At 69.8% G+C, this 54,065-nt stretch carries 65 protein-coding genes and 1 pseudogene (2 of these 66 only partly in view); 54 read left to right on the top strand and 12 right to left on the bottom strand.

What is annotated here, in order from left to right:
- Positions 1–784, top strand: the 3' portion of a protein-coding gene (gene gdhA / locus KUM38_RS05965) for an NADP-specific glutamate dehydrogenase (protein ID WP_217128194.1). 575 nt of this gene lie to the left of the window's left edge; the window shows 784 of its 1,359 coding nt (coding positions 576–1,359); its start codon lies beyond the left edge, outside the window; the stop codon is at positions 782–784.
- 16 nt (positions 785–800) lie between these two features.
- On the opposite strand, the gene KUM38_RS05960 is transcribed toward gdhA, so the two are convergent.
- A complete protein-coding gene (locus tag KUM38_RS05960) occupies positions 801–1,559 on the bottom strand; it encodes a YqjF family protein (protein ID WP_217128193.1) in 759 nt (252 codons plus the stop codon).
- A gap of 121 nt (positions 1,560–1,680) precedes the next feature.
- Between KUM38_RS05960 and KUM38_RS05955 the strand changes: the two genes are divergently transcribed.
- The 6 genes from KUM38_RS05955 to KUM38_RS05930 all read left to right on the top strand — a co-directional run bounded on the left by KUM38_RS05955 (position 1,681) and on the right by KUM38_RS05930 (position 7,181).
- Positions 1,681–2,022 (top strand): cupin domain-containing protein, encoded by a 342-nt coding sequence (locus KUM38_RS05955; RefSeq protein ID WP_217128192.1) that lies wholly within the window; start codon positions 1,681–1,683, stop codon positions 2,020–2,022.
- 110 nt (positions 2,023–2,132) lie between these two features.
- Positions 2,133–2,555 (top strand): hypothetical protein, encoded by a 423-nt coding sequence (locus KUM38_RS05950; RefSeq protein ID WP_308408907.1) that lies wholly within the window; start codon positions 2,133–2,135, stop codon positions 2,553–2,555.
- Positions 2,556–2,597: 42 nt separating this feature from the next.
- Positions 2,598–4,664 carry a hypothetical protein gene (locus tag KUM38_RS05945; RefSeq protein ID WP_217128190.1) on the top strand — a complete coding sequence of 689 codons (2,067 nt, stop codon included), beginning with the start codon at positions 2,598–2,600 and terminating at the stop codon, positions 4,662–4,664.
- A 14-nt stretch (positions 4,665–4,678) separates the two neighbouring features.
- On the top strand, positions 4,679–5,200 hold the full coding sequence (locus KUM38_RS05940; protein WP_217128189.1) for a hypothetical protein: 522 nt from the start codon (positions 4,679–4,681) through the stop codon (positions 5,198–5,200).
- 129 nt (positions 5,201–5,329) lie between these two features.
- Complete coding sequence (locus tag KUM38_RS05935) at positions 5,330–6,670, top strand: AAA family ATPase (RefSeq protein WP_217128188.1); 1,341 nt, start codon at positions 5,330–5,332, stop codon at positions 6,668–6,670.
- A 4-nt stretch (positions 6,671–6,674) separates the two neighbouring features.
- Positions 6,675–7,181, top strand: coding sequence for a hypothetical protein (locus KUM38_RS05930; protein ID WP_217128249.1), 507 nt, complete (start codon positions 6,675–6,677; stop codon positions 7,179–7,181).
- 41 nt (positions 7,182–7,222) lie between these two features.
- Here the strand turns inward: KUM38_RS05930 and KUM38_RS05925 are convergent.
- Positions 7,223–7,662 (bottom strand): annotated as a pseudogene (locus KUM38_RS05925) (ATP-binding protein); the annotation flags it as partial.
- A 568-nt stretch (positions 7,663–8,230) separates the two neighbouring features.
- On the opposite strand from KUM38_RS05925, the gene rpsJ reads away from it, so the two are divergent.
- From rpsJ to truA, 31 genes are all read left to right on the top strand, one after another.
- Positions 8,231–8,539: a 30S ribosomal protein S10 gene (gene rpsJ, locus KUM38_RS05920; RefSeq protein ID WP_003948644.1), complete on the top strand. Its 309-nt coding sequence runs from the start codon at positions 8,231–8,233 to the stop codon at positions 8,537–8,539.
- A gap of 17 nt (positions 8,540–8,556) precedes the next feature.
- Positions 8,557–9,201, top strand: coding sequence for a 50S ribosomal protein L3 (gene rplC, locus KUM38_RS05915; RefSeq protein WP_030046373.1), 645 nt, complete (start codon positions 8,557–8,559; stop codon positions 9,199–9,201).
- Between the two features lie 8 nt (positions 9,202–9,209).
- Entirely contained in the window at positions 9,210–9,869 is a 660-nt protein-coding gene (gene rplD / locus KUM38_RS05910) for a 50S ribosomal protein L4 (RefSeq protein WP_217128187.1), read from the top strand.
- A complete protein-coding gene (rplW, locus tag KUM38_RS05905; protein WP_030220990.1) occupies positions 9,869–10,288 on the top strand; it encodes a 50S ribosomal protein L23 in 420 nt (139 codons plus the stop codon). The genes rplD and rplW overlap by 1 nt, the downstream gene beginning before the upstream one ends.
- Positions 10,289–10,326: 38 nt before the next feature.
- Entirely contained in the window at positions 10,327–11,163 is an 837-nt protein-coding gene (gene rplB / locus KUM38_RS05900) for a 50S ribosomal protein L2 (RefSeq protein ID WP_004927281.1), read from the top strand.
- Between the two features lie 12 nt (positions 11,164–11,175).
- A complete protein-coding gene (gene rpsS, locus KUM38_RS05895) occupies positions 11,176–11,457 on the top strand; it encodes a 30S ribosomal protein S19 (RefSeq protein WP_003948639.1) in 282 nt (93 codons plus the stop codon).
- Between the two features lie 42 nt (positions 11,458–11,499).
- Complete coding sequence (rplV, locus tag KUM38_RS05890) at positions 11,500–11,847, top strand: 50S ribosomal protein L22 (RefSeq protein WP_006130776.1); 348 nt, start codon at positions 11,500–11,502, stop codon at positions 11,845–11,847.
- Positions 11,847–12,674: a 30S ribosomal protein S3 gene (gene rpsC / locus KUM38_RS05885; protein WP_004927271.1), complete on the top strand. Its 828-nt coding sequence runs from the start codon at positions 11,847–11,849 to the stop codon at positions 12,672–12,674. Before rplV ends, rpsC begins: the two co-directional genes overlap by 1 nt.
- Positions 12,675–12,679: 5 nt before the next feature.
- The gene (gene rplP, locus KUM38_RS05880; protein WP_004927269.1) at positions 12,680–13,099 is read left to right on the top strand and encodes a 50S ribosomal protein L16; all 420 of its coding nucleotides are present in this window, start codon (positions 12,680–12,682) and stop codon (positions 13,097–13,099) included.
- A complete protein-coding gene (gene rpmC, locus KUM38_RS05875) occupies positions 13,099–13,323 on the top strand; it encodes a 50S ribosomal protein L29 (RefSeq protein WP_007494763.1) in 225 nt (74 codons plus the stop codon). The genes rplP and rpmC overlap by 1 nt, the downstream gene beginning before the upstream one ends.
- Positions 13,320–13,607, top strand: coding sequence for a 30S ribosomal protein S17 (gene rpsQ / locus KUM38_RS05870; RefSeq protein WP_004927263.1), 288 nt, complete (start codon positions 13,320–13,322; stop codon positions 13,605–13,607). Before rpmC ends, rpsQ begins: the two co-directional genes overlap by 4 nt.
- Before the next feature lie 137 nt (positions 13,608–13,744).
- Positions 13,745–14,113: a 50S ribosomal protein L14 gene (gene rplN / locus KUM38_RS05865; protein WP_030831680.1), complete on the top strand. Its 369-nt coding sequence runs from the start codon at positions 13,745–13,747 to the stop codon at positions 14,111–14,113.
- 2 nt (positions 14,114–14,115) lie between these two features.
- Positions 14,116–14,439, top strand: a complete 324-nt coding sequence (gene rplX / locus KUM38_RS05860; protein ID WP_217128186.1) for a 50S ribosomal protein L24 — start codon at positions 14,116–14,118, stop codon at positions 14,437–14,439.
- The gene (gene rplE, locus KUM38_RS05855; protein WP_217128185.1) at positions 14,439–14,996 is read left to right on the top strand and encodes a 50S ribosomal protein L5; all 558 of its coding nucleotides are present in this window, start codon (positions 14,439–14,441) and stop codon (positions 14,994–14,996) included. Before rplX ends, rplE begins: the two co-directional genes overlap by 1 nt.
- Positions 14,997–15,001: 5 nt before the next feature.
- A complete protein-coding gene (locus KUM38_RS05850) occupies positions 15,002–15,187 on the top strand; it encodes a type Z 30S ribosomal protein S14 (RefSeq protein ID WP_003948630.1) in 186 nt (61 codons plus the stop codon).
- Between the two features lie 212 nt (positions 15,188–15,399).
- On the top strand, positions 15,400–15,798 hold the full coding sequence (gene rpsH / locus KUM38_RS05845; protein WP_030831671.1) for a 30S ribosomal protein S8: 399 nt from the start codon (positions 15,400–15,402) through the stop codon (positions 15,796–15,798).
- A 24-nt stretch (positions 15,799–15,822) separates the two neighbouring features.
- Positions 15,823–16,362: a 50S ribosomal protein L6 gene (gene rplF / locus KUM38_RS05840; protein WP_033272455.1), complete on the top strand. Its 540-nt coding sequence runs from the start codon at positions 15,823–15,825 to the stop codon at positions 16,360–16,362.
- Between the two features lie 3 nt (positions 16,363–16,365).
- Positions 16,366–16,749 (top strand): 50S ribosomal protein L18, encoded by a 384-nt coding sequence (rplR, locus tag KUM38_RS05835; RefSeq protein WP_004927235.1) that lies wholly within the window; start codon positions 16,366–16,368, stop codon positions 16,747–16,749.
- A 41-nt stretch (positions 16,750–16,790) separates the two neighbouring features.
- Complete coding sequence (gene rpsE / locus KUM38_RS05830; protein ID WP_030860989.1) at positions 16,791–17,396, top strand: 30S ribosomal protein S5; 606 nt, start codon at positions 16,791–16,793, stop codon at positions 17,394–17,396.
- Positions 17,397–17,398: 2 nt separating this feature from the next.
- Positions 17,399–17,581: a 50S ribosomal protein L30 gene (gene rpmD, locus KUM38_RS05825; protein WP_004984515.1), complete on the top strand. Its 183-nt coding sequence runs from the start codon at positions 17,399–17,401 to the stop codon at positions 17,579–17,581.
- A 2-nt stretch (positions 17,582–17,583) separates the two neighbouring features.
- Entirely contained in the window at positions 17,584–18,039 is a 456-nt protein-coding gene (gene rplO, locus KUM38_RS05820) for a 50S ribosomal protein L15 (protein WP_067018996.1), read from the top strand.
- Positions 18,040–18,283: 244 nt separating this feature from the next.
- Complete coding sequence (gene secY, locus KUM38_RS05815) at positions 18,284–19,597, top strand: preprotein translocase subunit SecY (RefSeq protein WP_217128184.1); 1,314 nt, start codon at positions 18,284–18,286, stop codon at positions 19,595–19,597.
- Positions 19,597–20,250 carry an adenylate kinase gene (locus KUM38_RS05810; protein WP_217128183.1) on the top strand — a complete coding sequence of 218 codons (654 nt, stop codon included), beginning with the start codon at positions 19,597–19,599 and terminating at the stop codon, positions 20,248–20,250. The genes secY and KUM38_RS05810 overlap by 1 nt, the downstream gene beginning before the upstream one ends.
- A gap of 377 nt (positions 20,251–20,627) precedes the next feature.
- A complete protein-coding gene (map, locus tag KUM38_RS05805) occupies positions 20,628–21,464 on the top strand; it encodes a type I methionyl aminopeptidase (RefSeq protein WP_217128182.1) in 837 nt (278 codons plus the stop codon).
- 151 nt (positions 21,465–21,615) lie between these two features.
- Entirely contained in the window at positions 21,616–21,837 is a 222-nt protein-coding gene (gene infA, locus KUM38_RS05800; RefSeq protein ID WP_003948620.1) for a translation initiation factor IF-1, read from the top strand.
- 59 nt (positions 21,838–21,896) lie between these two features.
- Positions 21,897–22,010, top strand: coding sequence for a 50S ribosomal protein L36 (gene rpmJ, locus KUM38_RS05795; RefSeq protein ID WP_003998809.1), 114 nt, complete (start codon positions 21,897–21,899; stop codon positions 22,008–22,010).
- 192 nt (positions 22,011–22,202) lie between these two features.
- The gene (gene rpsM, locus KUM38_RS05790; protein WP_004984507.1) at positions 22,203–22,583 is read left to right on the top strand and encodes a 30S ribosomal protein S13; all 381 of its coding nucleotides are present in this window, start codon (positions 22,203–22,205) and stop codon (positions 22,581–22,583) included.
- 64 nt (positions 22,584–22,647) lie between these two features.
- Positions 22,648–23,052 (top strand): 30S ribosomal protein S11, encoded by a 405-nt coding sequence (rpsK, locus tag KUM38_RS05785; protein WP_003956432.1) that lies wholly within the window; start codon positions 22,648–22,650, stop codon positions 23,050–23,052.
- 154 nt (positions 23,053–23,206) lie between these two features.
- Positions 23,207–24,229, top strand: a complete 1,023-nt coding sequence (locus KUM38_RS05780) for a DNA-directed RNA polymerase subunit alpha (protein ID WP_003966937.1) — start codon at positions 23,207–23,209, stop codon at positions 24,227–24,229.
- A gap of 162 nt (positions 24,230–24,391) precedes the next feature.
- Positions 24,392–24,904, top strand: coding sequence for a 50S ribosomal protein L17 (rplQ, locus tag KUM38_RS05775; protein ID WP_217128181.1), 513 nt, complete (start codon positions 24,392–24,394; stop codon positions 24,902–24,904).
- 140 nt (positions 24,905–25,044) lie between these two features.
- Positions 25,045–25,902 carry a tRNA pseudouridine(38-40) synthase TruA gene (gene truA / locus KUM38_RS05770; RefSeq protein WP_217128180.1) on the top strand — a complete coding sequence of 286 codons (858 nt, stop codon included), beginning with the start codon at positions 25,045–25,047 and terminating at the stop codon, positions 25,900–25,902.
- A 19-nt stretch (positions 25,903–25,921) separates the two neighbouring features.
- Here the strand turns inward: truA and KUM38_RS05765 are convergent, their stop codons facing one another.
- Positions 25,922–26,812 carry a hypothetical protein gene (locus tag KUM38_RS05765; protein ID WP_217128179.1) on the bottom strand — a complete coding sequence of 297 codons (891 nt, stop codon included), beginning with the start codon at positions 26,810–26,812 and terminating at the stop codon, positions 25,922–25,924.
- 74 nt (positions 26,813–26,886) lie between these two features.
- On the opposite strand from KUM38_RS05765, the gene KUM38_RS05760 reads away from it, so the two are divergent.
- The 4 genes from KUM38_RS05760 to glmM all read left to right on the top strand — a co-directional run bounded on the left by KUM38_RS05760 (position 26,887) and on the right by glmM (position 30,975).
- Positions 26,887–28,083, top strand: a complete 1,197-nt coding sequence (locus tag KUM38_RS05760) for a glycosyltransferase family 87 protein (RefSeq protein ID WP_217128178.1) — start codon at positions 26,887–26,889, stop codon at positions 28,081–28,083.
- A 233-nt stretch (positions 28,084–28,316) separates the two neighbouring features.
- Positions 28,317–28,760, top strand: coding sequence for a 50S ribosomal protein L13 (gene rplM, locus KUM38_RS05755; RefSeq protein ID WP_190166836.1), 444 nt, complete (start codon positions 28,317–28,319; stop codon positions 28,758–28,760).
- Positions 28,761–28,802: 42 nt separating this feature from the next.
- On the top strand, positions 28,803–29,315 hold the full coding sequence (gene rpsI / locus KUM38_RS05750) for a 30S ribosomal protein S9 (RefSeq protein ID WP_004927169.1): 513 nt from the start codon (positions 28,803–28,805) through the stop codon (positions 29,313–29,315).
- A 301-nt stretch (positions 29,316–29,616) separates the two neighbouring features.
- The gene (gene glmM, locus KUM38_RS05745; RefSeq protein ID WP_217128177.1) at positions 29,617–30,975 is read left to right on the top strand and encodes a phosphoglucosamine mutase; all 1,359 of its coding nucleotides are present in this window, start codon (positions 29,617–29,619) and stop codon (positions 30,973–30,975) included.
- A 101-nt stretch (positions 30,976–31,076) separates the two neighbouring features.
- Here the strand turns inward: glmM and KUM38_RS05740 are convergent, their stop codons facing one another.
- The 4 genes from KUM38_RS05740 to coaA all read right to left on the bottom strand — a co-directional run bounded on the left by KUM38_RS05740 (position 31,077) and on the right by coaA (position 39,166).
- Positions 31,077–31,802 carry a hypothetical protein gene (locus tag KUM38_RS05740; RefSeq protein ID WP_217128176.1) on the bottom strand — a complete coding sequence of 242 codons (726 nt, stop codon included), beginning with the start codon at positions 31,800–31,802 and terminating at the stop codon, positions 31,077–31,079.
- A 3-nt stretch (positions 31,803–31,805) separates the two neighbouring features.
- A complete protein-coding gene (locus KUM38_RS05735; RefSeq protein WP_217128244.1) occupies positions 31,806–36,536 on the bottom strand; it encodes a ricin-type beta-trefoil lectin domain protein in 4,731 nt (1,576 codons plus the stop codon).
- A 676-nt stretch (positions 36,537–37,212) separates the two neighbouring features.
- Positions 37,213–38,160, bottom strand: a complete 948-nt coding sequence (locus KUM38_RS05730) for a DUF389 domain-containing protein (protein ID WP_217128175.1) — start codon at positions 38,158–38,160, stop codon at positions 37,213–37,215.
- Between the two features lie 16 nt (positions 38,161–38,176).
- The gene (coaA, locus tag KUM38_RS05725) at positions 38,177–39,166 is read right to left on the bottom strand and encodes a type I pantothenate kinase (RefSeq protein ID WP_217128174.1); all 990 of its coding nucleotides are present in this window, start codon (positions 39,164–39,166) and stop codon (positions 38,177–38,179) included.
- A gap of 212 nt (positions 39,167–39,378) precedes the next feature.
- Between coaA and KUM38_RS05720 the strand changes: the two genes are divergently transcribed.
- Positions 39,379–40,161 (top strand): hypothetical protein, encoded by a 783-nt coding sequence (locus tag KUM38_RS05720; protein WP_217128173.1) that lies wholly within the window; start codon positions 39,379–39,381, stop codon positions 40,159–40,161.
- Between the two features lie 117 nt (positions 40,162–40,278).
- On the top strand, positions 40,279–42,126 hold the full coding sequence (gene glmS / locus KUM38_RS05715) for a glutamine--fructose-6-phosphate transaminase (isomerizing) (protein ID WP_217128172.1): 1,848 nt from the start codon (positions 40,279–40,281) through the stop codon (positions 42,124–42,126).
- Here glmS and KUM38_RS05710 read toward each other — a convergent pair.
- Positions 42,087–42,296 (bottom strand): DUF397 domain-containing protein, encoded by a 210-nt coding sequence (locus KUM38_RS05710; protein WP_217128171.1) that lies wholly within the window; start codon positions 42,294–42,296, stop codon positions 42,087–42,089. The genes glmS and KUM38_RS05710 overlap by 40 nt on opposite strands.
- 8 nt (positions 42,297–42,304) lie before the next feature.
- Positions 42,305–43,141: a helix-turn-helix transcriptional regulator gene (locus KUM38_RS05705; protein WP_145867723.1), complete on the bottom strand. Its 837-nt coding sequence runs from the start codon at positions 43,139–43,141 to the stop codon at positions 42,305–42,307.
- 208 nt (positions 43,142–43,349) lie between these two features.
- On the opposite strand from KUM38_RS05705, the gene KUM38_RS05700 reads away from it, so the two are divergent.
- From KUM38_RS05700 to KUM38_RS05685, 4 genes are all read left to right on the top strand, one after another.
- Entirely contained in the window at positions 43,350–43,763 is a 414-nt protein-coding gene (locus tag KUM38_RS05700) for an ATP-binding protein (RefSeq protein ID WP_217128170.1), read from the top strand.
- 1,042 nt (positions 43,764–44,805) lie between these two features.
- On the top strand, positions 44,806–45,177 hold the full coding sequence (locus tag KUM38_RS05695) for a holo-ACP synthase (protein WP_217128169.1): 372 nt from the start codon (positions 44,806–44,808) through the stop codon (positions 45,175–45,177).
- Between the two features lie 5 nt (positions 45,178–45,182).
- Positions 45,183–45,323 (top strand): hypothetical protein, encoded by a 141-nt coding sequence (locus tag KUM38_RS05690; RefSeq protein ID WP_217128168.1) that lies wholly within the window; start codon positions 45,183–45,185, stop codon positions 45,321–45,323.
- Between the two features lie 107 nt (positions 45,324–45,430).
- Positions 45,431–46,267, top strand: a complete 837-nt coding sequence (locus tag KUM38_RS05685; protein WP_217128243.1) for an RNA polymerase sigma factor SigF — start codon at positions 45,431–45,433, stop codon at positions 46,265–46,267.
- A gap of 67 nt (positions 46,268–46,334) precedes the next feature.
- On the opposite strand, the gene KUM38_RS05680 is transcribed toward KUM38_RS05685, so the two are convergent.
- Positions 46,335–47,510, bottom strand: a complete 1,176-nt coding sequence (locus tag KUM38_RS05680) for a hypothetical protein (RefSeq protein WP_217128167.1) — start codon at positions 47,508–47,510, stop codon at positions 46,335–46,337.
- Between the two features lie 148 nt (positions 47,511–47,658).
- Between KUM38_RS05680 and KUM38_RS05675 the strand changes: the two genes are divergently transcribed.
- The 4 genes from KUM38_RS05675 (at position 47,659) to tsaE (ending at position 52,188) form a co-directional block, all read left to right on the top strand.
- On the top strand, positions 47,659–49,092 hold the full coding sequence (locus tag KUM38_RS05675; protein WP_217128166.1) for an NAD(P)H-hydrate dehydratase: 1,434 nt from the start codon (positions 47,659–47,661) through the stop codon (positions 49,090–49,092).
- Between the two features lie 162 nt (positions 49,093–49,254).
- Positions 49,255–50,463 (top strand): alanine racemase, encoded by a 1,209-nt coding sequence (gene alr, locus KUM38_RS05670; RefSeq protein WP_217128165.1) that lies wholly within the window; start codon positions 49,255–49,257, stop codon positions 50,461–50,463.
- Positions 50,460–51,689 (top strand): alpha/beta fold hydrolase, encoded by a 1,230-nt coding sequence (locus KUM38_RS05665; protein WP_217128164.1) that lies wholly within the window; start codon positions 50,460–50,462, stop codon positions 51,687–51,689. Before alr ends, KUM38_RS05665 begins: the two co-directional genes overlap by 4 nt.
- A complete protein-coding gene (gene tsaE, locus KUM38_RS05660) occupies positions 51,658–52,188 on the top strand; it encodes a tRNA (adenosine(37)-N6)-threonylcarbamoyltransferase complex ATPase subunit type 1 TsaE (RefSeq protein WP_217128163.1) in 531 nt (176 codons plus the stop codon). Before KUM38_RS05665 ends, tsaE begins: the two co-directional genes overlap by 32 nt.
- 73 nt (positions 52,189–52,261) lie before the next feature.
- Here tsaE and KUM38_RS05655 read toward each other — a convergent pair whose 3' ends face one another.
- Complete coding sequence (locus tag KUM38_RS05655) at positions 52,262–52,441, bottom strand: hypothetical protein (protein WP_217128162.1); 180 nt, start codon at positions 52,439–52,441, stop codon at positions 52,262–52,264.
- Between the two features lie 164 nt (positions 52,442–52,605).
- The gene (locus tag KUM38_RS05650) at positions 52,606–53,154 is read right to left on the bottom strand and encodes a hypothetical protein (RefSeq protein WP_217128161.1); all 549 of its coding nucleotides are present in this window, start codon (positions 53,152–53,154) and stop codon (positions 52,606–52,608) included.
- A 119-nt stretch (positions 53,155–53,273) separates the two neighbouring features.
- Here KUM38_RS05650 and tsaB point away from each other — a divergent pair, with 119 nt between their 5' ends.
- Both tsaB and rimI read left to right on the top strand, forming a co-directional pair.
- Positions 53,274–53,927 (top strand): tRNA (adenosine(37)-N6)-threonylcarbamoyltransferase complex dimerization subunit type 1 TsaB, encoded by a 654-nt coding sequence (gene tsaB, locus KUM38_RS05645; RefSeq protein ID WP_217128160.1) that lies wholly within the window; start codon positions 53,274–53,276, stop codon positions 53,925–53,927.
- Positions 53,924–54,065 carry the start of a ribosomal protein S18-alanine N-acetyltransferase gene (gene rimI / locus KUM38_RS05640; protein WP_217128159.1) on the top strand. The gene runs 440 nt beyond the window's last position, so 142 of the gene's 582 nt are visible here — the first part of the coding sequence; the start codon lies at positions 53,924–53,926; its stop codon lies beyond the right edge, outside the window. Before tsaB ends, rimI begins: the two co-directional genes overlap by 4 nt.

The raw sequence follows: 54,065 nt of genomic DNA, 5'->3' as shown, positions 1-54,065 counted from the left end.
CCGCTGGGAGGGCGGCGTGCTCACCGGCAAGAGCGCGGGCTGGGGCGGCTCGCTGATCCGTCCGGAGGCGACCGGATACGGCAACGTGCTGTTCGCGGAGGCCATGCTGCGCGCCCGCGGCGAGGACCTGGAGGGGCAGACCGCGGTCGTCTCCGGCTCCGGAAACGTCGCGATCTACACCATCCAGAAGCTGGCCGCCCTCGGCGCCAACCCGGTGACCTGCTCCGACTCCAGCGGCTACGTCGTCGACGAGAAGGGCATCGACCTGGAGCTGCTGCGCCAGATCAAGGAGGTCGAGCGCGGCCGGGTGAGCGACTACGCCGAACGCCGGGGCGCCTCCGCGCGGTTCGTGCCCGGCGGGCGGGTCTGGGAGGTCCCGGCCGACGTCGCCCTGCCGTCGGCGACCCAGAACGAACTGAACGCCGTCGACGCCGACGCCCTCATCCGCAACGGCGTGAAGGCGGTCTCCGAAGGCGCGAACATGCCGACGACGCCGGAGGCCGTACAGCTGTTCCAGCGGGCCGGCGTCGCCTTCGGCCCCGGCAAGGCGGCCAACGCGGGCGGGGTCGCGGTCAGCGCGCTGGAGATGACCCAGAACGCGTCGCGCACGTCGTGGAAGGCCGACCAGGTCGAGGACGAGCTGGCCCGCATCATGACCGACATCCACACCACCTGCGCCGAGACCGCCGAGCGCTACGGCGCCCCCGGCGACTACGTGACCGGCGCGAACATCGCCGGCTTCGAGCGGGTGGCGGACGCGATGCTCGCGCAGGGCGTCATCTGACGCATACGTCGAGGCGTCACGGAGTGGGGATGCCGGCCGGGCGGGCCGGGCGTCCGAAGCGGGCGGGGACGCCCGGTGAGTACAGCACGCTCACCGGCTCCCCGGCCGGCCTCGGCAGCCCGGCCGCGGTGACCAGGTCCTCCTCGCACTCCACCAGCTCGGCCCGGTGCAGGGGCCAGCGCGGATGCGCGTTGGGCAGGTACATCGACCGCCCGAAGAAGGCGCCGTGCATGCCCCAGCGGGCGGTGAGGAAGTGCTCCAGCTCGGTCGGCTCCTCGATCAGCTCACCCCGGCGCACGGTGATACGTCCGCCGGCGCCCCGCGGACCGGGCCAGCGCCGGGAGCTGGTGTACGTCACCGTGCCGCCGTCGAAATGGTCCACGCGCATCCGGGACCAGAGGTACGGCATCCGGAACCCGAGCCGGCCGACCGCCACCGGGATCAGCCGGGAGGCGTCCAGGGAGAGGAAGACGACCCCGCGCCGCCCGTGCGCGTCCACCGAGTACAGACGGACGTTGGTCTCCGGGAAGTTCCCGAGGTAGGGGACACCCGGCAGCCGCAGCCACCCCACCCGGTGCATCCGGAACGCGACGAGACCGACGTACGTGACACCGTCCAGGGTGTCGGGCACGGTGCCCGGCGGCAGCAGAGGGGCCACATCGGCCGGGTCCACCGCCCAGTGCACGAAGGTCAGGTCGAGCCACGACTGGGTGAGCAGCGGACGCGCGATCGCCTCCGGCGGGTCGGGCGTGATGGGCTGAGGGGGCGGCGGCACCGCGTCAGTATCGCGGAGGGCACCGACAGCGGTACGGCACCACGAGCGAACGTGGCGGACACCACGCTGTACCCCACATGGCCCTGGTGACCGGCGAGGCTCCTCGGCAAAGCTCGATGCCATGCAGAAGCTCTCCCTCGACGCCCTCACCCGCGAACACCTGGAACGCGCCGCCGCCGGCTCCAGCGGCCGCAGCGCCACCACCGTCCACGGCGGCCACGAGCACACCCTGCGCCAGACCCTCCTCGCGCTCACCGCCGGCACCGCCCTCGCCGACCACGACAGCCCCGGCGAGGCGACCCTGCTGATCCTGCGCGGCCGCGTCCGCCTCACCAGCGGCGACACCGACTGGGAGGGCCGCACCGGCGACCTCATCGTCATCCCTCCCGCCCGCCACGGCCTGGAGGCCCTGGAGGACGCGGCGGTACTCCTCACGGTCGCCGGACGGGGCCAGGCGCATTGACCGTGGTGTCACGTTCCGCGACGCCGCGATACCGTGTGCGACGGCGATCACGCCTCCGACGTCGGTGTGGTCGCGCGGGAGGGCGACCGGAACGGGGAGGACGGTTCGTGGTGACGGGCACCGCTGGAACGGAGCAGACGGTCGGGACGAGGCTGAACCAGCTCCCGGCGGAGCGGGGCGGGGGAGCGCCGGCGGGTGGCCGGAAGGACCTGGCCTCGTCGCCCGCCCAGAAGAAGGCCGCCGCGAGGGCGATCGAGGAGCACATCGAACCCGGCACGGCGAAAGCCGGACGGTGGGCGGACGAGGACACCGGCAGCGCGGTCAAGGCGTTCCGGGCGAAGGACGGGGACGGCTGGGTCACCTCGGCGGCGCTGAAGAAGGCCCACGAGACCTGGGGCGGGCAGGTGAAGAACCTGATGGACCGGCTCGACGCGGAGAAGGGCGCGCTGCGCAGCGCCAACACCGTGCTGCAGGGCACGGATCTCGCGGTGGGCGCCGAGGCCAGGCGGATCTCCCCGCTCGACCGCTACTGACCGCAGACGACGAGCCCTGTCGAGACACCCCGGGGAACCGAGATGCCGACCTACCACGAGATCATGACCACGGACCTCGGCGCACTCACCACGGCCGCCGAACGATGGGACGGGATGGCGGGTGAGTTCGCCGAGCAGGAGAAGGCCTACCGCCGGGACGTGCACGGCATCTCCATGGGCGCCGGCTGGGTGGGACTGAGCGCCGACGCGGCCAACAGGCGCTTCGACATCACCCTCAAGCAGTTCCAGTACGCGCAGACGGAGGCCAAGGCGGTGGCCGCACTGCTGCGTGACGCGCACGCGCAGTTCGTCGAACTGCGCGGCCGACTGAAGTCGGCCCGGCAGGACGCCGTCGACGCGGGCATGAAAGTCTCCGAGAGCGGACGCGTGAGCTTCGACATCGAGCGTTTGCCGGAGGAATCACGCAGGGCGGTGCGCCAGGATCCGGGATACCTGGAGGCCGTCCGGTCGTGGCAGGACCGCATCGACAAGGCGGTGCGGGACGTCACGGACGCGGACACGGGCGTCCGGATCGCCCTGCAGGCCGTCGTGACCGACTCCAGCGTCATCGCCGGCGGCAAGGGCTTCAACGGTGAGGCGAAGGGCGACATCGAGAAGTACGAGGGCAAGGCGGCCGAGGAGGCGCTGGAGCGGCTCCGCAAGGGCGAGCGCCTGTCCGACAAGGAACTCGCCGAACTCGAGCGGACGTTCCGCGACAACGGCGACGACCCCGCGTTCTCCCGCACGCTCCTGGACGGCCTGGGCGCCGAGGGCACCATCAGGCTGACGAACGAGCTGAACGACCTCATCCACGTGCGGGACGGCGACCGTGTGGGCCACTACGCGAAGATCGAGACCGGCCTGGCCCATGCCCTCGCCTCGGCGACCCGGGACACCGGGTCGTCGTGGTACGAGGGCTGGCGCGAGGACATGCGGGAGGCCGGCGTGGCGCGACACGGCACCGACGCCCAGGGTGCCCGCCTCGACAAGGCGGTCGGCTACCAGTCGCTGGTCACCCTCATGCAGAAGGGCGACGGGTACGCGCCGGACATGCTCGCGGACCTGACCGACGACATGATCGCGGCCGAGAAGAAGGACCCGGACATCTGGCACCTGAAGCACGAGTACAGCGGAGAGCGGGACGGCTGGTTCGCCAACGATCCGGTGGACGGCATGCTCGGCGTCATGAGCCGGAACCCCGCCGCCGCGGCGGACTACCTCAGCTCCGACGAACACATGCGGTACCTCATGAAGGAGCGGGACTGGGAGGTCACCCTGCACGAGCGGGAGGGGCCCAAGGCGAGCACGTACACACTCGGTGTGGACGGTGACAGCCGCGCAGGCTTCGGCGCCGCCCTGCAGGCCGCGGCGACCGGTATCGACCCGTCGGACGAGAACGCCCGCTACGTCGAGCACACCGAGCGGAACGAGAAGGTCTTCAGGTCGGCCCTGACGACTCTGGCCGACCAGGGCGACGACTTCCCGCCGTCCCTGCGGGAGCCCATGGCCAACATTCTCGTCAACCACGGGGACACCGTGCACACGGCGATGAGCGAGGTCGCCGTCGCGAAGTCACCCCTGGACCAGACCGACCTCTTCGAGGTCACCAAACAGATCTCCAAGGACCAGGACGCCTACGGCACGCTGAACGGCGGACTGAACCAGGCGATGGTCACGGACTTTCATGCCGACACCCGGCCCGACGCGACGGAGTCCCTCGTGCGTGCCGGGCGGACAGTGGGTTTCCTGGAGGAGGCACGTACTCAGGCGCAAGGTGATCCCGAGGTTGCGGAATTCGCGGCCAAGCCGCTCATCGACGAAGCGATCAGTTATATCCCTGTGGTCAGTGACAAGGTCCAGCAAGGGTTCGATTACGTCACGAACATGTGGCTGGAGGACGAGCAGAAGAGGCTCGACGATCAGAGGACCGAGAGCAATATCGCGGTTGCTGAATCGAGAAACAGACAGCTCATGGCGCTTGTGGACGAATGGAAGGCTGCGCGAGAAGGCGAATTCGACGACACTTACGATGCGCAGAACACCATCGACATGGCAGCCGGCCGGGGTGAAGTAAAGGGTAGGGATGTGTCCGGGGTGGAGCCGAAGTGAGAGTGAGTAGCCCGATGAGACGGACCGCGGCCCTCGCCCTGATCCTCACTTTCCTCGTAGTGTCCTGTGGGCGGGGCGACAAGCCCCAGCCTCATGAGAAGATCTGTGGTACGCCGGTCGATTGGGAACTCGCCAAACCGCTTGTTGAGTCCGCAGAAGATCTTCATGAATACAGTCGGGTGGACCGTTCCGAAGCGATCTCCGCCCCGTGTACGCTTTTTTCCGGTGATGACCGAGAGATGGAGTTCAACTTCTACTGGACCTCGGACGCGCCCGGGTTGGCTCAACGGTCAGAATTCGATCCAGTGCTCGAAGACGTCTCACAGTTCCGCAAAGCGGACATCGGCGACGAGGCGGTCGTCGGCAGAAATGGCGCCATCGTGAGTACCTCATGCGTCACTGATCGCGGACGATATTTCACGCTCAAGTTGCACTTGCCGCAGGCGAGCATCCTGGACGAAGCCAACCGCGCAAAAGTGGAGAAGTTCATGCGCGCCTACTTCCCCGCCACCGTGAAGACGCTGGGCTGCCGCTGAGCGTCGGCCGGTCGGCGGCGGCGCGGCCTTTCGGCACGCTGGCCGGTCGCTGTTGGACGTGCCGTGTGGGCTGCTGCTTAGCTGAGCGAAGGACTGCGCCAGGTCGACAGTGAGTGAAAGAGGTGCCCGGTGGACACTCCCCGTCTTGAAGAGGTGCGACTGACCTCCTTCAAGAGCTTCACCGAGCAGCGCCTGCCCTTGCAGGATCTCACCGTGCTGATCGGGCGGAACGGCAGTGGGAAGTCCAACGCGCTCGACGGGCTGATGGTGTTGTCCCGGCTGGCGCTGGGCGAACCGGTGCGGGACGCGCTGGACGGGCCCCGCACCGGGGGAGAGGAACCGATCCGCGGCGGCGCCGAGGGGTGTGCGCCGCTCGGGGAGGACCGTTTCGCGCTCGGGTGCCGGGTGCGGTCCGGCGAGGCGGTCTTCGATCTGGACGTGGTGATCGCGGTCTCTCCCGAGGCGCGCATCCTCCGTGAGGAACTGACGGCGGTCGAGGGCGTGCCCTACGCGGGCCGCCGGTTGGCGGCGGGGCGCTCTCTCCTGGCGAGCGACGCACCGGACGCGCGCCGCAGTGACCTCAACGTCCGCTACTTCAACGGGCGGCGCGGTCTCGACCCGGGGGTGCCGTTCGCCGCCGACAGGCTGCTGGCCGGGCAGGTGCCGGTGAGGCTGCCCGCGACCACGGAGGCCACGAAGCTCGTGCACCGAGCGGCGCAGGACGTGCTCGCCGTGCTGCGGGACGTCTTCCTCCTCGACCCGGTACCGCATCTCATGAGGCACTACGTCAACGCGCGTGACGCGGAGCTCAGACGCAGCGCCGACAACCTGAGTGCGGCGGTCGCCGGCCTGGCCAAAACCGACCCCGTCGCCTTCGACAGGCTTACGGAGCTGGTGGCGGGCATGCCCGAGTACCCGGTGCGGGGAATGAGCAGTGTCGGTACCAGGCTGGGCGATGTGCAACTGGTACTGCGCGAGGCGGGATACCACGGAGCGGAGCACGACGTCCCGGCACGGCTCCTGAGCGACGGCATGCTGCGGTTCCTGGCCTTCGGCACCGCCTTGCTGAGCGCGCCCGTCTCCGACGGTGGCGACGAGCCGCTCCCGACGCAGCGGCACCTGGTGATCGAAGAGATCGAGAACGGCCTCTACCCCACCCAGGCCGCACGGGTACTGCGCCTGATGAAGGACGAGTCCCAGCGACGTCGCATCGACGTGCTCTTCACCACCCACAGCCCGGCCCTGCTCAACTCTCTCAACGCGCAGGACCATCCAGGAGTCGTCGTGTGCAGCCGGGACCCGGAGTCGGGGGAAAGCCGGCTGACCCGCCTCACGGAACTGCCCGGCTACGTCGACCTCCTGGCCGCGGGTGACCTCGGCGACGCGGTGACCAAGGGGCGTCTGCCGGATGCCGTGCGTCCCCGGGAAGAGGGCGTGACGAGTGTCGAGGACTTCCTGAGGAGCCTGTGAGCCCGTGAGCAGACAGCATCAGTCCGGGCTGCGGCTCCCCGTCGTCGACTTCCTGGACACCTCCGTCTTCGTCGAGCTCCTCGGCGTACCCCACATGGACGGCCACCGCGACGAAGTCCTGTCGGAGATGGACGCCAGGCTCAAGTCCAAGGTGCGCTTCGTGCTGCCGACCGCGACCGTGATCGAGACCGGCAACCACGTCTTCCAGATCAAGAACGGTGACGCCCGCAGGAAGTGTGCCGCGGACTTCATGAGCATGCTGCGCAAGACCGCGAACGGGGAGGCGCCCTGGGTGCTGCACGAGCGGACCTGGGACGGCGCCTTCCTCACCTCGCTCTGTGACGGCGGCACCACCGGCATGGACCTGACCACGCACGCCGTACGACAGCAGCTGGGCACCGGCGACCTGAGCATCGTCTCCGAGCGGGACCTGTACGCGGACCGGGCGAGGGCCGAGGTCCGCATCTGGACGCTGGAGACCACGATGGGGACCTGGGCCGAGCTGCCCTGAGCCCGGCCCGTACGGCGGTCACCAGGGCGGGACGAGGGGCCGGGGTCCGGTGGGTCCGGTCCCCACCTCGCGGCCCAGACGGTCTTGAGCGGGGGCGGGCCGGGGGCGCTCCCCAACGGTCGGCGAGGGCGTCCACGAGCAGCAGGCCGCGGCCGGACTCGGCGTCGGTGGCGGAGTGCCGCGGGCACGGCAGCCGGTCACCGCGCGTGTCGGTGACCTCGATGCGGAGGGTGTCGCCGACGACGTACAGCAGCAGCCGGAAGTCCCGGCCGGAGACGCGGCCGTGGGTGATGGCGTTGGCCGCCAGTTCCGCGACGATGAGCTCCGCCGGGTGAGGCGGCAGTCCCCACGTGCGCAGTTGTTCGGTGGCGAGCAGCCGGGCGAGACGGGCGCCGCGAGGCGTGGAGGACAGCTGGAGGCTGAAGTTCCGGACGGGGACGGCAGCAAGTCGGGGCGCGGAGTCACTGATTTCCTGGTTCACGTCACTCAGCCCGGAGCGGCTCTTCGGCCGCACCGGCCGGATCCCGCAGGCGTGCCGGCTCGGTGAACTCGGTGAGATCGCCCGGCAGGGAATGATCTCTGGTGCTCAGAAGATCTGTGGGTCGTCCGGCAACGTGTCCCAGCGTGGCGAACCGCGATTCCGGCGCTCTGGCGTTTGATCCCCGTCACCTTCGGGGTAATCTCTTCCGCTCGATTGGCCAGCCCCGGTCCCCGTATGGCAGACTGTCGGAGTTGCTCGGTCGAGTGTTGATGCTGCGCGCCTCCCGCCGGGAGGACCGGAAGCGAGTCCCACGGTACTCGTCGTTCCTGATCAGGGACGGACGTACGGGAATCTTCCGGGAAGCGGAGTGCGGCGCCGGCCAGGCACCCGGTGGGCCTTTCGCCCCCGGTCCGCGGTTCTGGTAGGGCCGTGTCAATCCCGCGGGGATGTTCGAACAAGGGACATTCATGTCAGCGGGAGTGCGACACGCCCGACCGCGTGGGTCGGAGGATGAGACCTGGAGCATCGGGTTCCGGAGCGTAAAGAGAGACAGGACTACGAAGTAGCCATGGCGGGACAGAAGATCCGCATCCGGCTCAAGGCCTACGACCACGAGGTCATCGACTCCTCGGCGAAGAAGATCGTCGAGACGGTGACCCGCACTGGTGCGTCGGTCGCGGGCCCGGTGCCGCTGCCCACTGAGAAGAACGTGTACTGCGTCATCAAGTCGCCGCACAAGTACAAGGACTCGCGCGAGCACTTCGAGATGCGCACGCACAAGCGCCTGATCGACATCCTCGACCCGACCCCCAAGACCGTTGACTCTCTGATGCGACTCGACCTCCCGGCCGGTGTCGACATCGAGATCAAGCTCTGAAGGCCGGTGATCTGAGAATGGCTAAGCAGATCAAGGGCATCCTGGGCGAGAAGCTCGGCATGACGCAGGTGTGGGACGAGAACAACCGTGTTGTTCCGGTCACCGTCGTCAAGGCCGGCCCCAACGTCGTCACCCAGGTCCGCACGAACGACGTCGACGGCTACGAGTCGGTCCAGATCGCCTTCGGCGAGATCGACCCGCGCAAGGTGAACAAGCCCCTCAAGGGCCACTTCGCCAAGGCCGACGTCACCCCCCGTCGTCACCTCGTCGAGATCCGCACCGCGGACGCCTCCGAGTACACGCTGGGCCAGGAAGTCACCGCTGAGGTCTTCGAGTCGGGCGTGAAGGTCGACGTCACCGGCAAGAGCAAGGGCAAGGGCTTCGCCGGTGTCATGAAGCGTCACAACTTCAAGGGCCTCGGCGCCGGACACGGCACCCAGCGCAAGCACCGCTCGCCCGGTTCCATCGGTGGCTGCGCCACCCCGGGTCGCGTGTTCAAGGGCCTGCGCATGGCGGGTCGCATGGGCAACGAGCGGGTCACCACCCAGAACCTGACCGTCCACGCCGTTGACGCGGAGAAGGGTCTGCTGCTCATCAAGGGCGCGGTTCCCGGTCCGAACGGCGGCCTCGTCCTGGTCCGCACCGCGGCCAAGGGGGCCTGAGGTAACCGATGAGCACTGTTGACATCCTTTCGCCGGCGGGCGACAAGGCCGGTACCGTCGAGCTCCCCGCGGAGATCTTCGGCGTTGAGAAGGTCAGCATTCCGCTGATCCACCAGGTCGTCGTCGCGCAGCTGGCCGCTGCCCGCCAGGGCACCCACAAGACCAAGACCCGCGGTGAAGTCCGTGGTGGCGGCAAGAAGCCGTACCGCCAGAAGGGCACCGGTCGCGCCCGTCAGGGTTCGACCCGCGCGCCGCAGTTCGCCGGTGGTGGCGTCGTGCACGGTCCCGTGCCGCGCGACTACTCCCAGCGCACCCCCAAGAAGATGAAGGCTGCCGCCCTGCGTCACGCCCTCACCGACCGGGCGCGCCACAACCGCATTCACGTCGTCTCCGGCGTGATCGAGGGCGAGAACCCCTCCACGAAGGCCGCCAAGACGCTGTTCGGCAAGATCTCGGAGCGCAAGAACCTGCTCCTGGTCGTCGACCGCGCCGACGAGGCCGCGTGGCTCTCCGCCCGCAACCTGCCCCAGGTCCACATCCTGGAGCCGGGCCAGCTGAACACGTACGACGTTCTCGTCTCGGACGACGTGGTCTTCACCAAGGCCGCTTTCGAGTCCTTCGTCGCCGGCCCGAACAAGGCCAACGACAACGAAGGGAGCGAGGTCTGATGGCTGCCCGTCACCCCTCGATCGCCTCGAAGGCCGCCAAGGCGGCCAAGGCCGCTCGCGTCGCCAAGGCGCGCCGCCACGAGGCCGAAGGCAAGAACACCGTCGTCACCCCGGCGAGCAAGGCGTTCACGGACCCCCGTGACGTCCTGCTGAAGCCGGTCGTGTCCGAGAAGAGCTACGCGCTCATCGACGAGAACAAGTACACGTTCATCGTCGCGCCGGGCTCCAACAAGACCCAGATCAAGGAGGCCGTCCAGGCGGTCTTCGAGGTCAAGGTCACCGGGGTCAACACGATCAACCGCGTCGGCAAGCGCAAGCGCACCCGCACCGGCTTCGGCCAGCGCGCGGCGACCAAGCGCGCGATCGTGACCCTCGCTGAGGGCGACCGTATCGACATCTTCGGCGGTCCGACCGCGTAAGCGGTCAGGATCGTTCGATATCGGACGAGGACTGAGAAATGGGTATCCGCAAGTACAAGCCGACGACTCCGGGCCGTCGTGGCTCCAGCGTCGCCGACTTCGTCGAGGTCACGCGGTCCACGCCGGAGAAGTCGCTGGTCCGTCCCCTGCACAGCAAGGGCGGCCGTAACAATTCCGGTCGTGTGACCGTCCGCCACCAGGGCGGTGGCCACAAGCGCGCCTACCGCGTGATCGACTTCCGTCGTCACGACAAGGACGGCGTGCCGGCGAAGGTCGCGCACATCGAGTACGACCCCAACCGCACCGCGCGCATCGCGCTGCTGCACTACGCCGACGGCGAGAAGCGCTACATCCTCGCCCCGCGCAACCTGCAGCAGGGCGACCGCGTCGAGAACGGTCCCGGGGCCGACATCAAGCCGGGCAACAACCTGGCCCTCCGCAACATCCCGGTCGGTACCACGATCCACGCGATCGAGCTCCGTCCCGGTGGCGGCGCCAAGTTCGCCCGCTCCGCCGGTGCCTCCGTGCAGCTGCTCGCGAAGGAGGGCTCGATGGCCCACCTCCGCATGCCGTCCGGAGAGATCCGCCTGGTCGACCAGCGCTGCCGCGCCACGGTCGGCGAGGTCGGCAACGCCGAGCAGTCGAACATCAACTGGGGCAAGGCCGGCCGCAAGCGGTGGCTGGGCGTCCGCCCGACCGTCCGTGGTGTCGTGATGAACCCGGTCGACCACCCGCACGGTGGTGGTGAGGGCCGGACCTCCGGTGGCCGCCACCCCGTGTCCCCGTGGGGCAAGAAGGAAGGCCGTACTCGTTCGCCCAAGAAGGCGTCGAACAAGTACATCGTCCGCCGCCGCAAGACGAACAAGAAGCGCTAAGGACGGGTTGAGATGCCTCGTAGCTTGAAGAAGGGACCCTTCGTCGACGACCACCTGATCAAGAAGGTGGACGTCCAGAACGAAGCCGGTACCAAGAACGTCATCAAGACCTGGTCCCGTCGCTCGATGATCGTCCCGGCGATGCTGGGCCACACGATCGCGGTGCACAACGGCAAGACCCACATCCCGGTGTTTGTCACCGAGTCCATGGTCGGCCACAAGCTCGGCGAGTTCTCGCCGACGCGCACCTTCCGGGGTCACGTCAAGGACGACCGGAAGTCGAAGCGCCGCTAGTCAGCGGGGTGAATGACCATGACAAACACTGAAGGGACAACCATGGAAGCCAGGGCCCAGGCGCGGTACATCCGCGTCACGCCCATGAAGGCCCGCCGCGTGGTGGACCTCATCCGTGGCATGGATGCCACGGAGGCTCAGGCGGTCCTGCGTTTCGCCCCGCAGGCCGCGAGCGTGCCGGTCGGCAAGGTGCTGGACAGCGCCATCGCCAACGCCGCGCACAACTACGACCACACCGATGTCGACAGCCTCTTCATCTCCGAGGCCTACGTCGACGAGGGCCCGACCCTGAAGCGGTTCCGTCCGCGTGCCCAGGGCCGCGCCTACCGGATCCGCAAGCGGACCAGCCACATCACCGTGGTCGTCAGCAGCAAGGAAGGAACCCGGTAATGGGCCAGAAGGTAAACCCGCACGGGTTCCGGCTCGGTGTCACGACCGACTTCAAGTCGCGTTGGTACGCCGACAAGCTGTACAAGGACTACGTCAAGGAAGACGTCGCCATCCGCCGGATGATGACGTCCGGCATGGAGCGCGCCGGCATCTCCAAGGTCGAGATCGAGCGCACCCGTGACCGCGTGCGGGTGGACATCCACACCGCTCGTCCGGGCATCGTCATCGGCCGCCGCGGCGCCGAGGCCGACCGCATCCGCGGTGACCTCGAGAAGCTCACCGGCAAGCAGGTCCAGCTGAACATCCTCGAGGTCAAGAACCCCGAGACGGACGCTCAGCTCGTGGCCCAGGCCGTCGCCGAGCAGCTCTCCTCCCGCGTCTCCTTCCGTCGGGCCATGCGCAAGAGCATGCAGTCCGCCATGAAGGCCGGCGCCAAGGGCATCAAGATCCAGTGCGGTGGCCGCCTCGGTGGCGCCGAGATGTCCCGCTCGGAGTTCTACCGCGAGGGCCGCGTGCCCCTGCACACGCTCCGCGCGAACGTGGACTACGGCTTCTTCGAGGCCAAGACGACCTTCGGCCGCATCGGCGTGAAGGTCTGGATCTACAAGGGCGACGTCAAGAACATCGCCGAGGTCCGCGCCGAGAACGCCGCTGCCCGTGCGGGTAACCGCCCGGCCCGCGGTGGCGCCGACCGCCCGGCCCGTGGTGGCCGCGGTGGCGAGCGTGGCGGTCGCGGCCGCAAGCCGCAGCAGGCTCCCGCTGCCGAGGCCCCCAAGGCCGAGGCTCCGGCTGCCGCTCCGGCTGAGAGCACCGGAACGGAGGCCTGACCGACATGCTGATCCCCCGTAGGGTCAAGCACCGCAAGCAGCACCACCCGAAGCGCCGTGGCCAGGCCAAGGGCGGTACGACGGTCGCGTTCGGCGAGTACGGCATTCAGGCCCTCACGCCGGCGTACGTGACCAACCGCCAGATCGAGGCGGCCCGTATCGCGATGACCCGCCACATCAAGCGTGGCGGCAAGGTCTGGATCAACATCTACCCGGACCGCCCGCTCACGAAGAAGCCGGCCGAGACCCGCATGGGTTCCGGTAAGGGTTCGCCCGAGTGGTGGATCGCGAACGTGCACCCGGGCCGGGTCATGTTCGAGCTGTCCTACCCCAACGAGAAGATCGCCCGTGAGGCGCTGACGCGTGCGGCCCACAAGCTGCCGATGAAGTGCCGGATCGTCAAGCGCGAGGCAGGTGAAGCGTGATGTCGGCCGGTACCAAGGCGTCCGAGCTGCGCGAGCTGGGCAACGAGGAGCTTCTTGCGAAGCTCCGCGAGGCCAAGGAAGAGCTGTTCAACCTCCGCTTCCAGGCGGCGACCGGTCAGCTCGAGAACCACGGTCGGCTGAAGGCCGTCCGTAAGGACATCGCGCGGATCTACACCCTGATGCGCGAGCGCGAGCTGGGCATCGAAACGGTGGAGAACGCATGAGCGAGAACAACGTGACTGAGACGAACACCGAGGCTCGGGGCGACCGCAAGACCCGTGAGGGCATCGTCGTCAGCGACAAGATGGACAAGACCGTCGTCGTCGCCGTCGAGGACCGCAAGAAGCACGCGCTGTACGGCAAGGTCATCCGCAGCACGAGCAAGCTCAAGGCCCACGACGAGCAGAACGCCGCCGGCGTCGGCGACCGCGTCCTCCTGATGGAGACCCGGCCGCTGTCCGCGACGAAGCACTGGCGCATCGTCGAGATCCTCGAGAAGGCCAAGTAGGCAATTCCCGCAAGGGAATTCCCAAAGTACGTTCCTGCGGGGCATTCCTCGCAGGACAGTTCCGCCAGGCTCCGGGGGCCGTTCGCCCAAGTGGATGAGCGGCCCCCGGGGAACCGGCAGACAAACAGGAGATAGACGTGATCCAGCAGGAGTCGCGACTGCGTGTCGCCGACAACACGGGTGCGAAGGAAGTCCTCTGCATCCGTGTGCTCGGTGGCTCCGGTCGCCGCTACGCGGGCATCGGTGACGTCATCGTCGCCACCGTCAAGGACGCGATCCCCGGTGGCAACGTGAAGAAGGGTGACGTCGTCAAGGCGGTCATCGTTCGCACCGTCAAGGAGCGCCGCCGTCCGGACGGCTCGTACATCCGCTTCGACGAGAACGCCGCCGTCATTCTGAAGAACGACGGCGACCCTCGCGGCACCCGTATCTTCGGCCCCGTGGGCCGTGAGCTGCGCGAGAAGAAGTTCATGAAGATCATCTCCCTCGCGCCGGAGGTGCTGTGAGCATGAAGATCAAGAAGGGCGACCTGGTCCAGGTCATCACCGGTAAGGACAAGGGCAAGCAGGGCAAGGTCATCGCGGCCTTCCCCCGTGAGGACCGCGTCCTGGTCGAGGGTGTCAACCGGGTCAAGAAGCACACCAAGGCCGGCCCGACCGCCGGTGGCTCGCAGGCCGGTGGCATCGTGACCACCGAGGCCCCGGTCCACGTCTCCAACGTCCAGCTGGTCGTGGAGAAGGACGGCAAGAAGGTCGTCACGCGCGTCGGTTACCGCTTCGACGACGAAGGCAACAAGATCCGCGTTGCCAAGCGGACGGGTGAGGACATCTGATGACGACCACCACCGCTCCGCGTCTGAAGACGAAGTACCGCGAGGAGATCGCGGGCAAGCTGCGCGAGCAGTTCTCCTACGAGAACGTCATGCAGGTTCCCGGCCTCGTCAAGATCGTGGTCAACATGGGTGTGGGCGACGCCGCCCGCGACTCCAAGCTGATCGAGGGCGCCATCCGCGACCTCACCACGATCACCGGTCAGAAGCCGGCCGTCACCAAGGCCCGCAAGTCCATCGCGCAGTTCAAGCTGCGTGAGGGTCAGCCGATCGGTGCCCACGTCACGCTCCGTGGCGACCGCATGTGGGAGTTCCTGGACCGCACCCTGTCGCTCGCGCTGCCGCGCATCCGCGACTTCCGCGGCCTGTCCCCCAAGCAGTTCGACGGCCGTGGCAACTACACCTTCGGTCTCACGGAGCAGGTCATGTTCCACGAGATCGACCAGGACAAGATCGACCGTGTCCGGGGTATGGACATCACCGTGGTCACCACGGCGACCAACGACGAAGAGGGCCGCGCCCTTCTCCGTCACCTCGGCTTCCCGTTCAAGGAGGCGTGAGCGAGATGGCGAAGAAGGCTCTCATCGCGAAGGCTGCTCGCAAGCCCAAGTTCGGAGTGCGCGGCTACACCCGCTGCCAGCGCTGCGGTCGTCCGCACTCCGTGTACCGCAAGTTCGGCCTGTGCCGCGTGTGCCTTCGTGAGATGGCTCACCGTGGCGAGCTGCCGGGCGTGACCAAGAGCTCCTGGTAATCCGGGTAATTCCGGACTCCCAGGGCTCTCGGTAAGCAATGGGAACGGCGGGAGGCCCACTCCGTATGGCTTAGGCTTGCGGGGTTGGGCACCTGCCGTGCCCGTACGACTTACTACGCCGTAGGTCCACCGCGCCGCACCCGTCCCGTCTCGGATCGGGGAGAGGGATGGCGCACCAGGAAACCCCGGCGAGAGAGGCCGAAGGCCAATTCATGACCATGACTGATCCGATCGCAGACATGCTCACGCGTCTGCGGAACGCGAACTCGGCGTACCACGACTCCGTGGCGATGCCGCACTCGAAGATCAAGTCGCACATCGCGGAGATCCTCCAGCAGGAGGGCTTCATCACGGGCTGGAAGACCGAGGACGCCGAGGTCGGCAAGAACCTCGTCCTCGAGCTGAAGTTCGGCCCGAACCGTGAGCGCTCCATCGCGGGCATCAAGCGGATCTCCAAGCCCGGTCTCCGGGTGTACGCGAAGTCCACCAACCTGCCGAAGGTGCTGGGCGGCCTCGGCGTGGCGATCATCTCCACGTCGCACGGGCTCCTCACCGACAAGCAGGCCGGCAAGAAGGGCGTGGGTGGGGAAGTCCTCGCCTACGTCTGGTAGCGGAAGGGAACGGAGGAAACAGCTATGTCGCGCATCGGCAAGCTCCCCATCGCGGTTCCCGCCGGCGTGGACGTCACCATCGACGGCCGTACGGTCTCGGTCAAGGGCCCCAAGGGCACGCTGACCCACACCGTCGTGGCGCCGATCGAGATCGCCAAGGGTGAGGACGGCGTCCTGAACGTCACCCGCCCCAACGACGAGCGTCAGAACAAGGCCCTGCACGGCCTGTCCCGCACGCTGGTGGCGAACATGATCACCGGCGTGACCCAGGGTTACGTGAAGAAGCTCGAGATCAGCGGTGTCGGTTACCGCGTTGTCGCCAAGGGTTCGAACCTGGAGTTCTCCCTCGGTTACAGCCACCCGATCACGGTCGAGGCGCCCGAGGGCATCACCTTCAAGGTCGAGGCCCCGACCCGTTTCTCGGTCGAGGGCATCGACAAGCAGAAGGTCGGCGAGGTTGCGGCCAACATCCGCAAGCTGCGCAAGCCCGACCCGTACAAGGCCAAGGGCGTCAAGTACGAGGGCGAAGTCATCCGCCGCAAGGTCGGAAAGGCGGGTAAGTAAGCCATGGCATACGGGCAGAAGATCCTCAAGGGCGACGCCTACAAGCGTGCTGCTATCAAGCGTCGTCACATCCGGATCCGCAAGAAGGTCGCCGGTACCGCCGAGCGTCCTCGCCTGGTCGTGACCCGTTCCAACCGCCACATCGTGGCGCAGGTGATCGACGACCTGAAGGGCCACACCCTGGCGTCGGCGTCCACCCTGGACGCGTCGGTCCGGGGCGGCGAGGGCGACAAGTCCGCGCAGGCCAAGCAGGTCGGCGCCCTGGTCGCCGAGCGCGCCAAGGCCGCCGGTGTCGAGGCCGTCGTGTTCGACCGTGGTGGCAACCAGTACGCCGGGCGCATCGCCGCCCTGGCGGACGCCGCCCGCGAAGCCGGACTGAAGTTCTGAGCCGGTTCCGTAGCTAGCGGAAACAGAGAGAGGTAATTCCAATGGCTGGACCCCAGCGCCGCGGTGGCGGTGCCGGTGGCGGCGAGCGGCGGGACCGGAAGGGCCGTGACGGCGGCGCAGCTGCCGCCGAGAAGACCGCGTACGTTGAGCGCGTCGTCGCGATCAACCGCGTCGCCAAGGTTGTGAAGGGTGGTCGTCGCTTCAGCTTCACCGCGCTGGTCGTGGTGGGCGACGGTGACGGCACCGTGGGTGTCGGATACGGCAAGGCCAAGGAGGTGCCGGCCGCCATCGCCAAGGGCGTTGAGGAGGCCAAGAAGCACTTCTTCAAGGTCCCCCGCATCCAGGGCACCATCCCGCACCCCATCCAGGGTGAGAAGGCTGCCGGCGTCGTGCTGCTCAAGCCCGCGTCGCCCGGTACCGGTGTGATCGCCGGTGGTCCGGTGCGCGCCGTGCTCGAGTGCGCCGGTATCCACGACGTGCTGTCGAAGTCGCTCGGCTCCGACAACGCGATCAACATCGTGCACGCGACCGTGGCGGCCCTCAAGGGCCTGCAGCGTCCCGAGGAGATCGCGGCCCGCCGCGGTCTGCCCCTCGAGGACGTCGCCCCCGCGGCTCTTCTCCGTGCGCGTGCCGGGGCGGGTGTGTGATCATGGCGCAGCTCAAGATCACGCAGGTCAAGTCCTACATCGGCAGCAAGCAGAACCACCGTGACACCCTGCGTTCGCTCGGCCTGAAGAAGGTCAACGACGTGGTCGTCAAGGAGGACCGCCCCGAGTTCCGCGGCATGGTGCACACCGTCCGCCACCTCGTGACGGTCGAGGAGGTCGACTGATCATGGCGGAGAACAACCCGCTCAAGATCCACAACCTCCGTCCCGCCCCCGGCGCCAAGACCGCCAAGACCCGTGTCGGTCGTGGTGAGGCGTCGAAGGGTAAGACGGCCGGTCGTGGTACGAAGGGCACCAAGGCCCGTTACCAGGTTCCGGAGCGCTTCGAGGGTGGCCAGATGCCGCTCCACATGCGCCTCCCGAAGCTGAAGGGCTTCAAGAACCCGTTCAAGACCGAGTACCAGGTCGTGAACCTCGACAAGCTGGCCGCGCTCTACCCCGAGGGTGGCGAGGTCACCGTCGAGGGTCTCGTGGCCAAGGGTGCCGTGCGCAAGAACAGCCTCGTCAAGGTCCTCGGCCAGGGCGAGATCTCCGTGGCGCTGCAGGTGACGGTCGACGCCGTCTCCGGCTCCGCCAAGGAGAAGATCACCGCCGCCGGCGGTACCGTCACCGAGCTCGTCTGACCCGTTCAGGTGTCTCGATGACGTAGAGCGATCCCGACCGGGGATACCCCACATTTGGGGTATCCCCGGTTGGTCGTTCCTAGGGCGGCATGGTCGCCGGTAAGGTGGCCTGCGCTGCCCATTGACCCCGGGCGCCCCATGCGGGGCACTCGGGGCGGCAGTTGACCGTTACGTAATCGTCCTTAGTCGGAATCTCAAGACCGTCACCCTTGACGCAGTTGCGCGGGGGGTCGCAGGAGGCACCGTGCTCACCGCGTTCGCCCGGGCGTTCAAGACGCCCGACCTGCGCAAGAAGCTGCTCTTCACGCTCGGCATCATCGTGGTGTACCGCGTCGGTACGCACATTCCCATTCCGGGCGTCGACTACAAGAACGTCCAGACCTGTATCGACGCCGCCGAGGCGAACCAGGGCCTGTTCGGTCTGGTGAACATGTTCAGCGGCGGCGCGCTGCTCCAGATCACGGTCTTCGCGCTGGGCATCATGCCGTACATCACGGCGAGCATCATTCTGCAGCTGCTGACCGTGGTGATCCCGCGTCTGGAAGCCCTCAAGAAGGAGGGCCAGGCCGGTACGGCGAAGATCACGCAGTACACCCGTTACCTGACGGTCGCGCTGGCCATCCTGCAGGGCACCGGCCTGGTGGCCACCGCCCGCAGCGGCGCCCTGTTCCAGGGCTGCCCGGTCGCGAGCGAGATCGTCCCGGACCAGTCGATCTTCGTGACCATCACCATGGTCATCACCATGACCGCCGGTACGGCCGTCGTCATGTGGCTCGGTGAGCTCATCACCGACCGCGGCGTCGGCAACGGCATGTCGATCCTGATGTTCATCTCGATCGCCGCGACCTTCCCCTCCGCCCTGTGGGCCATCAAGGAGCAGGGCACCCTCGCGGACGGCTGGATCGAGTTCGGCACCGTCATGCTCGTCGGGTTCGTCATGGTCGGTCTGGTCGTCTTCGTCGAGCAGGCCCAGCGCAGGATCCCCGTCCAGTACGCGAAGCGCATGATCGGCCGCCGCTCCTACGGCGGCACGTCGACCTACATCCCGTTGAAGGTGAACCAGGCGGGTGTGATCCCGGTCATCTTCGCCTCGTCGCTGCTGTACATCCCGGCCCTGGTCGCGCAGTTCTCCAGCGGCACCTCCGGGTGGAAGACCTGGATCGAGTCGACCCTGGTCCGCGGTGACCACCCGATCTACGTGACCCTGTACTTCTTGCTCATCGTTTTCTTCGCGTTCTTCTACGTGGCGATCTCCTTCAACCCCGAGGAAGTCGCGGACAACATGAAGAAGTATGGTGGCTTCATCCCGGGCATCCGGGCTGGCCGACCGACCGCTGAGTACCTGAGCTACGTACTCAACCGGATCACCTGGCCGGGTTCGCTGTACTTGGGTCTGATCGCTCTCGTACCGACGATGGCGTTGGTTGGTTTCGGGGCAAACCAGAACTTCCCGTTCGGCGGGACCAGCATCCTGATCATCGTGGGTGTGGGTCTCGAGACGGTGAAGCAGATCGAGAGCCAGCTCCAGCAGCGCAATTACGAAGGGTTCCTCCGCTGATGCGAATCGTCCTCGTCGGGCCGCCGGGTGCCGGTAAGGGTACGCAGGCCACCCGCCTTGCCGAGAAGCTGCGCATCCCGCACATCTCCACGGGCGACCTGTTCCGCGCCAACATCAGCCGGCAGACCGAGCTCGGGAAGCTCGCCAAGTCCTACATGGACGCGGGAAACCTCGTTCCCGACGAGGTCACCATCGCCATGGCCAAGGACCGCATGGAGCAGCCCGACGCCGAGGGCGGTTTCCTGCTGGACGGTTTCCCGCGCAACGTGTCGCAGGCCGAGGCGCTGGACGAGCTGCTGCAGACCGAGGGCATCAAGCTGGACGCGGTCCTCGACCTCGAGGCCCCCGAGGACGAGGTCGTCAAGCGGATCGCCGGGCGGCGGATCTGCCGCAAGGAGTCCGCGCACGTGTTCCACGTGACGTACAGCCCGCCGAAGCAGGAGGGCGTGTGTGACGTCTGCGGTGGTGAGCTGTACCAGCGGGACGACGACTCCGAGGAGACCGTGCGGACCCGGCTGGAGGTCTACCACACGCAGACCGAGCCGATCATCGGCTACTACCGGGCGCAGGGGTTGGTCGTCACCATCTCGGCGATGGGGCCCGTCGACGAGGTCACGGGGCGTGCGCTGGAGGCGCTGAAGAGCGGTAAGTAGTTCTTGTTGCCTGGTTGCAGCCGCGGTTCCTTGGTCAAGGGGCCGCGGCTGTGGCTTGGCGGGGGGTGGGTCGCGCAGCCCGGCGTTTGCGGGGTGCCTCCCCCACTCTCGGCTGCTCCCCCACTCTCGGCTTCGCTCGAGCGGGGGGACCCCCATGAGCGGGAGGTACCCCCACCGCCCACCCGTGCCGCCCTGGGGGTACCTCCCAGGCCCTTGAGGCACTGGGGGAGGCACGACTGCCCGCGGCTGCCCGCGGTGGCGGCGGTGGCGCACGACTGCCCGCGGTGGTGCGCGGCTGCCTGCGGTGGTGGGGCTGGGGCCCCGTATCGTTGGAAGCGTTCGTGCTTCCCTACTGGTTCAGAAAGGCCGTCGTCCCCATGGTGCAGATCAAGAGCCCTGAGCAGATCGCCAAGATGCGTGAGGCGGGGCTGGTCGTCGCCGCCATCCACGCGGCCACCCGTGAGGCCGCCGTGCCCGGGGCCACGACGAAGGATCTGGACCAGGTCGCCCGCAAGGTGCTCGCGGAGCACAACGCCAAGCCGAACTTCCTCGGCTACGGCGGCTTCCCCGCGACGATCTGCACCTCGGTGAACGAGGTCGTCGTCCACGGCATCCCCTCCGACGACGTCGTCCTCAAGGACGGCGACGTCATCTCCATCGACTGCGGCGCGATCATCGACGGCTGGCACGGTGACGCCGCCTACACCGCGTTCGTCGGGTCCGGCCACTCCCCGGAACTGGTCGAGCTGTCCCGGGTGACCGAGGAGTCGATGTGGGCCGGCATCGCGGCCATGAAGCAGGGCAACCGGCTCGTCGACATCTCCCGCGCCATCGAGACGTACATCCGGCGCCAGCCCAAGCCGGGCGGCGGCAAGTACGGGATCATCGAGGACTACGGCGGCCACGGCATCGGCACCGAGATGCACATGGACCCGCACCTGCTGAACTACGTCGAGCGCAAGCGGGGCAAGGGCCCCAAGCTGGTCCCGGGCTTCTGCCTCGCCATCGAGCCGATGGTCTCCCTGGGCACCCCGAAGACGAAGGTCCTCTCCGACGACTGGACGGTCATCACCACCGACGGCACCTGGTCCTCCCACTGGGAGCACTCGGTCGCCCTCACCGAGCAGGGGCCGCTGGTCCTGACGGCCCCCGACGGGGGCAGGGCCAAGCTCGCGGAGATGGGCATCACGGCCGCCCCCGACCCGCTCGGTTAAGGATCTCCGGGGTGGGGCAGGATTCCCGATTCGTGTTTCCGGGTGCGCTGACGTAGACTGACTCGTCGGCTCTTGTGCACCCGCATGTCTGCATGTACTACACACGGTGCACGCCAGAGTCGATCAAGGTAGTCGATTCGAAGGGCGAAGCGTGGCCAAGAAGCAAGGTGCCATCGAGATCGAAGGCACTGTCGTCGAGTCTCTTCCGAACGCCATGTTCAAGGTGGAGCTCCAGAACGGCCACCAGGTCCTGGCACACATCAGCGGCAAGATGCGCATGCACTACATCCGCATCCTCCCTGACGACCGGGTCGTGGTGGAGCTGTCTCCGTACGACCTGACGCGTGGCCGGATCGTCTACCGCTACAAGTAGATCTTGCCCGCTCCCCGGCCCGCCGGGGTGATGGCACTGACCCGGAGAACCTCACACCCATGAAGGTCAAGCCGAGCGTCAAGAAGATCTGCGACAAGTGCAGGGTGATCCGCCGTCACGGCCGGGTCATGGTCATCTGCGAGAACCCGCGCCACAAGCAGCGCCAGGGCTGACCGCAGCACGATCGACCCTCTGCGACTTCCGCAGAACTTCGCGCGACGCGAGCAACACATGTTCATACGCAGGTCCCGAGCCGCACGGCTCGACACCCCCGGCTCGGAGGCCGGGGACCCGGTCCGTACCTGGTACGGCGGGCTGGGATCCGGTCCTGTGGAAGACCTCCGACAATCAACTGGAGCCATTGAATGGCACGCGTTTCCGGTGTTGACATCCCGCGCGAAAAGCGCGTGGAGATCGCCCTCACCTACGTGTTCGGCATCGGCCGGACCCTTTCGCAGCAGACGCTGGCCGCCACCGGCGTCGACCCGAACACCCGCGTTCGCGACCTCTCCGAGGAGCAGCTCGTCGCGATCCGCGAGTACGTCGACAACAACATCAAGACCGAGGGTGACCTCCGTCGCGAGATCCAGGCCGACATCCGCCGCAAGGTCGAGATCGGCACCTACCAGGGTCTGCGCCACCGCCGTGGTCTGCCCGTCCGCGGTCAGCGCACCAGCACCAACGCGCGTACCCGCAAGGGCCCGCGTCGCGCCATCGCCGGCAAGAAGAAGCCGGGCAAGAAGTAGTCCGCAGCGGACCTCTGTCCACGGTCTTCGCTGTAGGACCGACCACCTCCCGTAGGAGAACGACATGCCCCCCAAGGGTCGTCAGGGCGCTGCCAAGAAGGTGCGCCGCAAGGAAAAGAAGAACGTCGCTCACGGCCACGCGCACATCAAGAGCACGTTCAACAACACGATCGTGTCGATCACGGACCCGTCCGGCAACGTGATCTCCTGGGCCTCCGCCGGCCACGTCGGCTTCAAGGGCTCCCGGAAGTCCACGCCGTTCGCCGCGCAGATGGCCGCCGAGTCGGCCGCCCGCCGTGCCCAGGAGCACGGCATGCGCAAGGTCGACGTGTTCGTCAAGGGCCCGGGCTCCGGTCGTGAGACCGCGATCCGCTCCCTGCAGGCCACGGGCCTCGAGGTCGGCTCCATCCAGGACGTCACCCCGACCCCGCACAACGGCTGCCGCCCGCCGAAGCGCCGCCGCGTCTGACGCACGGCCGCTTCGTTCGGCTCCGGGTTCCGGGCGGTACGGCTCGCAAGGGCCGTACCGCCCGTACCCTTGCAGTACCCGCACTTTTCACCGGGTGCGGTTTCCGTCGGGCGTCAAATAGCGGGCGTCCACGAAAGAAGGATCTGATCCACACATGCTGATCGCTCAGCGTCCCTCGTTGACCGAAGAGGTCGTCGACGAATTCCGCTCCCGGTTCGTGATCGAGCCGCTGGAGCCGGGCTTCGGCTACACCCTCGGCAACTCCCTCCGCCGCACCCTCCTGTCGTCGATCCCCGGTGCCGCCGTCACCAGCATCCGCATCGACGGCGTCCTGCACGAGTTCACCACCGTGCCGGGCGTCAAGGAGGACGTCACCGACCTGATCCTCAACATCAAGCAGCTGGTCGTCTCCTCGGAGCACGACGAGCCGGTCGTGATGTACCTGCGCAAGCAGGGCCCGGGTCTGGTCACCGCCGCCGACATCGCGCCCCCGGCCGGTGTCGAGGTGCACAACCCCGACCTCGTCCTCGCCACGCTCAACGGCAAGGGCAAGCTGGAGATGGAGCTGACCGTCGAGCGCGGTCGCGGCTACGTCTCCGCCGTGCAGAACAAGCAGGTGGGCCAGGAGATCGGGCGCATCCCGGTCGACTCGATCTACTCGCCGGTTCTCAAGGTCACCTACAAGGTCGAGGCGACCCGTGTCGAGCAGCGCACCGACTTCGACAAGCTGATCGTCGACGTCGAGACCAAGCAGGCGATGCGTCCGCGTGACGCCATGGCCTCCGCCGGCAAGACCCTGGTCGAGCTGTTCGGTCTCGCCCGTGAGCTGAACATCGACGCCGAGGGCATCGACATGGGCCCGTCCCCCACGGACGCCGCCCTCGCCGCCGACCTGGCGCTGCCGATCGAGGAGCTGGAGCTCACCGTTCGGTCGTACAACTGCCTCAAGCGTGAGGGCATCCACTCCGTGGGTGAGCTCGTCGCCCGCTCCGAGGCGGACCTGCTCGACATCCGCAACTTCGGTGCGAAGTCCATCGACGAGGTCAAGGCGAAGCTGGCCGGGATGGGCCTCGCGCTCAAGGACTCGCCTCCCGGTTTCGACCCCACCGCTGCGGCGGACGCGTTCGGCGCGGACGACGACGCGGACGCGGGCTTCGTGGAGACCGAGCAGTACTAAGCGCTCGGGACTTCCGGTCCGTACTTGGCTGCCGGCCGGCTGTGGCTGGTCGCGCAGTTCCCCGCGCCCCTATGGGGCGCGGGGTCTCCGACAGACGACCGTCTGCTCGGATACTGACCCCGGTACCTGATACGGCCGGGGCAGACACCAAGGAGAAACACCATGCCGAGGCCCACCAAGGGTGCCCGTATGGGCGGCAGCGCCGCGCACGAGAAGCTGCTCCTCGCGAACCTCGCGAAGGCGCTGTTCGAGCACGGCCGCATCACCACCACCGAGGCGAAGGCGCGCAAGCTGCGTCCGTACGCCGAGCGTCTGGTCACCAAGGCGAAGAAGGGCGACCTTCACAACCGCCGTCAGGTGCTCCAGGTGATCACGGACAAGAGCATCGTCCACACGCTCTTCACCGAGATCGGCCCGCGGTACGAGAACCGTCCCGGTGGCTACACCCGCATCACCAAGATCGGTAACCGCCGTGGCGACAACGCGCCCATGGCCGTCATCGAGCTGGTCGAGGCGCTGACCGTGGCGCAGGAGGCGACCGGCGAGGCCGAGGCCGCCACCAAGCGTGCGGCCAAGGACGCGGAGGCCGCCGAGACCAAGGTCGACACGACCAAGGCCGAGGAGACCACCGAGGCCAAGGCCGACGAGGCCGCCGAGGAGTCGAAGGACGCGTAAGCGTTCTGCCGGGGGCTGTGCGGGTGCGGCTGCGGCGCCGTCGTGGCTTGTCGCGCAGTTCCCCGCGCCCCTTGAGGCGCTGGCGGGTCCGTTCCTTTCGAGGGGCGGGCCCGCTTTCGTTTTGCTGAGAGGATCTCTGGGTGAGTGACGAAGTGGAGCCCGGGTTCGTGCGGGTGCGGCTGGACCTTTCCTACGACGGGACCGAGTTCTCCGGGTGGGCCAAGCAGGCCGGTGGGCGGCGGACCGTGCAGGGGGAGATCGAGGACGCGCTGCGGACCGTGACGCGGTCCGGGGGGACGACGTACGAGCTGACCGTGGCCGGCCGTACCGACGCCGGTGTGCACGCCCGGGGTCAGGTCGCGCACGTCGATCTGCCACGGGAGGTGTGGGTCGAGCACCACACGAAGCTGCTCAAGCGGCTCGCCGGGCGGCTGCCGAGGGACGTACGGGTGTGGGCGCTCAGGGAGGCGCCCAGCGGCTTCAACGCCCGGTTCTCCGCGATCTGGCGGCGCTACGCCTACCGCGTCACCGACAACCCGGGCGGGGTGGACCCGCTGCTGCGCGGGCACGTGCTGTGGCACGACTGGCCGCTCGACGTCGACGCCATGAACGAGGCGGCCCGCGGGCTGCTGGGGGAGCACGACTTCGCCGCGTACTGCAAGCGGCGCGAGGGCGCGACGACCATCCGTACGCTCCAGGAACTGAGCCTGGTGCGCGGCGAGGACGGGATCATCACCGCCACCGTCCGGGCCGACGCCTTCTGCCACAACATGGTCCGCTCGCTGATCGGCGCGCTGCTGTTCGTCGGTGACGGCCACCGCCCGCCGGACTGGCCGGGCAAGGTGCTGGCGGCGGGCGTACGGGACTCGGCCGTCCACGTCGTACGCCCGCACGGCCTGACCCTGGAGGAGGTCGGCTACCCGGCCGACGAACTCCTCGCGGCCCGCAGCAAGGAGGCCCGCAACAAGCGGACCCTGCCGCCGGCCGGCTGCTGCTGAACCCGCCGGGGCGGCGGCGCTACTCGTTCGCCGCCGCCGACGCCTGGGCCTGGCCCCTGCGGTGGATCTGGCGGACCGTGAACGTCTGCAGGTCGTCGCCGGTGGAGAAGACGGCCTTGTCCTTCGTCGTCACGTCCTTGCCGGCCGTGAAGCCGGCGATGGTGAAGTAGGCGTAGCGGCCGTAGGAGTTGGTGGTGGTGCGGCAGACCGCGCCGGAGCAGAAGTCCTTGACGCCGCCGCCCGAGAGCGACTTGACGATGCTCTTCTTGTCGGCCTGCTGCTTGGCCCTGGTCGCCTGGGCCTCGGTGTCGAAGACGGCCACGCCGACCGTCACCGCCACGTCGTCCTTGGTGTAGGTGACCCGGATCAGGCGGGTGCAGTCGTTGTCGTCCAGGACCTTCGGGAGCGTGGACTTCGCGGCCGAGGCGCAGTTCTCGGTGTCCGCCGTCGGGCCCTTCTTGTACACCGTCTCACCCATGGTCAGCTGGGTGCCGGGGAAGAGGATGTCGGGGCTCAGCGGGGCCTTGTCCTTCTTCGCGCTGGCGATGAAGTCCTTCGGGTCCAGCGGCGGCGGGGCGCTCGTCGGGGCGAACGACGGGACCGTGCCCGTGGGGCTCGGTATGTCGATGTCGGAGCCCCCGGGAACCTGGGAGGAGACGCCGGGGGAGGCCTCGCCGCCGCTTCCGTTCGCCGAGACGACGGCGACCGCCACGGCCGTGCCTATCGCGACGGTCGCGAGCGCCCCGCCGCCTATGAACAGCAGCCGGCGCCGCTTGGCACGGGCCTCGGAGGCGTCGGCGAGCGCGGCCCAGTCGGGTGACTGGCCGGAGCCGCCGCTGTTCCAGGGCTGCTGGGAATTCGGTTTCCAGGGATCCCACTGCTGCTGGGGTCCCCCCTGCCCAAGACTCATGGGGCGCATCTTAGACGGGGCCCGGGGTGTGCTGGTCCGCCTCAACGGGGCCCGCAGGCCCTAGCGTTGCCGCCATGGCGACGGGCAAAAGCGACATCTCCGGATGGTTGGTGCGCCCCGCGGGCGGGCCCCTGTGGGCCGGACTCGCGGCGGTGCTGGGGGCGCTGACGGTGCATACGGTGCTGGTGACCTCGGACGGAGGGATGGACAACGCGATCGTCGTGGACGCCGCGCGGGCCTGGCTGGACGGTGGTTCGCCCTACGACGACCGGCACTTCCTCTATTTTCCGAGCGCGGTCGTGGCCGCCGCCCCGCAGGCGCTGCTGCCGCGGTCCGTGCTCGGCGCGGCCGTGCCGGTGGCGGTGGTCCTGGCCCTCGCGCTCGGCTGGGCCTGCGCCCTGCGGCTGCACCGGGTGCCGCTGCGCAGCAGGCTCGCCGCCCTCGGGCTGCTGGGCCTCGCGGCCGGCTTCGCGCCGTTCGGGCAACTGGTGCTGTTGGGCAACTGGACGGTGACGGCCGTGCCGGCGCTGCCGCTGTGCCTGCTGCTGGCGAGCCGGGGCCGGTGGGTCGCGGCGGGTGCCGTCATCGGGGTGGCGGTGGCGCTGAAGCCGCTGCTCGCGCCGATGGCGCTGCTGTTCCTCTTCGCGCGCCGCTGGGGGGCGCTGGCGGTGCTGGTGCTGATCCCGGCGGTCGCCTCGGTCTCGGCGGCGCTGTTCCTGCCCGATCCCACGGGCTTCCTCACCCGCACCCTGCCGTTCCTGCTGAGCGGCGACGACGCCTTCGTGCGGCTCTACGAGGCCTCGCCGGCGGCGGTGCTGCCCCGGCTCGGCGTGCCCGAGGCCCCGGCCGTGCTGCTCGGCCTGCTCGCGGCCGCCGTGGGCGTGGTGTGCGCGTACCGGCGCTGGCGCGGGCCGGGTCCGGTGGCGCTGCGGCTGGCGGAGACGTCCGCGGGCCTGATGCTCTCGGCGTTCCTGGTCTCGCGGCCCTCCTACAGCCACTACCTCCTGGTCGTCCTGCCGCTGCTGCTCGCCGGTCTGCCGTACACCGGGGCGGTGGCGCGGCGGCCCTGGTTCTGGCTCGCCCTGGTGCCGCAGCTGCCGGGGGTGACCTGGCCGTGGCTGGAGTCGGGGAGGCGCCGGGCCTTCCGGGACGCCTTCACGCTGTGCGTCCTCGCGGTCACGGTCGCGTACCACTGCGTACGGGGGACGCGGGAGGCGGACGACCCGGGCGGTGTGCCGGGGGAGCGGCGTACGGCCGCGGAGCCGGCGTAGCCCACCGGGGACGGGGTCGTTTTGACCCGCCCGGCCAAGGGTGGGTATTCTGCATTTTCGTTGTGTGTAGTGGCTTACTCATTCTCACGTGAGGGGCCCTTACACCGGTCCACCGGGCCGATGACCAGCGACCAGCACGCGGTTTGCGTCACCGCTGTGCGGTCAGGGCTGTCGTGATCGTCTTCGGTGACCTTGTCAGGACTCATTCACTGAAGAAGCGAAGGCTACGAACCGTGCGTACGTACAGCCCCAAGCCCGGCGATGTGACGCGCCAGTGGCACGTCATCGACGCTCAGGACGTCGTCCTGGGTCGTCTGGCCTCCACTGCGGCCTCCATCCTGCGCGGCAAGCACAAGCCGATCTACGCGCCCCACGTCGACACCGGTGACTTCGTCATCATCATCAACGCGGACAAGGTGCACCTCTCCGGCAACAAGCGGACCCAGAAGATGGCGTACCGCCACTCGGGCTACCCGGGTGGTCTGCGCTCCGTCCGCTACGACGAGCTGCTCGAGAAGAACCCCGAGAAGGCCATCGAGAAGGCCGTCAAGGGCATGCTCCCCAAGAACACCCTGGGCCGTCAGATGCTCTCGAAGCTGAAGGTCTACTCGGGCGACCAGCACCCGCACGCTGCCCAGCAGCCGGTGCCGTTCGAGATCACCCAGGTCGCGCAGTAAGTCCGGCCACCCCCTAAGACTGAAGAGAATCTGAGGAGAATCGTGGCCGAGACCACTGCCGAGCAGCCGCTCGAAGAGCTTGACATCGACAGCTACACCACCGAGTCCGAGGTGCCCGTCGAGGGCGAGTACACCTCGGAGTCCATGGCCTCCCGCTTCGGCGAGCCCCAGCCGGCCGCCGGCCTGGGCCGCCGCAAGAACGCCATCGCCCGCGTCCGGATCGTCCCGGGCACCGGCAAGTGGAAGATCAACGGTCGCACCCTCGAGGACTACTTCCCGAACAAGGTGCACCAGCAGGAAGTCAACGAGCCCTTCAAGGTGCTCGAGCTCGAGGGCCGCTACGACGTCATCGCCCGCATCGCGGGTGGCGGTGTCTCCGGTCAGGCCGGTGCGCTCCGTCTGGGTGTCGCCCGTGCGCTGAACGAGGCGGACGTCGACAACAACCGCGGCCCGCTGAAGAAGGCCGGCTTCCTCAAGCGCGACGACCGTGCGGTCGAGCGCAAGAAGGCCGGTCTGAAGAAGGCCCGTAAGGCCCCGCAGTACAGCAAGCGCTAATCGCAGGCGCTCGCGCGTACTCCGAACGCCCCGGCGGCACGCCACAGTGCTGTCGGGGCGTTCGTTTATTCATCGCCGTGGGCGTATAACGGCACAAGGCACTCAAAGGCTAATGTGATCGGATGGCCGGACACGGCCGCTGTGGCACGTGGCCGCGGATGCGGAGCCGCACTCACATCGCGACCACCGGACACATCACCGGCACCGCCGGCGGCACGACCGTCGACCGCGCGGACGGACCCGGCGCCCCGGCACGGCCTCGGCAACGGCTTTCGATACTGACGCACCCTCAGGAGGACAAGTGGGACGACTCTTCGGCACGGACGGCGTGCGCGGTGTCGCCAACGCGGACCTGACGGCGGAGATGGCGCTCGGCCTGTCCGTCGCCGCCGCGCACGTACTGGCCGAGGCGGGCACGTTCGAAGGACACCGGCCCACCGCCGTGGTCGGACGTGACCCACGCGCGTCCGGAGAGTTCCTGGAGGCCGCCGTCGTCGCGGGTCTCGCCAGCGCGGGCGTGGACGTCCTGCGGGTCGGCGTGCTGCCGACACCGGCGGTGGCACACCTCACCGGCGCGCTCGGCGCCGACCTCGGCGTCATGCTCTCCGCGAGCCACAACGCCATGCCGGACAACGGCATCAAGTTCTTCGCCCGCGGCGGCCACAAGCTCGCCGACGAGCTGGAGGACCGGATCGAGTCCGTGTACGAGGAGCACCGCACCGGCGCCCCCTGGGACCGCCCGACCGGCGCCGGCGTCGGCCGCGTGCGCGACTACGAGGAGGGGCTCGACCAGTACGTCGCCCATCTCGTCGGCGTCCTCCCGAACCGGCTGGACGGTCTGCGGATCGTCCTCGACGAGGCGCACGGTGCCGCCGCGAAGGTCTCGCCGGAGGCGTTCACCCGGGCCGGGGCCGAGGTCGTCACCATCGGCGCCGACCCGGACGGCCTCAACATCAACGACGGCTGCGGCTCGACCCACCTCGACCTGCTGAAGGCCGCGGTCGTCGAGCACGGGGCCGCGCTGGGCATCGCCCACGACGGCGACGCCGACCGGTGCCTGGCCGTGGACCACACCGGTGCGGAGGTCGACGGCGACCAGATCCTCGCCGTGCTCGCGCTGGCGATGCGGGAACGTTCCGCGCTGCGCTCCGACACCGTCGTCGCGACCGTGATGTCCAACCTCGGCTTCAAGCTCGCCATGGAACGCGAGGGCATCCGGCTCGTGCAGACCGCGGTCGGCGACCGCTACGTGCTGGAGGAGATGAAGGACAAGGACTACGCCCTCGGCGGCGAGCAGTCCGGCCACGTCATCGTCCTCGACCACGCGACGACCGGCGACGGCACGCTCACCGGCCTGCTGCTCGCGGCGCGGGTCGCCCAGACCGGCCGTACGCTGCGGGACCTGGCCTCGGTGATGGAGCGCCTCCCGCAGGTCCTCATCAACGTGCCGGACGTCGACAGGTCCCGCGTGAAGACCTCCGCGGAACTCGCCGCGGCCGTCACCGAGGCCGAGCGCGAACTGGGCGAGACCGGCCGCGTCCTCCTCCGCCCCTCCGGCACGGAACCGCTGGTCCGCGTCATGGTCGAGGCCGCGGACATCGACCAGGCCCGCTCGGTCGCGAGCCGCCTGGCGGACGCGGTGAAGTCGGCGCTGGGGTAGACACGGCGGAAGTCCGAGGATCCCCCGCTCTCCTTCGGCGGGACGGCGGACGGCGGGGGGACACATGGTGGTGTCCCCCCGCCGTCCGCCGGTTGGATCTATCAATTCCGGTGGTTGAGGTTGTCATCCACCAGGAACTCCGGGTAGCCGAACCGCTGCCCGAGGGTGACGAAGGCATCGTGGCTCGACGTGTCGATCTCCACGAAGTACGCCTTCATGGCGCGCAGGAACAGCCGGTAACCCAAGTCGGCGCAGGCCTCGGTGACGGCTTCTCGCAGTGCGGGGACGAGGCCGCGCACAGGGAGCCCGTAGCCGGGGTTCGAGGCCGCACGGTCCAGGTCCTCCGCGACCGGACGGATCACCCCGAGGACGGCCTGCCGCGCCCGCTCCTCCAGCACCGGCTGTGGCGGCGGAGGCGTGAAGACGGGATCGTCCTCGCGGACCCGGGTCAGCCAGGCGTCCTCCAGTTCCCGCAGCCAGGCGCGAGCGCCGAAGCCGTACGCCTCCGGATCGAAGGTGCCGTGCGTGGCGCCGAGCCACATCGTGCGGATGGTCCCGTCCGGTAGCGGTGACTCGACCAGAGTGCGGATGTCCTGCCCCAGCCGCACGGCTTTGGACCGGTCGAAGTTCTCCACCGCGGACGCGGGGAGCGTGAGCCACCACGCCGACGGCCCGCCCTCGGGAAGGAAGCGCTCGGCGTCCTCCGGGGAGAGCTCGTCGTGGACGTTCCACTTGGAGGTCACCCAGCTGAGCCCGATGTCCTCCACGAAGGTGTCTTCCAGGTACTCGCTCAGGGCGCCCGATCCTTTCCCGGTTCCGTCGGTCATGGGTCAGCCTTCCAGATATGCCGTGTAGACCACGTACTTGGTCGGCTTGTGCTGCTTGCCCACGTACTTCAGGCTGATCGACACCTTGTTGCCGGCGGCGGACTTGGCCGCGTCGGTGCCGTTCCTCACCCACTTGAAGCCCAGGGACCCCTCGTCGCTGAGCGTCCAGGTGAGTGTGAGCAGATCCTTCCGCGGGTCGAAACCGATCCCCTTCCCGATGCGCTGGGCCTGCTTGGTTTTCCACGCCTCCAGTTTGTCGGCGTTGCCCGGCTGCGCGATCCACTGCCTCATGGCCTTGTCGACGGCGCGTGCGGCGGTCGCCTCGTCGAGCCACCGCGTCGCGATGCCCCGGGTCGAGTTCAGCGCCTTCTGCCTCATCTCTTCGTCGGTCTTGTTCACGTGCTCGTCCAGGGTGTGGGCGCCCTCGATGCCCTCGTCACCGATGATGTCGGTGCAGTTGTGGACGAGGATGTCCTGCGGCCGGGTGCCTTCGGTGGTGACGTAGAAGGTGTGCAAGGCGTCGACCGTCAGGTCGAAGACCTCGCGGGACGCCAGTCCGTTCCGGTCCCGGAGGCCCGTCACCGCGTGGAGGGTGCCGTCCGGGGTGCGGAGCCGGTCGCCCGTCCGGAGGTCGGAGACCAGGGTCCAGCCCTTGCCCTCCACCCAGAACCGGTGGCCCGCGGTGCTGGTGAGGACCCCGTCCGACAGGGCGATGTCGATCAGGCGCGTCGTCGGATGCCGAAAGGTGTCGGTCACCGGCTGTGTGACCGACCGCCCGGTCATTGGGTCACCGGCGAGCAGCAGGTCACCCACCCGTACGTCCTGGATCGCCTTGCGGGAGCCGTCCGCCATCAGTACCCGGGTGGTGCCCGGGAAACTGTTGACCCGGCAGGCGGTCATCACGTCCTCGTAGGCGTTGACCGTGCCCTCGATCTTGGCGAGGGTCGCGGCGTCGATGCCGTCCAGGGCCTTCAGCGCCTTCAAGGCGTCGGTGACGCCGACGCCCGTGTGCATCGCGGCGTTGAGCGCGTGGAGCGCGTCGGCGACCTTCGCGAACGCCTTGCCCGGGATGAAGTTGCTCGCCGCCCACGCGCAGCCGCCGACGCTGCCGTGCCAGCAGTCCACGAAGTCCTGGACCAGCGCGGCCTTCAGGATCTGGTAGACGACGGTCTGCTTGATCAGGTCGAGCTTGCTGAAGTAGTGGGTGACGTCCTTCTTCAGCCCGTTGAAGGGCTGGGTGCTGAGGTAGAGAGTGTCCCCGGCCGGGCAGCCGGTGGCAGTGGCGGGTACGTCCGGGTTGGTGCAGAGGTAGAAGTCGACCTTCACGTCGAAGGTCACCGCGAACGTGACCGTGCAACCCTCGAAGCCGATCTCGATGACGCAGTCGTTCTTCTGCTGGGCGTCGGTGATCTCGACGGTGTCCTCGTCAACCACGTAGAAGACGCCGCCGATGCCCGTGCCGGCGCCCGACGAGACCTGCTGGTTGGCCTGCTTGCGTTCGGCGGACTCCGCCGCCTCCTGAGCCTCCTCGGCGTATTTCAGGGCGTCCTTCGCGGCCTCCTCCGCCTCGGTGGCGGCGACGTCCGCGCGGTCGGCCGCCGCCCGGGCGTCCCTGGCGGCCTCCTCGGCCTCCGAGGCGGCCGTGCGGGCGGCTTCCGCGTCGAGGGCGGCCTCGTCGGCGGAGTCGCGGGCGTCCGTGGCGTGGCTCTCGGCGCGGCCCGCGGCCTTGTCGGCGGCTTCCGCGTCCTCGGTGGCCTGGCGGTCGTACTCGACCGTGCGGGCCAGTGAGGCGGCGGCCTTGGACGCGGCGGTGGCGGCGTCGGCGGCGTAGCCGAGGGCCTCCTTGGCGTAGCCGCGGGCGTCGGCGGCGTGACCGGCGGCGTTCGCGGCGTGGACGTAGGCCTGCTTCGAGTCGCCGACGGCCTGGTCGGCGAGGTTCTTCGCGGCGGAGGCCTCCGCCTGCGCGTTCTTGGCGTGGGCCTCGGCGACGGCCTTCTGCTGCTCGGCGATCGACTTCGACGCCTGCCCGGTCAGCACGACGAGGCCGGCGGCCGAGTCGGTGTCGACGTAGGGGGAGCCGAGCTGGATCGCGTCGTTGGCGGGCTTGGCGACCTGGGCGGCGGAGTTGCCGGCGTCCACCGCGGCCTGGGCGGTGACGTGGGCGAAGCCCGCCGCCTTCGCCGACGCGACGAGGGCCTTGGCGGCCTCCTTGCTCGCCTCGTTCGCGTGATTCTTGGCGGTCTTGGCCTCCTGTTCGGCCTCGGCGGCGAGTTCGACGGCCGCCTTGGCCTCGGACGCGGCGTGCTTCGCCGCCTGGATGGCGTCCGCCGCGGCGCTGGTCGCGGTCTTCAGTGCGGCGTCGGCCTTCAGCTTCGCCGCCTGGGCGCCGTCCGCGTGCGCGCGGGCCCGCTTGGCGGCGGCCTCGGCGCGGGTCGCGGCGGCGTCCGCGTCGGCGGCCGCCTTCGTCGCGGCGTCGGCCGCGGAACGGGCCTTCGTCGCGGCGGCCTCGGCGTCGTCGGCGTGCCCGGCGGCCGCGTCGGCCGCGGCCCTCGCCTCCTGGGCGTTGCTGTCGGACTCGTGCGCCTGGGCGTACGCCTCCTTCGCGTCGGCCTTGGCGCGTGCGGCGTCGGCCTTCTGCTCGGCGTCCCACGCGTCGTCGCGCAGGTCGCGGGCCTTGTCCTTGGCCTTGACCGCGGCGTCGCGCTTGTCGGACGCCGTGCCCTCGGCCGCCTCGGCCTTGTCCTTGGCGTCCTTGGCCTTCGTCGCCTCGGTCTCGGCGGTCTTCCGGTGCTCGGCCGCCTCGGCCTGCTTGGCGGCGGCCTTCTTCTTCTCCGCCTCGGCCGTCTTCTCCTCGGCCTCGGCGGCCAGGCGTTCGGCGCGGGCCTCGGCGGCGGCCGTCTTGGCCTCGCCCTCGGCCTTCACCGCCTCGGCGAGCTTGGCCTCGGCGGTCTCCTTGTCCTTCTTGGCGTTGTCCCGGTGCAGCTTGGCCGCGTCGGCGGAGGCCTTCGCCTGCAGTTCGGCGGCGTGGGCGGCCTCCCTGCGGAACTCCGCCTTGGACTGGGCGGCCTGCGCCAGCGCCCGCTGCATGATGGTCGCGCTGTCCCCGGCGGCCGCGCGGGTGGCGGCCTCGGCGGTCTCGCCGGCCTTCACCATCGCCTCCAGCGCCGCCGCGGCGCCCTTGGTGACCTGCGCCTTCTGCTGACCGACCAGCAGACCGCGGCCACGCGGCGCGCCACGCTCGTCGGCGATGGCGTAGGCGGCCTTCTCGGCGGTGTCGGTGGTGGTCACGGCCTTCTGTGCCGCGGCGGCCCGCGCCTTGAGGAGGGCGAGTTCCTTCGTCGCCTTCACCTGCGAGGCGTTGACACCCGCCTTCGCCTTGTCGAACTGCGCCTTGTCCGGGTAGGACAGGCTGTCGGTGCCCTGGTGGCCGGACGGCTTGATCAGGAACTTCTGCGAACTGGCGTTCTTGCAGTCCCACAGCCGCGCGTCCGTGCTCTTGGTGAACGCGCTCAGGTCCAGGCACTTGCCGGTGGTCACGCTCTTCAGGGGCGCGGTGGCACGGACATCGCCCTTCCACGACTGCCCCTTGGACTTGTAGCAGTCCGAGATCTGGATCTTCGTGCCGTTCGCCGAGGCGTTCCCGGCCACGTCCAGGCACTTCTGCGAGCCGACGTTGCGGAGGTGGAGGTCGTTCTCGCTGCCCTCGAGCGTCCACTGCTGGGCCGCGCCGCCGTTGCAGGTGTAGATCTGCACGGGTGTGCCGTTGGTCTTGCCGCCGCCCGCGACGTCCAGGCAGTTGCCCTTCGCGCCCGGCACCTCGATCGTCACGTGGCTGTCGCCGATCCAGCCCACCCCGCCGGAGGACCAGTAGTCCTGCCACTGGACGAGGTGGTCGGCGACCCACGAGTTGCCGAGCATCTCCCCGAGCGACTTCGCGCCCGCGGCGAGTGCCTTGGTGGCGTCCTCGTTGGCGTCGAGGATCAGGTCGCGCTGTCCGGCCTGGGCGGCGACCTCCTCCTGCCACTCGGTGGCGGCGGTGCCGGCGATCCCGCCCAGCACCTCGTTCGGGTCGATCGGGTCCCGCCAGGCGCAGGAAGCGAACCGGGTCTTCAGGTCCTCGACCGCGATGCGGTACTCGGCGGAACCCGGACTCGGAGCCGTACGCGGGAATCCGCCGGAGGCGAGGAAGAGGCGGGCGTTGTCCGCGCCGGTCGGCTCCAGCGACCAGTCCGTCAGGTGCTCGAAGGCGTCCCGCTCGGCGAGGTCCCGGTCCCAGTCGGGGGAGTGCGGATCGGGGTCCTTCGTGTACAGAGGTGTGCCCAGGTCCTTGACGGCCTTGACGGTCTGCTCGTCGGCCAGGGGGGTGGGGTCCTCGTAGAAGTCGTCTTCGCTCTTCCAGAACCGGTCGGCGACCCATTGGGTCAGGCCGGTCTGGGAGTAGAAGTCCTCCTCGTCGTCACCGGGCGATCCGGGAGGCCAGTGGAACCCGGTGACGGTGAAGCCGCCGGGCGTCTCCAGCCCGTCGAGGGGCACCGCCCAGGCGTCCCGGCGGCCGTTGAGTGTGTCCAGTTCCCTGGAAGCGGCGTCCCGGTCCTTGGTGTACGCGGCGGCGAGGGGCGTGTCCTCCCAGTAGTCGCGGTTGGCCAGCTCGCGCAGCTTGTCCGGCGGCTGGTTGAGGCCGTCCTGCGCGACGGCGGTCATGGCCGGCCCGCCCAGCCGCAGCACGTCCGACATCAGGCACTGGTCCTCCCGCAGCTGCTCGGCGGCCGTGACCTCGTTCCAGTCGGGAGAGCTGCCCGTGGGAACGGCGTCGTCCCCGGTGATCCGGTCGAGCGGCTGCGGCTGGGCGGCGAGGCCCGCGACGACCGCGAGGCTGAGGGAGATGGGAAGGAAGCCGGCAAGGAATCTGGATCGACGTGGTCCGTGCCCGACGGGCCACGGTGGTCTGGAACGCAAGCGTGCATCCCCTTCTGCACTGGAGGGAGACGACCGGGAAGGCACCGGTGAGCGCGAGGAGTCGGTGAGGACGCCCCGGCTCCCGCGGTGTCAGGAACGGCGATGTCCGTCCAGTACGAGATGCACGGATGGCAGATGGTGCGGCATGCGACGCGCCCCTCCCCGTGGTGGCGCTGTTCCCCCGGTCGCTGATGGATGTGCGCGGGACGGACTGGTCAGGTCCGGCTGCGCGGGACGTAACACTAGGCAGAAGCCCAGATACGGGGAAGAGGGGGCCGTTCCGCTGCCGGACGACGGTTGGCGAGATCTCCACTACCGGCCGGTAGCTGTTCTCGTTCTCCGTTTTTCGGTGCCGCAAGGGGCGCTTGTGGAGTTCTGGTGTTCAAGTGGTGATCGAAGCGGTCAGGCGTCGATCGAAGTTGGCTGGTAATGAGCAACGGCCGCTTAGGCCCCGTCAGGCCTGAGCCCGCCTGCGCAGCCGCCGGTGCTGCCCGGCCCAGAAGTACTTCTGCGCCAGCAGGGTGAGGGTGCCCGCCAGGATGATGCCCAGCAGGTTGAGCAGGAGCTGCTCGGTGGAACCCCACGTCTGGACCGTGTCGCCGTAGCTCAGCGCCACCGCGGCGTTGGCGGCCGCCGGGACCGTCGTCACCGAGATGGCGACGCCCACCAGCGCGCCGGACTTCGCGGACGTCAGCGAGAGCGTGCCGGCCGCTCCGGCCAGGACCGCCACCACGAAGGAGAACCAGTCGGGGGCGTACACGAAGCCGGTCTGCGGCCGGTCGCCCTCGAGTTGCTCCTTGGTGAACAGCCCGACCGCGTCCATGAAGAGGCTGAACCCCACCGTCACCAACATCGCCACCGCGAAGCCCACCAGCAGGGCGATCACCGAGCGCAGCGCGAGGCGCGGCCGGCGCTGCACCGCCGCCGTGCAGATGCCGGCCAGCGGCCCGAACTCCGGGCCCACCGCCATCGCGCCCACGATCAGGATCGCGTTGTCCAGCACCACACCGCAGGCCGCGATCATCGTGGCCAGCGTGAGGAACGCGAGATAGGTGACCGAGAGGGTCGACTCCTCGTGGGTGGCCTCCGACAGGTGCTCCCACAGCACCGCGTCCGCGCTCTCGCCCGGCGCGTCCTTCTCCGCCTTCTCGGCCCGCTTCGACAGCGACAGGTCGATGTTCTCCACGGAGATGGAACCGCTCGCGTCCAACCCCAGCCGCTGCAGTTCGCTGAGCAACTCGTCGCCCGCCTCCCGCGCCACGTCGCACATCACGACGTCCCCGGCGGGATCGCGGGCGGCGCCCGTCAGCACGCACAGGTGCGTGGTGCCGATCGTCCCCTCGATCAGTCGGATCGCGTCGTCGGTCTTGTCGGCCGGTGTGATCAGGCGCAGGTGCAGCATGGCGGCAGCGTAGTGGTCAGAGTTTGCGCAGACTGAGGCGCTGGACCTTGTGGTCCGGGCCCTTGCGCAGCACCAGCGCGGCCCGGCCCCGGGTCGGGGCGATGTTCTCCACGAGGTTCGGCTTGTTGATGGTGCGCCACATCGTGCGGGCGTAGTCGAGTGCCTCCTCCTCGGAGACCTGGGTGTACTTGCGGAAGTACGACGACGGGTCCTGGAACGCGGTCTCGCGCAGCCGCTTGAAGCGGTTGAGGTACCAGCGCTCGATGTCCTCCGTGCGGGCGTCCACGTACACGCTGAAGTCGAAGTAGTCGGCGAGCCCGACCCGGGTGCGGCCGTCCTTGCCGGGCAGCGCGGGCTGGAGGACGTTGAGCCCTTCGACGATCAGGATGTCCGGGCGGCGCACGGTGAGCTTCTCGCCCGGGACGATGTCGTAGATGAGGTGGGAGTAGACGGGGGCGGTGACCTCCCCCTTGCCCGCCTTGATGTCGGCGACGAAACGGGTCAGCGCACGACGGTCGTACGACTCGGGGAAGCCTTTCCGCGACATCAGGCCCCGCTCCTGGAGCTCCTTCGTCGGCAGCAGGAACCCGTCCGTCGTCACCAGCTCCACGCGCGGGTGCTCGGGCCAGCGGGACAGCAGGGCCTGAAGGAGACGGGCGACCGTGGACTTGCCGACGGCCACGGAACCGGCGACCCCTATGACGAACGGCGTGCCCGACTGGGAGCCCTGCTCGCCGAGGAACGTGTTCAGCGCGCCCCGCAGCCCGTCGGTGGCGCCGACGTAGAGATTGAGCAGCCGGGACAGCGGGAGGTAGATGTCCCGCACCTCGTCGAGGTCGATGACGTCACCGAGGCCGCGCAGCCGTTCGACCTCCGCCGCCGACAGGGGCAGCGGGGTCTTGTCACGCAGTGCGCTCCACTCGGCGCGGGTGAGGTCCACGTAGGGAGTCGCCTCCGGCCGCTGCCGGTGGGCGCTCCGGGGTATCGGGGAGACCGGAGAGATCACAGTCCATTGTTAACGGAGTTTGAACGGAGCGGCAGGTGGGCTGTGTCACGCTGCCCCGCCGCTTCCGTAGTCGTTCGTGATCACGCAGTTGTCACGTTCGTATACCGGGTGATCTTCTGGCGATCACCTGTGCGGCGGCTGTGTTCAAGATCCGTTTAAATTGCGCGCAATGTGTTGCGGAGTCCTCCGCACCTTCGAGAAAGAGTTCCCACGTGAGAACCACCGCCGTCCGCCGTACCGTGCTCGCCGCCTCCGCCGCCGCGCTCGCCCTGCTCGCCACCGCCTGCGGTGGCTCCGGCGACGAGGACAAGGCCGGCGACAGCAAGGGCAAGGGCGACTCGACCGCCTCCGCCGCGCCGGCGGCCAAGGCGCTCACCGCCGCCGAGCTGGAGAAGGCCGCGCTGGCGCAGGCGGACGTCAAGGACGGCAAGGTGGCGGAGCTGCCCGCCACGGACGACATCGCCGCCGACAAGGTCAAGGCGGAGGACGCGGCCTGCCAGCCGCTCGCCCACCTGCAGATGGGCGTGCCCGCCGGCTCGCCGGCCGCCACGGTGAAGCGGTCCTGGACGGGCGAGCCGCAGAAGCCGGCCGCTGACGCCAGCCCCGAGGAGGCCCTGGCCGCCGGACTCGGCGCGGAGAAGATGCTCATCACGCTCGCCTCCTACGAGGACGGCGGCGCCGAACAGGTCATCAAGGACGTGGACGCGGCTGCCGGCAAGTGCGCCGGAGGCTTCACCTACGACGCCATGGGCGAGCCGTTCAAGATCCTGACGGTCGAGAAGACCGAGGCGCCCGGCGGCGCCGACGAGGCGGTCGCGATCACGGCGGTCCTAGCCGCGGAGGAGGACGTGAAGACGCCCATGAAGCTGGTCGTCGCACGCAAGGGCGCCACCGTCGCCTCCTTCACCGTCACCAACTTCGCCTCCGCCGTCACCGGCGAGGACTTCGACTTCCCGACGGCGGTCTCCGACGCCCAGCTCGGCAAGCTCGCCTGACGCACCCCGCGTTCCGTTCCCACCGGTGCCCGTACGCTTTCGTGCACCGGTGGGAATTTCCGATTTCGGGCAGGCAAAGGCCTTTTCCGGCGACTGACGGACCGTAGGCTGCCGGTCATGTGCGGAATCGTGGGATACGTGGGGCCGCAGTCGGCGCTGAACGTCGTGACGGCCGGACTGAAGCGGCTGGAGTACCGGGGGTACGACTCGGCGGGCGTCGCCGTGCTCGCGGACGGCGGGCTGGCCACCGCCAAGCGGGCCGGGAAACTCGTCAACCTGGAGAAGGAGCTGGCCGAACGGCCGCTGCCGACCGGGACCACCGGCATCGGGCACACCCGCTGGGCCACCCACGGCGGTCCGACGGACGCCAACGCCCACCCGCACCTCGACAACGCGGGCCGGGTCGCCGTCGTCCACAACGGCATCATCGAGAACTTCGCCACCCTGCGCGCGGAGTTGACGGAGCGCGGCCACGACCTCACCTCAGAGACGGACACCGAGGTCGTCGCCCACCTCCTCGCCGAGGAGTTCTCCGCCTGCGCCGACCTCGCGGAGGCGATGCGGCTGGTCTGCCGGCGTCTGGAGGGCGCGTTCACCCTGGTCGCCGTGCACGCGGACGAGCCGGACGTGGTGGTCGGCGCGCGGCGGAACTCGCCGCTGGTGGTCGGCGTGGGGGAGGGGGAGGCGTTCCTCGCCTCCGACGTGGCCGCGTTCATCGCGCACACCCGCGACGCCGTCGAGCTGGGCCAGGACCAGGTGGTCGAGCTGCGCCGGGACGTGGTCACGGTCACCGACTTCGACGGCGCCCCCGCCGACGTCCGCGAGTACCACGTCGACTGGGACGCCTCCGCCGCCGAGAAGGGCGGCTACGACTACTTCATGCTCAAGGAGATCGCCGAGCAGCCGAAGGCGGTCGCCGACACGCTGCTTGGGCGGATCGACGGGGCCGGCTCGCTCACCCTGGACGAGGTCCGCATCCCGGCGAACGTCCTGCGCGAGATCGACAAGGTCGTCATCGTCGCCTGCGGTACGGCCTTCCACGCCGGGCTGATCGCCAAGTACGCCATCGAGCACTGGACCCGGCTCCCCTGCGAGGTGGAACTGGCGAGCGAGTTCCGCTACCGCGACCCGATCCTCGACCAGCAGACCCTCGTCATCGCCATCTCCCAGTCCGGCGAGACCATGGACACCCTGATGGCCCTGCGCCACGCCCGCGAACAGGGCGCGCACGTGCTGGCCATCTGCAACACCAACGGTTCGACGATCCCGCGCGAGTCCGACGCCGTGCTGTACACGCACGCCGGGCCGGAGGTCGCGGTCGCCTCGACCAAGGCGTTCCTGACCCAGCTCGTCGCCTGCTACCTGGTCGCGCTGTACCTGGGCCAGGTGCGGGGCACCAAGTGGGCGGACGAGATCCGCGCGGTGGTGCGGGACCTGTCGTCGATCTCCGGTGCGGTGGAGCGCGTCCTGGAGACGATGGAGCCGGTACGGGAGCTGGCGCGGTCGCTGGCCGGGAAGAACACGGTGCTGTTCCTGGGACGGCACGTGGGTTATCCGGTGGCGCTGGAGGGCGCGCTGAAGCTGAAGGAGCTCGCGTACATGCACGCGGAGGGCTTCGCGGCGGGCGAGCTGAAGCACGGGCCGATCGCGCTGATCGAGGACGACGTGCCGGTGGTCGTGGTCGTACCGTCGCCGCGCGGCCGGTCCGTCCTCCACGACAAGATCGTCTCCAACATCCAGGAGATCCGGGCGCGGGGTGCGCGGACGATCGTCATCGCGGAGGAGGGGGACGAGGCGGTCGCCGAGTACGCCGACCACCTGATCCGCGTCCCGGCCACCCCGACGCTGCTCCAGCCGCTGGTGACGACGGTGCCGTTGCAGGTCTTCGCCTGCGAGCTGGCGACGGCACGGGGGAACGAGGTGGATCAGCCTCGGAACCTGGCGAAGTCGGTGACGGTGGAGTAGGTCTTCACGCCGTCCAGGAATGTGGCGAAGGCTCCGGCCGGGAAGGTGAGGGTTGCCCTGGCCGGGGCTTTTGAGTCGCGTACGCCCACGTGGGTGGGAGTGTTCGCGATCTCGACGCAGTCGTTGCCGTCGTCGGGGCCTGAGTAGGACGACTTGCGCCAGTTGTTCATCGAGTGCCTCACAGCTCTTTGGTCAGACGGTTGATGAAGTCACGCGAGCGTTCCGGTTCCAGTGACGCGGCTTCAATTTTACGGAAACGCATTCGATAGGCGCCGAGCTGTGCCTCAGCGTCGACAAAGGCCGAGCCATGCGGTGCGTCGCGTACGACTGTGTCCAGTCTGGCAACGGGACCGCCCATGTAGGTCATGGTGCCTGCGGCCAGGCCAAAGTTATCCAGGTCGAAAGGGATGACGCGCACGGTGATGTCGTCCGCTTCGGACGAGTTCAGGAGCGCGATGAGTTGAGCGCGGGACGTCGCGCGGTCGCCGACCCTGATGCGTAGGGCCGCTTCGTGGATCACCAGTGTGTACGGGAAGTCGGTCCGCTTGCGCGCCATCCGGTGTCGTACGCGCATTTCCAGCTCGTCAGCGGTCAGTTCGGGCACTCTGGCGGAGAAGACGGCTCGAGCGTAGTCCTCGGTCTGCAGCGGGCCCGGCACGTACAGGATCGCGACCTCATGGCGGAACGTGGCGTGGTGGTCGAGTTCGGCGAGGTCGAGGAATGAGGTGGGCAGCTGCCACCGGTACTCCTCCCACCAGCCGCGCGTTCGGTCGGTGGCCATCGCCACCAGCGCGTCGATGAACTCCCGGTCTGTGCAGGCGTAGTGGGAGGCGAGTCGACGCAGGCGCTCCTCGCTCACTCCTGCGATGCCCGACTCGATCTGGCTGATCTGCACGGAGTTCACGCCGAGCAGTGCCGCTGCCTCGCGTGCGCTGAATCCCGCCGCCTCGCGAAGTCTGCGCAGCTCGACTCCCAGTCGCCTTTGCCGTGCCGTTGGCTCGCGCCTGGTTCCCATCGGTTGCCCCTCGGTTCAACGCGCCTGTTGCAGCGACTCTTTCAGGTTCAGATTACGGGAACGGCTTGCTCGGTCTTAAAACAAAGACCTACTGTCAGTGATGTCACGCAAGCGCAGCGGAAGCGCACTGCTCCGTCCTGTCATGACGGTTGCGGCACTGCCACCGCCCGCGAACCGCAACTCCTCATTGTCTGAACGGAGTTCACGCATGCCCGAAACCGAGTCCTGGGAGTACTCCCTCTCCATCCCCAACGACCCTCGCGCGGTCACCGTCAGTCGCCGCACCCTCCGTCTCATCCTCACGATGCACGGGCTGATCGGGCTCGTGGACGTGGCCGAACTCCTCGCCGCGGAGCTGATCGCCAACGCCGTACGGCACACCAAGGGGCCCGCGACCCTGCGGGTGCACTGGGCGGCCGACGTGCTGCGGATCGGGGCGTGGGACACCGACCCCGCGCCGCCCGACGCGCCGCTGCCCTTCGAGCGGTCCGCGGACCTGGGTCTGGAGGACGGGCGCGGACTGGCACTGGTGCGGGCGTGTTCCGACCTGTGGGGGTGGCAGCCGCTGTCCCGGGACGGCAGCCGGGGGAAGCTGGTGTGGTGCGAGCTGGGTGCGGCCTGACGGGGTTCGTCAGTGGCCGTTGGGCCACTCGCTTCTTTGTCAGTGTCGTGCTTCCGCGACCCGCGTCAAGGGCGCTCCCTGCGGTCGCGTCGCCTTCGGCGATGGGCCTGCGGCCCACCCTTGACCCGGCCCGCTCCAGCACGGGGAAGAAGCGAGCGAGCGGCCCGGAGAAAAGCGGGGGCCCGGGCACGCTTGCGATCCAGGGCCCGCTGACCAGTTCCCCGGGTTCACGGACGCGTCCCCGCCTCGCCGGCACGCCGGGCCGGCTAAGCGGCGAACGCCCGGTGGATGGTGGCGGAGGGCTGGTGGGTGGTGGCGGTCCGGTGGGTGGTGGTGGCGGTCCGGTAGGTGGTGGCGGAGGGTCGGTGGGTGGTGGCGGAGGGGCGGGGGTTCGGTGGGTGTGGGGGAAACCGTGAACACTAGACCGGTTTAGTGTTCACGGTTTTCGAAGGGGGTGTCCCTGGCGGGGCGCCTTTGGGGCTGTCGGTTCGTTCTCCTGAGGCCCTCCGCCGGGTGTCTCGAGAAACGCGTACGCCCCGATGGGTGCCCAAGTCGCCCAGCAGGTGGGCGATGGGTGCCCGAGGGGGGGATGGGAGCGGATTTTCATGACCGGGAGGCTTTGACCGTCCTCTTGGTCCTTCGCCCATGGACACATGCTTCCGTCGCTCCCCAGGCATGATGGGTTGGCGGCCCTGCCCCTGCCGGGCGTTCGCCGCTTAGCCCGCCCGGCGTGCGGGCGAGGCGCGACCGCGTCCGTGAACGCCGGGTCCCTCCTGACCGACGGTCGGCCGCAGGCGTGCCTGGGCACCCGCTTTCCCCGGGCCGCCCGCTCGCTTCTTCCCCGTGCTGGAGCGGGCCGGGTCAAGGGTGGCCCGGAGGGCCATCGCCGTAGGCGACGCGGAGTGGAGCGCAGCGGAACGCAGCGCCCTTGACGCGGGTCGTGGAAGCACGACACTGACAAGGAAGCGGGCGGTCCCACGGCCACTCGTCGGTGGGCGTCCGCTGCGGCGTGCCCCCGCTCCCGCCCCCGTAAGGTGCCCGCATGAGCATCATCGGAGTCGGGATCGACGTGGCCGAGATCGAGCGGTTCGCGGAGTCGTTGGAACGTACGCCCGCGCTGGCCCAGCGGCTCTTCCTGGAGAGCGAGCTGCTGCTGCCCAGCGGTGAGCGGCGCGGTGTCGCCTCCCTCGCCGCGCGGTTCGCCGCCAAGGAGGCCCTCGCCAAGGCGCTCGGCGCGCCCGCGGGGCTGTACTGGACCGACGCCGAGGTGTGGTGCGAGGACAACGGGCAGCCGCGGCTGCGGGTGAAGGGGACGGTGGCGGCGCGCGCCGCCGAGCTGGGCGTACGGTCCTGGCACGTGTCGCTCAGCCATGACGCCGGGGTGGCCTCGGCGGTCGTGATCGCGGAAGGGTGAGGGCGGTGCCCGTACGCGCCCTTCCCCTCGCCTTCCCCGGGGCCGGGGTCGACCTGCCCCTCTGGGGCGACGTGTTCCTCGTCGTCGCCGCCGTGCTCACCGTCGTCTTCGCCCTCGTACGGCTGCTGCGCCGCCGCCGTCGGTGAATGTGTGAGAAGAGGGTGCGTGTATCGCGTGGACCGGGGTAGACGCGGTTGAGCCGGTGCCGGAAGTGGGGCCGATCGACCAGGGAGGGCGAACAGTGACGTCGACGATGGCGCGGACCGACCGAGCTCAGACGGTGACCGAGCTGCCGGAGGTCGCCGATCCCGGTCAGGTCGCGCCGAAGGATGCCCGGGAGCTGTCCAAGCAGTTCTTCCGTCGGCTGACGGAGCTGGAGGAGGGCACGCACGAGTACCAGTACGCGCGCAACACCCTCATCGAGATGAACATGTCCCTGGTCCGCTTCGCGGCCGGCCGGTTCCGCAGTCGCGGGCCGGAGGAGATGGAGGACATCGTCCAGGTCGGCATGATCGGACTGATCAAGGCGATCGACCGGTTCGAGCTGTCCCGCGAGGTGGAGTTCACCTCCTTCGCGATCCCCTACATCGTCGGCGAGATCAAGCGGTTCTTCCGGGACACCTCGTGGTCCGTGCACGTGCCGCGCCGCCTCCAGGAGGCCCGGGTGCAGCTCGCCCGCGCCACCGAGGAACTGCGCAGCCGGCTGGGCCGTACGCCCACGACCGCCGAACTCGCCCAGCTGATGAGCCTGACCGAGGACGAGGTCAACGAGGCCCGGATCGCCTCCAACGGCTACAACTCCGCGTCGCTGGACGCCGCCATCGGCAGTGAGCCGGACGGCGAGAGCGTGCTCGCGGACTTCATCGGCACCGAGGACGCCGCGCTGGAACTGGTCGAGGACTTCCACGCGCTGGCCCCGATGATCGCCGAGCTCGACGAGCGCGAGCGCAAGATCGTGCACTGGCGGTTCGTGGAGGAGCTGACGCAGGCGGAGATCGGTGAGCGGCTCGGCTGCTCCCAGATGCACGTCTCGCGGCTGCTGTCCCGCACGCTGAAGCGGCTGCGGGCGGGGATGCTCACCACGAACTGAGGTGACGGCGGGCGTACGGCACGCGCGGGGTGCGGCGACGGGGAGCGCCGCACCCCGCGCGTGTCCGCTAGCAGATCGACTGGCTGCTGTTCACCAGCCGGTTGTTGCGGAACGTCGTGTTCTCGCCGCAGGGGCTCTCGCGGATCGAGGAGTCCGTCACCGTGAGGTTCTGGACGGTGATGTCCCGGTTGTTGGGGAACTCCGAGCGCGCCGCCAGACGGATCTCGCCGCCGCCGGTGACCGTGCCGCTCTGGGCGGCGAGGTTCACGTTGTAGCAGTTCTCGATGAGGATCGCGTTGTTGCCGGTGTGGGAGAGGGTGATCCTGTCGATGGTCGCGCCGCCGCTCTCCGAGACGCAGAACACGCCCCGTCCGCCGCCGCGCGCGACGACCTCGCCGACGCGGATGTTGGTGGAGTAGGAGCTGCCGATCCGGCCGTTGCGGTTGGCCATGCGGAAGGCGGCGTACCCGGTGCCGGTGCCCGCGTTCTCCGCGTCCACCTTGGAGACGGTGGCGTTGACCGTCTGGTTCAGCAGCAGGCCCGACTCGCCGACGTTGCGGGCGGTCACCGTGCCGACGGTGAGGCCGTCGACGCCGTAGGTCTCCACGGCGTGGCTGGACGCGCCGGAGACGTACACGTTGTCGATGCGCACGTTGCGGGTCCACTGGCTGGTGTCGCCGCGGTTGTCGATGCGGACGCCGAGGCCGCGGGAGAGGCGCATGTCGATCTGGCCGAGGACGACGTTCTGCACGTTGCGCAGGAAGATCCCGTACAGCGGGGCGCCGGTGACGTTGAGGTGCTGCACCTCGATGTCGCGGGTGCCGCGGGAGTAGACCGGGGCCTGGTCGCCGGAGCCGCTGCCGGTGACGTTGATGGTGCCGCAGACGTCGAGGGTCGTGTAGCTCGGCAGGGAGATGCGGGAACCGGCGGAGATGGAGCCCGAGCCGCGGACCACGACCCGTTCCTTGCTGGTGCGGCCGGAGGACAGGCTGCTGATCGCCGCCTGCACGGCCGCGCGCATGTCGCTGCCGGTGTAGACGGTGCTGCTGCCGCGCCGGGCGGTCCAGGTGCTGCCGTTCAGTACGGCCTCGGCCTGGTAGGAACCGTCGCCGCAGGCCGCGGCGCGGGCGGGGGCCGGGGCCGCGGTGGTGGTGACCGCGGTGGCGGGGGCCGTCATGAGACCGGCTGCGGTGAGGAGTGCGGTGGCGCCGGCTGCGGCGAGGAGTGCGGCTCTGCGTCCCATGGGTCCTCTGCTTCTGTCGTCGAACCGATTCGACTGAATCGATTCATCCGGTGGGGGGCGGAGATTTTGGCAAGGGCATGGCAAGCAGTCAAGCGGTCCGCTTCTCCGGTACGGGAGTTGACGGGCCGTCTGCGGGAGACTCGGACGCATGCGTACTGCGTACAGCGTGGAGACGGTCAGGACGGCGGAACGGGAACTGATGGCACGGCTGCCGGACGGGGCGCTGATGCAGCGCGCCGCCGCCGGGCTCGCCGCGGCCTGTGCGGACGTGCTGGGGCGGGTGTACGGCAGCAGGGTCGTGCTGCTGGTCGGCAGCGGGGACAACGGCGGTGACGCCCTGTACGCCGGTGCCCGGCTCGCCCGGCGCGGCGCGGGTGTGAGCGCGGTGCTGCTCGCACCGGAGCGCGCCCACGGCGGAGGGCTCGCGGCGCTGCGCCGGGCAGGTGGGCGGACCATGGGCACGGACGGCGCCGAAGGGCTGATCGCACGGGCCGATCTGGTCGTCGACGGCATCGTCGGTATCGGCGGGAAGGGCGGGCTGCGTCCGGAGGCGGTGCCGCTCGCCGACGCGGCCGGGCGGGCGCGGGCGGCCGTGGTCGCCGTCGATCTGCCGAGCGGGGTCGACGCCGACACGGGGGAAGTGCGGGGAGCGGCGGTCCGGGCCGACCTCACGGTGACCTTCGGGACGCACAAACCGGGGCTGCTGATCGATCCGGCGCGGGAGTACGCGGGGTCGGTGCGGCTGGTCGACATCGGGTTGTCGCTCCCGGAGGAGCCGGAACTGGAGGCGTTGCAGCACGCGGACGTGGCCCGACTGCTGCCGGTGCCGGCCGTCGAGAGCGACAAGTACCGGCGGGGCGTCGTCGGGATCGCGGCCGGATCCTCCCGGTATCCGGGGGCGGCGGTGCTCGCGGTGGCGGGGGCGCTGCGGGGCGGGGCGGGGGCCGTACGGTACGTCGGTCCCGCCGGGCAGGCCGTGATCGCCCGCTTCCCCGAGACGCTGGTGTCGGACGGGGGCCCGAAGCACGCGGGGCGGGTGCAGGCGTGGGTGGTCGGGCCGGGGGCCGGGGACGACGCGGCGACGGTCGCGGAGGTGCTGGCGACGGACGTACCGGTGCTGATCGACGCGGACGGGCTGCGGCTGGCGGAGGCGTCGGCGGTACGGGGCCGGCGCGCGCCGACGCTGATGACCCCGCACGCGGGGGAGGCCGCGGCGCTGCTCGGGGTCGAGCGGGGGGAGGTCGAGGAAGGGCGGCTGGCGGCGGTGCGGGAGCTGGCGGGGCGGTACGGGGCGACGGTGCTGCTGAAGGGGTCCACGACCCTGATCGCGTCCTCGGGAGGGGGTGCGGTGCGGGTGAATCCGACGGGGACGTCGTGGCTGGCCACGGCGGGGAGCGGTGATGTGCTGTCGGGGTTGGGGGGATCGTTGTTGGCGGCGGGGCTGTCGGCTGTCGATGCGGCGAGCGTGGCGGCGTACCTGCACGGTCTGGCGGGGCGGTTCGCGGCGGACGGGGCGCCGATGGGGGCGCACGACGTGGCGGAGGGGATCGCGGGGGCGTGGCGGAGCGTGGTGCGGGGTTGACCGCGGGGGCTCGGCGTGAGGGTGGGGCGGGGGTGGGGTGCGCGGCCCGGCGCTGACGGGGTGCCTCCCCCAGAGGGGGTACCCCCAGCGCCCACCCGTGCCGCCCCAGCGGCACGACTGCCCGCGGCTTGCGGAGCCGGGTGCTCTGAGAGACTGGGCGGGATGAACGAGACAGTTGCCCCGGGGGGTGCGGAGCTGCGGGCCCGTGCCGAGATCGACCTTGCCGCCGTGCGGGCCAATGTGCGGGCCCTGCGCGAGCGTGCGCCCGGTGCTGCCTTCATGGCCGTGGTCAAGGCCGACGGATACGGGCACGGCGCCGTCGCCTGCGCGCGGGCGGCCGTCGAGGCCGGGGCGACCTGGCTGGGCACCGCCACCCCGCAGGAGGCGCTCGCGCTGCGCGCGCCCGGCGCCGGGGTGCCGGACGGCGTACGGATCATGTGCTGGCTGTGGACGCCCGGCGGGCCCTGGCGGGAGGCGATCGAGGCCGGCCTCGACGTGTCCCTGAGCGGCACGTGGGCGTTGGACGAGGTCACCCGGGCGGCCCGTCTCGCCGGGCGGCCCGCGCGGGTGCAGCTCAAGGCCGACACCGGGCTCGGGCGGGGCGGCTGCCAGCCCGGTGACGACTGGGCGGAGCTGGTCGCCTCCGCGCTGCGCGCCGAGGCCGAGGGGCTGGTCCGCGTCACCGGCCTGTGGTCGCACTTCGCCTGCGCCGACGAGCCGGGCCATCCCTCCATCGCCGCCCAGCTCACCAGGTTCCGGGAGATGGTCGCGTACGCCGAGAGCCGGGGCGTCGACCCCGAGGTGCGGCACATCGCCAACTCGCCCGCCACCCTCACCCTCCCCGAGAGCCACTTCGACCTCGTGCGCCCCGGCATCGCGATGTACGGCGTCTCGCCCAGCCCCCAGATCGGCACCCCCGCCGACCTGGGACTGCGCCCGGCGATGACCCTGTCCGCCTCGATGGCCCTGGTGAAGCACGTCCCCGGCGGCCACGGCGTCAGCTACGGCCACCACTACGTCACCCCGGGCGCCACCACCCTCGGCCTCGTCCCGCTCGGCTACGCGGACGGCATCCCGCGCCACGCCTCCTCCACCGGGCCGGTGCTGGTCGAGGGCAAGTGGCGCACGGTCGCGGGGCGGGTCGCGATGGACCAGTTCGTCGTCGACCTGGGCGGGGACGAGCCGGAGCCGGGCGCCGAGGCCGTCCTCTTCGGGCCGGGCGACCGCGGCGAGCCCACCGCCGAGGACTGGGCGCAGGCCGCCGGGACCATCGCGTACGAGATCGTCACCCGGATCGGAACCCGCGTCCCGCGCGTCTACGTCCATGGCGGAAACGACGGAAGCGACGGAGACGACGGGAGCGGTACGTGAGCGAGGGCATCGCGGAGGCCGCCGCCTCCGCAGCCGGCGCGTCCGGCGGGGGCTGGCGCCGGGCCACCGGTGTCGCGGGTGTCGCGATAGGCGTGCTCGCCACCGGGGCCGCCGCGGGCGTCGCGATAGAACGGATGACGGTCGGCCGGGGCATGCGCCAGAGGGCCCGGCTCGCCCTCGACTCCGTGGGGCCGTACGGCACGCTGCGCGGCACGCCCGGCAAGGCGTACGCCGACGACGGCACCGGCCTGTACTACGAGGTCGACGACGTCGACCCCGATCCGGCGGCGACCCCGGGGCGCCGGCGCCGGCTGTTCGGCCGCAAGGCGCCCGCCCCGGTCACCGTGGTCTTCAGCCACGGCTACTGCCTCAGCCAGGACTCCTGGCACTTCCAGCGGGCCGCGCTGCGGGGCGTCGTACGGACCGTGCACTGGGACCAGCGCAGCCACGGCCGCTCGGAGCGGGGCGCGGCGCAGGGGGAGCGGGGCGAGCCGGTCACCATCGAGCAGCTGGGGCGGGACCTGAAGGCCGTCATCGACGCGGCGGCGCCCGAGGGGCCGCTGGTGCTGGTCGGTCACTCCATGGGCGGGATGACGGTGATGGCCCTCGCCGACCAGTACCCGGAGCTGATCCGGGAGCGGGTGGTGGGCGTCGCCCTGGTCGGTACGTCGTCGGGGCGGCTGGGCGAGGTCAACTTCGGGCTTCCGGTGGCCGGCGTCAACGCGGTGCGGCGGGTGCTGCCGGGGGTGCTGAAGGCGCTGGGGCAGCGGGCCGAGCTGGTGGAGCGGGGACGCCGGGCCACCGCGGACCTGTTCGCCGGGGTGATCAAGCGGTACTCGTTCGCCTCCCGTGACGTGGACCCGGCGGTCGCCCGGTTCGCCGAGCGGATGATCGAGGGCACGCCGATCGACGTGGTCGCCGAGTACTACCCGGCGTTCAGCGACCACGACAAGACCGAGGCCCTCGCCCACTTCGCCGGTCTGCCGGTGCTGGTGCTGGCCGGGGTGCGGGACCTGGTGACGCCGAGCGAGCACAGCGAGGCGATCGCCGACCTCCTGCCGGGCGCCGAGTTGGTACTCGTGCCGGACGCCGGGCACCTGGTGATGCTGGAGCACCCGGAGGTGGTCACCGACCGCCTCGCCGACCTGCTCACCCGCGTGGGCGCGGTGCCCGCAGGGGCTACCGTTAATGGCTATGGAAGCAGCAGCACCGCACAACCCGGCTGAGCCGACGCCGTCCGCGAACTCCGTCGAGCTGACCGTCACCTCCCCCGAGCAGATGCGCGAACTGGGGCGCAGGCTCGCCAAGCTGCTGCGCGCCGGCGACCTGGTCCTGCTCTCGGGCGAGCTCGGCGCGGGCAAGACGACGCTGACCCGGGGTCTCGGCGAAGGGCTCGGCGTGCGGGGCGCGGTCACCTCGCCGACGTTCGTGATCGCCCGGGTGCATCCGTCGCTGGGGGACGGTCCGCCGCTGGTCCACGTCGACGCGTACCGGCTCTCCGGCGGTCTGGACGAGATGGAGGACCTCGATCTCGACGTCTCGCTGCCGGAGTCGGTGATCGTCGTGGAGTGGGGCGAGGGCAAGGTCGAGGAGCTGACCGAGGACCGTCTCCAGGTCGTCATCCACCGGGCGGTCGGCGACACCACCGACGAGGTGCGCCGGGTGACCGTGACCGGCCTGGGCGGACGCTGGGCGGCGGCCGACCTGACCGTGCTGTCGGCCTGAACGGGGCACGCGGCCTCGTGCTGTCGGCCTGAGCGGAGCACGGCCTCGTGCTGTCGGCCTGAGGCGGAGACGGTTACGCGGCCTCGCGGTGGTCCTTCGCCGGTTCGCAGGGCCGGGGTTCCGGCGCGCGGGGCGGGGTGGAGACCGCGGCGGCCGCGGCGCAGGCCGCCAGCAGGTCGCGCATCGGGATTCCGGAGACCGGCTGGGGCCGCGGTTGCGCCGTGGTCCGGCGGGCGTTCTGGTGGGCCGGCATGGACGCCTCCTGAAGGGCGGGGGCGGGCGTGGTTAGGTAGACCTAACCACGGGCTGGATACCATGTGACCACGCCCGGGACACCGAACGCAACATCTTGCCGACGTCTTGTCGGAACGTACGGCGCCCGTTCACGCGATCCGGCCGGAACGCGCACACCGGGACTCACCGAACGACGACGACCTTCTGTCCGATCGTCGCGAACCCCCACATCGCCGCGCCGTCCGCGCGGGTCTCGCGGATGCCGCCCGTCCGCTCCTCCGGGGCGAGCTGCGGCGCCGAGCCGTCGACCGCCGCGCTGAACCCGATCGCCGTGCCGTCCACGGAGGCGAACCGCACCACGTGCTCGACCGGAACGCCGTCCGATCCGGTGACCGCACCGGACCGGGACGTGACCCGGTAGGTGCCCGGCGCCGGGTCCACCGTGCTGGGGCTGACCCCGAAGGTGCGCCGCACCTCGCCGGTCTCCCCGACCAGCCACACCCGGTCGGCGCCCAGTGAGTACACGACCCGTTCGCCCGTCCCCGACCGTGCGGGCACGGCGAACGGGTGGTTCCCGTCCCGGAGGGTCTTGGGGACGGCCGCCGCGGTGCCGGACGCCGGGGAACGCAGCCCGTCCGGGACGGTCGCCGCCGCCCGGTGGCCGAGGTAGCCGATCGTCGCGAGGGCCGCCGCGGTCAGTCCCGCCACGACCGCCGAGCTGGTGCCTGACACCGTCGTCACCCCTGTCCCGCTCTGCCCTGTTATGTACGTACGTCGACGCGACCGTAGCAGTACGTGACCGGCCGACCCGTGCGGCCGTGGCCGGGGCGTGGGAGCCGTAGGCTGTTTGCGTGCTCTTGCTCGCTCTGGATACCGCCACCCCCGCCGTCACCGTCGCGCTGCACGACGGCCGCGACGTCATCGCCTCGTCGAGCCAGGTGGACGCCCGCCGCCACGGCGAGCTGCTGCTCCCGGCGATCGACCGGGTGCTCGCCGAGGCAGGTCTGCGGCTGGACGCCGTCACCGGGATCGTCGTCGGCACCGGCCCCGGCCCGTACACCGGGCTGCGCGTCGGCCTGATGACCGCGGACACCTTCGGGCTCGCGCTCGGCGTGCCCGTGCACGGTGTGTGCACGCTGGACGGCCTGGCCTGCGCGGCCGACCTGGAGGGCCCCTTCGTCGTGGCGACCGACGCCCGGCGCAAGGAGGTCTACTGGGCGCGCTACGCGGACTCCCGCACCCGCCTCACCGAGCCCGCCGTGGACCGGCCCGCCGACATCGCCGCGCAGGTGAAGGGCCTGCCCGCGGTCGGCGCCGGCGCCCTGCTGTACCCGGACACCTTCCCCAGGGCGCACGAGCCCGAGCACGTGTCCGCCGCCGCCCTGGCCCGGCTGGCCGCCGAGCGGCTGGCGGCGGGCGAGGATCTGCCCGCGCCCCGGCCGCTGTACCTGCGCCGGCCCGATGCCCAGGTCCCCAAGAACTACAAGGTGGTCACCCCCAAGTGACCGGATCCGAGACTGCCGTGCTGCGCGAGATGCGCTGGTGGGACATCGACTCCGTACTGGAGCTGGAGCGGGACCTGTTCCCCGAGGACGCCTGGTCGCGCGGGATGTTCTGGTCCGAGCTGGCCCATGCGCGCGGGC

It is taken from the genome of Streptomyces sp. AC558_RSS880 (assembly GCF_019049255.1).
Taxonomy (GTDB): Bacteria; Actinomycetota; Actinomycetes; order Streptomycetales; family Streptomycetaceae; genus Streptomyces.
This window is presented reverse-complemented; position numbering and strand designations above follow the sequence as displayed.

Coding starts and splice junctions, on each gene's coding strand:
- rpsE (WP_030860989.1), top strand. CDS start 16,791: ATGGCTGGACCCCAGCGCCGCGGTGGCGGTGCCGGTGGCGGCGAGCGG.
- rpmC (WP_007494763.1), top strand. CDS start 13,099: ATGTCGGCCGGTACCAAGGCGTCCGAGCTGCGCGAGCTGGGCAACGAG.
- rpmJ (WP_003998809.1), top strand. CDS start 21,897: ATGAAGGTCAAGCCGAGCGTCAAGAAGATCTGCGACAAGTGCAGGGTG.
- glmS (WP_217128172.1), top strand. CDS start 40,279: ATGTGCGGAATCGTGGGATACGTGGGGCCGCAGTCGGCGCTGAACGTC.
- rplP (WP_004927269.1), top strand. CDS start 12,680: ATGCTGATCCCCCGTAGGGTCAAGCACCGCAAGCAGCACCACCCGAAG.
- rplQ (WP_217128181.1), top strand. CDS start 24,392: ATGCCGAGGCCCACCAAGGGTGCCCGTATGGGCGGCAGCGCCGCGCAC.
- KUM38_RS05680 (WP_217128167.1), bottom strand. CDS start 47,510: ATGGGACGCAGAGCCGCACTCCTCGCCGCAGCCGGCGCCACCGCACTC.
- rplO (WP_067018996.1), top strand. CDS start 17,584: ATGGCGGAGAACAACCCGCTCAAGATCCACAACCTCCGTCCCGCCCCC.
- rpsM (WP_004984507.1), top strand. CDS start 22,203: ATGGCACGCGTTTCCGGTGTTGACATCCCGCGCGAAAAGCGCGTGGAG.
- map (WP_217128182.1), top strand. CDS start 20,628: ATGGTGCAGATCAAGAGCCCTGAGCAGATCGCCAAGATGCGTGAGGCG.
- KUM38_RS05735 (WP_217128244.1), bottom strand. CDS start 36,536: ATGTCGGACGTGCTGCGGCTGGGCGGGCCGGCCATGACCGCCGTCGCG.
- rpsC (WP_004927271.1), top strand. CDS start 11,847: ATGGGCCAGAAGGTAAACCCGCACGGGTTCCGGCTCGGTGTCACGACC.
- rplC (WP_030046373.1), top strand. CDS start 8,557: ATGGCTAAGCAGATCAAGGGCATCCTGGGCGAGAAGCTCGGCATGACG.
- rpsQ (WP_004927263.1), top strand. CDS start 13,320: ATGAGCGAGAACAACGTGACTGAGACGAACACCGAGGCTCGGGGCGAC.
- KUM38_RS05955 (WP_217128192.1), top strand. CDS start 1,681: ATGCAGAAGCTCTCCCTCGACGCCCTCACCCGCGAACACCTGGAACGC.
- KUM38_RS05730 (WP_217128175.1), bottom strand. CDS start 38,160: ATGCTGCACCTGCGCCTGATCACACCGGCCGACAAGACCGACGACGCG.
- KUM38_RS05705 (WP_145867723.1), bottom strand. CDS start 43,141: ATGGGAACCAGGCGCGAGCCAACGGCACGGCAAAGGCGACTGGGAGTC.
- rpsS (WP_003948639.1), top strand. CDS start 11,176: ATGCCTCGTAGCTTGAAGAAGGGACCCTTCGTCGACGACCACCTGATC.
- KUM38_RS05740 (WP_217128176.1), bottom strand. CDS start 31,802: ATGACCGACGGAACCGGGAAAGGATCGGGCGCCCTGAGCGAGTACCTG.
- rplB (WP_004927281.1), top strand. CDS start 10,327: ATGGGTATCCGCAAGTACAAGCCGACGACTCCGGGCCGTCGTGGCTCC.
- KUM38_RS05780 (WP_003966937.1), top strand. CDS start 23,207: ATGCTGATCGCTCAGCGTCCCTCGTTGACCGAAGAGGTCGTCGACGAA.
- rplR (WP_004927235.1), top strand. CDS start 16,366: ATGGCATACGGGCAGAAGATCCTCAAGGGCGACGCCTACAAGCGTGCT.
- tsaE (WP_217128163.1), top strand. CDS start 51,658: ATGGAAGCAGCAGCACCGCACAACCCGGCTGAGCCGACGCCGTCCGCG.
- rplD (WP_217128187.1), top strand. CDS start 9,210: ATGAGCACTGTTGACATCCTTTCGCCGGCGGGCGACAAGGCCGGTACC.
- KUM38_RS05695 (WP_217128169.1), top strand. CDS start 44,806: ATGAGCATCATCGGAGTCGGGATCGACGTGGCCGAGATCGAGCGGTTC.
- rplW (WP_030220990.1), top strand. CDS start 9,869: ATGGCTGCCCGTCACCCCTCGATCGCCTCGAAGGCCGCCAAGGCGGCC.
- rplX (WP_217128186.1), top strand. CDS start 14,116: ATGAAGATCAAGAAGGGCGACCTGGTCCAGGTCATCACCGGTAAGGAC.
- KUM38_RS05945 (WP_217128190.1), top strand. CDS start 2,598: ATGCCGACCTACCACGAGATCATGACCACGGACCTCGGCGCACTCACC.
- rpsH (WP_030831671.1), top strand. CDS start 15,400: ATGACCATGACTGATCCGATCGCAGACATGCTCACGCGTCTGCGGAAC.
- rplE (WP_217128185.1), top strand. CDS start 14,439: ATGACGACCACCACCGCTCCGCGTCTGAAGACGAAGTACCGCGAGGAG.
- KUM38_RS05810 (WP_217128183.1), top strand. CDS start 19,597: ATGCGAATCGTCCTCGTCGGGCCGCCGGGTGCCGGTAAGGGTACGCAG.
- rpsK (WP_003956432.1), top strand. CDS start 22,648: ATGCCCCCCAAGGGTCGTCAGGGCGCTGCCAAGAAGGTGCGCCGCAAG.
- KUM38_RS05700 (WP_217128170.1), top strand. CDS start 43,350: ATGCCCGAAACCGAGTCCTGGGAGTACTCCCTCTCCATCCCCAACGAC.
- KUM38_RS05940 (WP_217128189.1), top strand. CDS start 4,679: ATGAGACGGACCGCGGCCCTCGCCCTGATCCTCACTTTCCTCGTAGTG.
- rpmD (WP_004984515.1), top strand. CDS start 17,399: ATGGCGCAGCTCAAGATCACGCAGGTCAAGTCCTACATCGGCAGCAAG.
- KUM38_RS05685 (WP_217128243.1), top strand. CDS start 45,431: ATGGCGCGGACCGACCGAGCTCAGACGGTGACCGAGCTGCCGGAGGTC.
- KUM38_RS05675 (WP_217128166.1), top strand. CDS start 47,659: ATGCGTACTGCGTACAGCGTGGAGACGGTCAGGACGGCGGAACGGGAA.
- alr (WP_217128165.1), top strand. CDS start 49,255: ATGAACGAGACAGTTGCCCCGGGGGGTGCGGAGCTGCGGGCCCGTGCC.
- KUM38_RS05655 (WP_217128162.1), bottom strand. CDS start 52,441: ATGCCGGCCCACCAGAACGCCCGCCGGACCACGGCGCAACCGCGGCCC.
- KUM38_RS05710 (WP_217128171.1), bottom strand. CDS start 42,296: ATGAACAACTGGCGCAAGTCGTCCTACTCAGGCCCCGACGACGGCAAC.
- rplV (WP_006130776.1), top strand. CDS start 11,500: ATGGAAGCCAGGGCCCAGGCGCGGTACATCCGCGTCACGCCCATGAAG.
- rplF (WP_033272455.1), top strand. CDS start 15,823: ATGTCGCGCATCGGCAAGCTCCCCATCGCGGTTCCCGCCGGCGTGGAC.
- KUM38_RS05765 (WP_217128179.1), bottom strand. CDS start 26,812: ATGAGTCTTGGGCAGGGGGGACCCCAGCAGCAGTGGGATCCCTGGAAA.
- KUM38_RS05850 (WP_003948630.1), top strand. CDS start 15,002: ATGGCGAAGAAGGCTCTCATCGCGAAGGCTGCTCGCAAGCCCAAGTTC.
- KUM38_RS05760 (WP_217128178.1), top strand. CDS start 26,887: ATGGCGACGGGCAAAAGCGACATCTCCGGATGGTTGGTGCGCCCCGCG.
- rpsJ (WP_003948644.1), top strand. CDS start 8,231: ATGGCGGGACAGAAGATCCGCATCCGGCTCAAGGCCTACGACCACGAG.